General features: G+C 67.1%; 50 protein-coding genes and 1 pseudogene (1 of these 51 cut by a window edge). 25 read left to right on the top strand and 26 right to left on the bottom strand.

Annotated features, from left to right (window positions below):
- The 4 genes from P0Y43_RS24050 to speA all read left to right on the top strand — a co-directional run.
- Window positions 1-415: the end of a DUF2333 family protein gene (locus P0Y43_RS24050; protein WP_275639747.1), read on the top strand. 653 nt of this gene lie to the left of the window's left edge; only the last 415 of its 1,068 coding nucleotides appear in the window; the start codon falls outside the window, past its left edge; its stop codon occupies window positions 413-415.
- 2 nt (window positions 416-417) lie between these two features.
- On the top strand, window positions 418-969 hold the full coding sequence (locus tag P0Y43_RS24045; protein WP_275639746.1) for an NUDIX hydrolase: 552 nt from the start codon (window positions 418-420) through the stop codon (window positions 967-969).
- 234 nt (window positions 970-1,203) lie between these two features.
- On the top strand, window positions 1,204-1,575 hold the full coding sequence (locus P0Y43_RS24040) for a translation initiation factor Sui1 (protein ID WP_275639745.1): 372 nt from the start codon (window positions 1,204-1,206) through the stop codon (window positions 1,573-1,575).
- A 148-nt stretch (window positions 1,576-1,723) separates the two neighbouring features.
- Entirely contained in the window at window positions 1,724-3,637 is a 1,914-nt protein-coding gene (gene speA / locus P0Y43_RS24035; protein WP_275639744.1) for an arginine decarboxylase, read from the top strand.
- A gap of 47 nt (window positions 3,638-3,684) precedes the next feature.
- Here speA and P0Y43_RS24030 read toward each other — a convergent pair whose 3' ends face one another.
- Window positions 3,685-4,020 carry a hypothetical protein gene (locus P0Y43_RS24030; RefSeq protein ID WP_275639743.1) on the bottom strand — a complete coding sequence of 112 codons (336 nt, stop codon included), beginning with the start codon at window positions 4,018-4,020 and terminating at the stop codon, window positions 3,685-3,687.
- A gap of 374 nt (window positions 4,021-4,394) precedes the next feature.
- On the bottom strand, window positions 4,395-5,732 hold the full coding sequence (locus P0Y43_RS24025; protein WP_275639742.1) for an MATE family efflux transporter: 1,338 nt from the start codon (window positions 5,730-5,732) through the stop codon (window positions 4,395-4,397).
- A 194-nt stretch (window positions 5,733-5,926) separates the two neighbouring features.
- Between P0Y43_RS24025 and P0Y43_RS24020 the strand changes: the two genes are divergently transcribed.
- Window positions 5,927-10,828 (top strand): alpha-2-macroglobulin family protein, encoded by a 4,902-nt coding sequence (locus P0Y43_RS24020; RefSeq protein WP_275639741.1) that lies wholly within the window; start codon window positions 5,927-5,929, stop codon window positions 10,826-10,828.
- A gap of 125 nt (window positions 10,829-10,953) precedes the next feature.
- Here P0Y43_RS24020 and P0Y43_RS24015 read toward each other — a convergent pair whose 3' ends face one another.
- A complete protein-coding gene (locus tag P0Y43_RS24015) occupies window positions 10,954-11,247 on the bottom strand; it encodes a hypothetical protein (RefSeq protein WP_275639740.1) in 294 nt (97 codons plus the stop codon).
- A 68-nt stretch (window positions 11,248-11,315) separates the two neighbouring features.
- Between P0Y43_RS24015 and pbpC the strand changes: the two genes are divergently transcribed.
- From pbpC to P0Y43_RS24000, 3 genes are all read left to right on the top strand, one after another.
- The gene (pbpC, locus tag P0Y43_RS24010) at window positions 11,316-13,655 is read left to right on the top strand and encodes a peptidoglycan glycosyltransferase PbpC (protein ID WP_275639739.1); all 2,340 of its coding nucleotides are present in this window, start codon (window positions 11,316-11,318) and stop codon (window positions 13,653-13,655) included.
- Window positions 13,656-13,949: 294 nt separating this feature from the next.
- Window positions 13,950-15,482, top strand: coding sequence for a collagen-like triple helix repeat-containing protein (locus P0Y43_RS24005; RefSeq protein ID WP_275639738.1), 1,533 nt, complete (start codon window positions 13,950-13,952; stop codon window positions 15,480-15,482).
- A 132-nt stretch (window positions 15,483-15,614) separates the two neighbouring features.
- Window positions 15,615-17,285, top strand: a complete 1,671-nt coding sequence (locus tag P0Y43_RS24000) for a ShlB/FhaC/HecB family hemolysin secretion/activation protein (protein WP_275639737.1) — start codon at window positions 15,615-15,617, stop codon at window positions 17,283-17,285.
- 80 nt (window positions 17,286-17,365) lie between these two features.
- On the opposite strand, the gene P0Y43_RS23995 is transcribed toward P0Y43_RS24000, so the two are convergent.
- Window positions 17,366-17,773 carry a response regulator gene (locus P0Y43_RS23995; protein ID WP_275639736.1) on the bottom strand — a complete coding sequence of 136 codons (408 nt, stop codon included), beginning with the start codon at window positions 17,771-17,773 and terminating at the stop codon, window positions 17,366-17,368.
- Between the two features lie 48 nt (window positions 17,774-17,821).
- On the bottom strand, window positions 17,822-18,007 hold the full coding sequence (locus P0Y43_RS23990) for a Flp family type IVb pilin (protein ID WP_275639735.1): 186 nt from the start codon (window positions 18,005-18,007) through the stop codon (window positions 17,822-17,824).
- Between the two features lie 287 nt (window positions 18,008-18,294).
- Here P0Y43_RS23990 and cpaB point away from each other — a divergent pair, with 287 nt between their 5' ends.
- From cpaB to P0Y43_RS23950, 8 genes are all read left to right on the top strand, one after another.
- On the top strand, window positions 18,295-19,239 hold the full coding sequence (gene cpaB / locus P0Y43_RS23985; RefSeq protein ID WP_275639734.1) for a Flp pilus assembly protein CpaB: 945 nt from the start codon (window positions 18,295-18,297) through the stop codon (window positions 19,237-19,239).
- A gap of 18 nt (window positions 19,240-19,257) precedes the next feature.
- Entirely contained in the window at window positions 19,258-20,538 is a 1,281-nt protein-coding gene (locus P0Y43_RS23980; RefSeq protein ID WP_275639733.1) for a type II and III secretion system protein family protein, read from the top strand.
- On the top strand, window positions 20,535-21,725 hold the full coding sequence (locus tag P0Y43_RS23975) for a pilus assembly protein (protein WP_275639732.1): 1,191 nt from the start codon (window positions 20,535-20,537) through the stop codon (window positions 21,723-21,725). The genes P0Y43_RS23980 and P0Y43_RS23975 overlap by 4 nt, the downstream gene beginning before the upstream one ends.
- Entirely contained in the window at window positions 21,722-22,978 is a 1,257-nt protein-coding gene (locus P0Y43_RS23970; RefSeq protein WP_275639731.1) for a CpaF family protein, read from the top strand. Before P0Y43_RS23975 ends, P0Y43_RS23970 begins: the two co-directional genes overlap by 4 nt.
- Entirely contained in the window at window positions 22,975-23,856 is an 882-nt protein-coding gene (locus P0Y43_RS23965) for a type II secretion system F family protein (RefSeq protein ID WP_275639730.1), read from the top strand. Before P0Y43_RS23970 ends, P0Y43_RS23965 begins: the two co-directional genes overlap by 4 nt.
- 2 nt (window positions 23,857-23,858) lie before the next feature.
- On the top strand, window positions 23,859-24,746 hold the full coding sequence (locus tag P0Y43_RS23960) for a type II secretion system F family protein (RefSeq protein WP_275639729.1): 888 nt from the start codon (window positions 23,859-23,861) through the stop codon (window positions 24,744-24,746).
- Between the two features lie 14 nt (window positions 24,747-24,760).
- Window positions 24,761-25,432, top strand: coding sequence for a tetratricopeptide repeat protein (locus P0Y43_RS23955; protein WP_275640219.1), 672 nt, complete (start codon window positions 24,761-24,763; stop codon window positions 25,430-25,432).
- 61 nt (window positions 25,433-25,493) lie between these two features.
- A complete protein-coding gene (locus tag P0Y43_RS23950; RefSeq protein ID WP_275639728.1) occupies window positions 25,494-25,751 on the top strand; it encodes a DUF3613 domain-containing protein in 258 nt (85 codons plus the stop codon).
- A 68-nt stretch (window positions 25,752-25,819) separates the two neighbouring features.
- On the opposite strand, the gene P0Y43_RS23945 is transcribed toward P0Y43_RS23950, so the two are convergent.
- Window positions 25,820-26,596 (bottom strand): response regulator transcription factor, encoded by a 777-nt coding sequence (locus P0Y43_RS23945; protein WP_275639727.1) that lies wholly within the window; start codon window positions 26,594-26,596, stop codon window positions 25,820-25,822.
- 120 nt (window positions 26,597-26,716) lie between these two features.
- Window positions 26,717-27,187, bottom strand: a complete 471-nt coding sequence (locus P0Y43_RS23940; protein ID WP_275639726.1) for an A24 family peptidase — start codon at window positions 27,185-27,187, stop codon at window positions 26,717-26,719.
- Between the two features lie 77 nt (window positions 27,188-27,264).
- Here P0Y43_RS23940 and P0Y43_RS23935 point away from each other — a divergent pair, with 77 nt between their 5' ends.
- Complete coding sequence (locus tag P0Y43_RS23935; protein ID WP_275639725.1) at window positions 27,265-27,708, top strand: TadE/TadG family type IV pilus assembly protein; 444 nt, start codon at window positions 27,265-27,267, stop codon at window positions 27,706-27,708.
- The gene (locus P0Y43_RS23930) at window positions 27,705-30,350 is read left to right on the top strand and encodes a PAS domain-containing sensor histidine kinase (RefSeq protein ID WP_275639724.1); all 2,646 of its coding nucleotides are present in this window, start codon (window positions 27,705-27,707) and stop codon (window positions 30,348-30,350) included. Before P0Y43_RS23935 ends, P0Y43_RS23930 begins: the two co-directional genes overlap by 4 nt.
- Here the strand turns inward: P0Y43_RS23930 and P0Y43_RS23925 are convergent.
- The 7 genes from P0Y43_RS23925 to P0Y43_RS23895 all read right to left on the bottom strand — a co-directional run bounded on the left by P0Y43_RS23925 (window position 30,335) and on the right by P0Y43_RS23895 (window position 37,068).
- Window positions 30,335-32,299, bottom strand: a complete 1,965-nt coding sequence (locus P0Y43_RS23925; RefSeq protein WP_275639723.1) for a TadG family pilus assembly protein — start codon at window positions 32,297-32,299, stop codon at window positions 30,335-30,337. The genes P0Y43_RS23930 and P0Y43_RS23925 overlap by 16 nt on opposite strands.
- Before the next feature lie 125 nt (window positions 32,300-32,424).
- The gene (locus P0Y43_RS23920) at window positions 32,425-32,985 is read right to left on the bottom strand and encodes a DUF4136 domain-containing protein (protein ID WP_275639722.1); all 561 of its coding nucleotides are present in this window, start codon (window positions 32,983-32,985) and stop codon (window positions 32,425-32,427) included.
- Window positions 32,986-33,003: 18 nt separating this feature from the next.
- Window positions 33,004-33,636 (bottom strand): DUF4136 domain-containing protein, encoded by a 633-nt coding sequence (locus P0Y43_RS23915; RefSeq protein WP_275639721.1) that lies wholly within the window; start codon window positions 33,634-33,636, stop codon window positions 33,004-33,006.
- Between the two features lie 22 nt (window positions 33,637-33,658).
- Window positions 33,659-34,408 carry a methyltransferase domain-containing protein gene (locus P0Y43_RS23910; protein ID WP_275639720.1) on the bottom strand — a complete coding sequence of 250 codons (750 nt, stop codon included), beginning with the start codon at window positions 34,406-34,408 and terminating at the stop codon, window positions 33,659-33,661.
- Complete coding sequence (locus P0Y43_RS23905) at window positions 34,405-34,710, bottom strand: MazG-like family protein (protein WP_275639719.1); 306 nt, start codon at window positions 34,708-34,710, stop codon at window positions 34,405-34,407. The genes P0Y43_RS23910 and P0Y43_RS23905 overlap by 4 nt, the downstream gene beginning before the upstream one ends.
- Window positions 34,711-34,861: 151 nt before the next feature.
- Window positions 34,862-35,713 carry a MaoC family dehydratase gene (locus tag P0Y43_RS23900; RefSeq protein ID WP_275639718.1) on the bottom strand — a complete coding sequence of 284 codons (852 nt, stop codon included), beginning with the start codon at window positions 35,711-35,713 and terminating at the stop codon, window positions 34,862-34,864.
- Window positions 35,714-35,715: 2 nt separating this feature from the next.
- Entirely contained in the window at window positions 35,716-37,068 is a 1,353-nt protein-coding gene (locus P0Y43_RS23895) for a 3-oxoacyl-ACP reductase (protein WP_275639717.1), read from the bottom strand.
- A gap of 157 nt (window positions 37,069-37,225) precedes the next feature.
- Between P0Y43_RS23895 and P0Y43_RS23890 the strand changes: the two genes are divergently transcribed.
- Both P0Y43_RS23890 and P0Y43_RS23885 read left to right on the top strand, forming a co-directional pair.
- Window positions 37,226-38,503 (top strand): acetyl-CoA C-acetyltransferase, encoded by a 1,278-nt coding sequence (locus P0Y43_RS23890; protein ID WP_275639716.1) that lies wholly within the window; start codon window positions 37,226-37,228, stop codon window positions 38,501-38,503.
- 97 nt (window positions 38,504-38,600) lie between these two features.
- Window positions 38,601-39,377, top strand: a complete 777-nt coding sequence (locus tag P0Y43_RS23885; RefSeq protein WP_275639715.1) for an AraC family transcriptional regulator — start codon at window positions 38,601-38,603, stop codon at window positions 39,375-39,377.
- Between the two features lie 120 nt (window positions 39,378-39,497).
- Here P0Y43_RS23885 and P0Y43_RS27190 read toward each other — a convergent pair whose 3' ends face one another.
- From P0Y43_RS27190 to P0Y43_RS23865, 5 genes and pseudogenes are all read right to left on the bottom strand, one after another.
- Window positions 39,498-40,226, bottom strand: coding sequence for a methyl-accepting chemotaxis protein (locus P0Y43_RS27190; RefSeq protein WP_430540283.1), 729 nt, complete (start codon window positions 40,224-40,226; stop codon window positions 39,498-39,500).
- A gap of 129 nt (window positions 40,227-40,355) precedes the next feature.
- A pseudogene (locus P0Y43_RS27185) lies at window positions 40,356-41,288 on the bottom strand (HAMP domain-containing protein); the annotation flags it as partial.
- A 328-nt stretch (window positions 41,289-41,616) separates the two neighbouring features.
- Entirely contained in the window at window positions 41,617-42,021 is a 405-nt protein-coding gene (gene cueR / locus P0Y43_RS23875) for a Cu(I)-responsive transcriptional regulator (protein ID WP_275639713.1), read from the bottom strand.
- Window positions 42,018-44,420, bottom strand: a complete 2,403-nt coding sequence (locus P0Y43_RS23870) for a heavy metal translocating P-type ATPase (protein ID WP_275639712.1) — start codon at window positions 44,418-44,420, stop codon at window positions 42,018-42,020. Before P0Y43_RS23870 ends, cueR begins: the two co-directional genes overlap by 4 nt.
- 52 nt (window positions 44,421-44,472) lie before the next feature.
- The gene (locus P0Y43_RS23865; RefSeq protein WP_275639711.1) at window positions 44,473-44,859 is read right to left on the bottom strand and encodes a hypothetical protein; all 387 of its coding nucleotides are present in this window, start codon (window positions 44,857-44,859) and stop codon (window positions 44,473-44,475) included.
- Window positions 44,860-45,004: 145 nt separating this feature from the next.
- Between P0Y43_RS23865 and P0Y43_RS23860 the strand changes: the two genes are divergently transcribed.
- Both P0Y43_RS23860 and P0Y43_RS23855 read left to right on the top strand, forming a co-directional pair.
- Entirely contained in the window at window positions 45,005-45,202 is a 198-nt protein-coding gene (locus tag P0Y43_RS23860) for a heavy-metal-associated domain-containing protein (RefSeq protein WP_275639710.1), read from the top strand.
- A 111-nt stretch (window positions 45,203-45,313) separates the two neighbouring features.
- Window positions 45,314-46,495 (top strand): multidrug effflux MFS transporter, encoded by a 1,182-nt coding sequence (locus tag P0Y43_RS23855; RefSeq protein ID WP_275639709.1) that lies wholly within the window; start codon window positions 45,314-45,316, stop codon window positions 46,493-46,495.
- Here the strand turns inward: P0Y43_RS23855 and P0Y43_RS23850 are convergent.
- Complete coding sequence (locus P0Y43_RS23850) at window positions 46,446-46,643, bottom strand: hypothetical protein (protein WP_275640218.1); 198 nt, start codon at window positions 46,641-46,643, stop codon at window positions 46,446-46,448. The genes P0Y43_RS23855 and P0Y43_RS23850 overlap by 50 nt on opposite strands.
- A 484-nt stretch (window positions 46,644-47,127) precedes the next feature.
- On the opposite strand from P0Y43_RS23850, the gene P0Y43_RS23845 reads away from it, so the two are divergent.
- Window positions 47,128-47,841 carry an ArsR/SmtB family transcription factor gene (locus P0Y43_RS23845; protein WP_275639708.1) on the top strand — a complete coding sequence of 238 codons (714 nt, stop codon included), beginning with the start codon at window positions 47,128-47,130 and terminating at the stop codon, window positions 47,839-47,841.
- An 11-nt stretch (window positions 47,842-47,852) separates the two neighbouring features.
- Here P0Y43_RS23845 and P0Y43_RS23840 read toward each other — a convergent pair whose 3' ends face one another.
- The 6 genes from P0Y43_RS23840 to P0Y43_RS23815 form a co-directional block, all read right to left on the bottom strand.
- The gene (locus tag P0Y43_RS23840) at window positions 47,853-48,800 is read right to left on the bottom strand and encodes an adenosine deaminase (protein ID WP_275639707.1); all 948 of its coding nucleotides are present in this window, start codon (window positions 48,798-48,800) and stop codon (window positions 47,853-47,855) included.
- Window positions 48,801-48,882: 82 nt separating this feature from the next.
- Window positions 48,883-50,238 carry an 8-oxoguanine deaminase gene (locus tag P0Y43_RS23835; RefSeq protein WP_275639706.1) on the bottom strand — a complete coding sequence of 452 codons (1,356 nt, stop codon included), beginning with the start codon at window positions 50,236-50,238 and terminating at the stop codon, window positions 48,883-48,885.
- 120 nt (window positions 50,239-50,358) lie between these two features.
- Complete coding sequence (locus tag P0Y43_RS23830; RefSeq protein WP_275639705.1) at window positions 50,359-51,045, bottom strand: SDR family oxidoreductase; 687 nt, start codon at window positions 51,043-51,045, stop codon at window positions 50,359-50,361.
- Window positions 51,046-51,412: 367 nt separating this feature from the next.
- Window positions 51,413-51,997 carry an IMPACT family protein gene (locus tag P0Y43_RS23825; RefSeq protein WP_275639704.1) on the bottom strand — a complete coding sequence of 195 codons (585 nt, stop codon included), beginning with the start codon at window positions 51,995-51,997 and terminating at the stop codon, window positions 51,413-51,415.
- A 9-nt stretch (window positions 51,998-52,006) separates the two neighbouring features.
- Complete coding sequence (locus tag P0Y43_RS23820; RefSeq protein ID WP_275639703.1) at window positions 52,007-52,669, bottom strand: TetR/AcrR family transcriptional regulator; 663 nt, start codon at window positions 52,667-52,669, stop codon at window positions 52,007-52,009.
- A gap of 52 nt (window positions 52,670-52,721) precedes the next feature.
- A complete protein-coding gene (locus P0Y43_RS23815; RefSeq protein WP_275639702.1) occupies window positions 52,722-53,639 on the bottom strand; it encodes a LysR family transcriptional regulator in 918 nt (305 codons plus the stop codon).
- Window positions 53,640-53,757: 118 nt separating this feature from the next.
- Between P0Y43_RS23815 and P0Y43_RS23810 the strand changes: the two genes are divergently transcribed.
- Both P0Y43_RS23810 and P0Y43_RS23805 read left to right on the top strand, forming a co-directional pair.
- Complete coding sequence (locus P0Y43_RS23810; RefSeq protein ID WP_275639701.1) at window positions 53,758-55,104, top strand: aspartate aminotransferase family protein; 1,347 nt, start codon at window positions 53,758-53,760, stop codon at window positions 55,102-55,104.
- Window positions 55,105-55,173: 69 nt separating this feature from the next.
- Window positions 55,174-56,620 (top strand): CoA-acylating methylmalonate-semialdehyde dehydrogenase (locus tag P0Y43_RS23805; RefSeq protein WP_275639700.1); only part of this gene is annotated, 1,447 nt, incomplete at its 3' end.

Genomic DNA, 56,620 nt, shown 5'->3' with positions numbered 1-56,620 from the left:
GTTGTCCCAGCGCCTGTCGGCCAGCGTTGGCCGGGTCAAGCTCAACAGCACCCTGAAGACCGAGAGCGTGCAGCCGGGCCAAGCGCCGCAGCTCGACGAGGAACTGGTGGAAACCCCGTGGCTGCAGATCGACAACGTGTTCTATGAAGCCCGTGGCCAGGCCTGGGCGTTGTCGCACCTGCTGCGCGCCATCGAGGTCGATTTCGCCGACGTGCTGGCGAAGAAGAATGCCACTGTCAGCGTGCGCCAGATCATCCGTGAGCTGGAGGCGTCCCAGGAGGCGCTGTGGAGCCCGATGGTGCTCAATGGCAGCGGCTTCGGCATGTGGGCCAACCACTCGCTGGTGATGGCCAACTACATTTCCCGCGCCAACGCCGCGGTCATCGACCTGCGCCAACTGCTGTCGCAGGGCTGAGCATGACCATCAACCCCGCCGAGGTCGCGCATCGCGCGGCCTCCGATGCCGAGCTGGTGGCCTGGGTCGACGCGGCCGACGAGCCGCTGGGCGCGCTGCCGCGGGCCGAGCTGCGTGAGCGCGGGCTGATCGGCCGCTGCACCTTCATCCTGCTGTTCAACAGCGCCGGGGAGCTGTGCGTGCACCGGCGCACCCTGAGCAAGGCGCTGTACCCGGGGTACTGGGACGTGGCGGCGGGGGGCATGGTGGCGGCGGGCGAGGGCTACGCCGATTCGGCGGCGCGCGAGCTGGAGGAAGAGCTGGGTGTCAGCGGCGTGGTGCTGCGCTTTCACGAGAAGTTCTACTTCGACCAGCCGGGCAACCGCCTGTGGTGCGCGGTGTTCTCCGCCGTGTGGGACGGGCCGTTGCGCTTGCAGCCGGAAGAGGTCATGGAGGCGCGGTTCCTGTCGGTCGAGCAGGCCGAGGCGCAGAGCCGGGTGCAGCCGTATTGCCCGGATTCGCTGGCGGCGTTGCAGCGCTACAAGGATGGGTTGCCGCCCGGCGAGCGGCGTTGACGCTGTCGCGGGGCAAGTCGGGTCGCCGCACCGCCGCGGCCCAGGTCGCAATACATGCGTAAAATGGCGCAATCCGGTACTTAGCAAGCGATGCATTTATCGTTACACTGCGCGCCCTTTTCGGGCTGCCGCAGCACCTGCGACAGTTAGCGCCGCCCCTGCCAGAGTGGGGCTTCGCGGTCGGTCCTGGCTCCAGGCATCGACCATTTTTTGTCCTCAGCAAGAGGAACAAAAGTGTCCAAGAAAGCTTCTTCCTTCGCCGCCCTGGGCGGTCTTGTGTATTCCACCGATGCTGGCCGGCATTGCCCTGACTGCGGCAAGCCGGTAGACGCCTGTGTCTGCAAGCAGCCGGTCACCCCCGAAGGCGACGGCATCGCCCGCGTGCGCCGCGAAAGCAAGGGCCGCGGCGGCAAGACCGTGACCACCGTGACCGGCGTGCCACTGCCACTGGAGCAGCTCAAGGAGCTGGCCAGCAACCTCAAGCGCCGCTGCGGCACCGGTGGCGCCTTGAAGGATGGGGTCATCGAGATCCAGGGCGACCACGTCGAGCTGCTGCTCGCCGAGTTGACCAAGCAAGGTTTCAAGGCGAAGAAATCCGGTGGCTGATGCCCCGGCGCGATTTTTTGCCCAGCGCTTTCTAAACTCGTTCCCGTGGCCAAGGTCTACCCTGGCACGGATGAATCGTCATTTTCAGCTTCTACACTGCGTCCGCCCCAGCGGGGCAGTGTCTTCGACTTATTTATAGGGGACTTGAATGTCCGTACGACGCACACGCAAAGACGATGGCAGCCAGTGGACCGTGGCCGACAGCCGCAGTGTTTATGGTATCCGCCATTGGGGCGCGGGTTATTTCGCCATCAATGAAGCCGGGCGTGTCGAAGTACGCCCCAACGGCCCCGGCAGCGCGCCGATCGACCTGTACGAACAGGTCGAGGAGCTGCGCCAGAGCGGCCTGTCGCTGCCGCTGCTGGTGCGCTTCCCGGACATCCTGCAGGACCGCGTGCGCCAGCTGACCGGCGCCTTCGACGCCAACATCGCGCGCCTGGAATACCAGAGCCAGTACACGGCGCTTTACCCCATCAAGGTCAACCAGCAGGAAGCGGTGGTGGAGAACATCATCGCCACCCAGAACGTCTCCATCGGCCTGGAAGCCGGCTCCAAGCCCGAGCTGCTGGCGGTGCTGGCGCTGGCGCCGAAGGGCGGCACCATCGTCTGCAACGGCTACAAGGACCGTGAGTTCATCCGCCTGGCGCTGATGGGCCAGAAGCTGGGCCACAACGTGTTCATCGTCATCGAGAAAGAGTCCGAGGTCGCCCTGGTGATCGAGGAGGCCGCGGAGCTGAAGGTCAAGCCGCAGGTTGGCCTGCGCGTGCGCCTTTCGTCGCTGGCGTCGAGCAAGTGGGCCGACACCGGGGGCGAGAAGTCCAAGTTCGGCCTGTCCGCCGCGCAGTTGATCTCGGTGGTGCAGCGCTTCCGCGACGCGGGCCTGGACCAGGGCATCCGCCTGCTGCACTTCCACATGGGCTCGCAGATCGCCAACCTGGCGGACTACCAGCACGGCTTCAAGGAAGCCATCCGTTACTACGGTGAGTTGCGCGCGCTGGGCCTGCCGGTCGACCACATCGACGTCGGCGGTGGCCTGGGTGTGGACTACGACGGCACCCACTCGCGCAACGCCAGCTCGATCAACTACGACATGGACGACTACGCCGGCGTGGTGGTGGGCATGCTCAAGGAGTTCTGCGACGCGCAGGGCTTGCCGCACCCGCACATCTTCTCCGAAAGCGGCCGCTCGCTGACTGCGCACCACGCCATGCTGGTGATCCAGGTGACCGACGTCGAGAGCCACAACGACGAAATGCCGACCATCGAGAACAAGGAGGCCCTGCCCGAGACCGTGCAGTGGCTGGCCGACCTGCTCGGGCCGACCGACATCGAGATGGTCACCGAGACCTACTGGCGCGCCACCCACTACATGGGCGACGTGGCCGCGCAGTACGCCGACGGCAAGCTGACCCTGGCTGAAAAAGCCCTGGCCGAGCAATGCTACTTCGCCGTGTGCCGCCGCCTGCACAACTCGCTCAAGGCCCGTCAGCGCTCGCATCGCCAGGTGCTGGACGAGCTCAACGACAAGCTGGCCGACAAGTACATCTGCAACTTCTCGGTGTTCCAGAGCCTGCCCGACACCTGGGCCATCGGCCAGGTGCTGCCGATCATCCCGCTGCACCGCCTGGACGAAGAGCCGATGCGCCGCGCGGTGCTGCAGGACCTGACCTGCGACTCCGACGGCAAGATCAACCAGTACGTCGACGAGCAGAGCATCGAGACCAGCATGCCGGTGCATGCGGTGAGGGAGGGCGAGGACTACCTGCTGGGCGTGTTCCTGGTGGGCGCGTACCAGGAGATTCTCGGCGACATGCACAACCTGTTCGGCGACACCGACTCGGTGAACATCTACCAGAACGCCGACGGCAGCGTGTACCACGCCGGCATCGAGACCCACGACACCATCGAAGACATGCTGCGCTACGTGCACCTGTCGCCGGAGGAGTTGATGACCCACTACCGCGACAAGGTCGCCAGCGCCCGCATCACCGCGCGCGAGCGTACCCAGTACCTGGATGCGCTGCGCTTGGGGCTGACCCGGTCTTCGTACCTGTCTTCGTAAGGCGGGTGTCGCCATCGCGGGGCGAGTCGGATCGCCCCGCGATGAACTCACTGCAGATCGTCCAGCGTGGCCGTTAGCTCCACGCTCACCGGGCTCACTTCGCCGTCTTCCCTGAGCACCGCCGTGCTCGAATAGCGGTAGACGGTGTCATGGGTGCGTGCATGAACTTTCAGTCCTTGCACCCTCTCTATCGCACCGGGTTGCCGGGTGACCAGGAACGGTGAAAGACCTTTCAGCATATCCAGGGCCTTCTGCTCGTCATCCTGGCGCGGCGCGATGAAGTACAGGTACGTCATCGGCACCGTCGCGCCGCCGCTGTTGCTGAGCACTTCGTAGACGGCACTGTACTTACCGATAGGTAGGTTGGAGACGATGCGACTCAATTCAGGCGTCGGGGCGGCTGTGAAGATCCATATGGATTGTATGAGGATAACTAGGACAAGACTGGCGATCAGCCACCTAGTAACCGAAAGACTTCGCATACTCGATACCTGCCTTGATCCACTCTTGATCTTGAGGATCATCACCATAGGGCGGAGATCCCCACCACGTGCCGAACTCGGGATTGTTGGTGCCTGCACGACCTTGAGCCCAGCCAGCGCCTCGGTTTTGATCTTTCTGGGCGAATTGACAATTGAGTCAAACGGAAAAGTATTTCAGGTCCTTTTCTTTTATTGCCGTGTCTTCTTGCAACACAAACCCGCTGCAAGTCGACGCCTGTTGTGCGAGCGGTTTTGTGTCGCGAAAGGGCAGCGGCTCACCGCACCCACAGCCCCTTGCGCTGCAACCGCCACCCCACCCACCCCAGGGTCACCGCCCGCAGCGCCATGAACCCCAGAAACGCCACCCACAGCCCGTGGTTGCCGAACCCGCGCAACCCCAGCCCCAGCGGCAACGCCAGCAGCACTGACAGCAACATAGCGTTGCGCATCTCGCGTGCCCGGGTCGCGCCGATGAACAGCCCGTCGAGCAAATAGCTCCACACCGCCACCAGCGGCAACACCGCCAGGTAGGGCAGGTAGGGGTACGCCGCCGCGCGGACGCTGTCGATGTCGGTCTGCACATCGATGAACACCTGCCCGCCCGCCAGGAACACCCCGGCAAAGCTGAGGCTGACGATCAGCGACCAGCCGCAGGCCACCACCAGCGAGCGGCGCAACGCCTCACGGTCGCGGGCGCCGATGGCGTGCCCGCACAGCGCTTCCAGCGCATGGGCCAGGCCGTCGAGGGCATAGGCGGTGAGCATGAGGCCGTTGAGCAACAGGGCGTTGGCCGCCACCGTGGCCTCGCCCAGGCGTGCGCCCTGTACGGTCAGCAGCAGGAACACGCCCTGCAACGCCAGGCTGCGCAGGAAGATGTCGCGGTTCACCGCCAGCAAGGGCCGCCAGGCCTGCCAGCGACGCAGCGCGGCCCAGGCGATGCGCCCGGGGTAGGCGCGCAGGGCCGGGCGGGTCAGGGCCAGGCCGAGCAGCGCGGCGCTCCACTCGGCGATCACCGAGGCCCGCGCCGAACCCAGTACGCCCCAGTCCAGGCCCAGCACGAACCATAGGTTCAGGGCGATGTTCAGCAGGTTGGTGGTCAACAGGATCGCCAGCGGCGCCCGGGCGTTCTGGGTGCCGAGGAACCAGCCCACCAGGGCGTAGCTGGCCAGGGCCGCCGGCAGGCCGAGCAGGCGGGTGTGGAAGAACGCTTCGGTGGACTGCTGCAACGCCGCGCTCGGCTGCATGGCGTGCAGCGCCAGTTGGCTGAAGGGCAGGGCGAGCAGGCCGATCAGCAGCGCGAAGGCCAGCGCCAGCAGCAGCCCCTGCACCAGCACCTGGCGCAGCGCAGCACCGTCGGCGCGGCCCGCCGCCTGGGCGGCGAAACCGGTGGAGCCCATGCGCAGGAACCCCATCAGGCCGACCATGAAGGTGAACAAGGTGGCGCCCACCGCCACCGCGCCGAGCTGGTGGGCGTGGGGCAGGTGGCCGATCACCGTGCTGTCCACCAGCGCCACCAGCGGCACCGAGATGTTGGAGAGGATCATCGGTGCGGCCAGGGCCCAGACCCTGCGGTGGGTGGGGCGGTGGCGCCAGTCGAGGGGCAGGGTGGGCATGCGTGGGGGCGGGCCTTCGTGGTGGGGATGGGGGCCCGCACTGGCAGCGCACGAACCAAGGTCGGGAATTCTACCCGCCCCGCAACTTATCCGCGCGAACCCCGTCTCACTTGTCACCCATCGCCCGGTGAGCCTGCGCTGGTTGCGCTATAGTTTCCGCCTTCACCACCCCGCTGCCGAAGAGTTCTCTCTCCATGCTCAACAAAGGATTGTTGCTGGCCTGCGCGCTGGCCTTTCTCAGTGCCTGTGACTCCTCCTCCAAGGACACCCCGGCACCCGCCGAAAAACCCGCCGCCAGCGCGGCCGTCGAGGCCAAGGCGCCGCAGCGCGAAGACCCGGCGGTGCTGGCCAAGCGTTACGAAGGCCGCGAGCTCGCTGTGCTGGATGTCTCGGAAGTGCAGCTCGACGGCGCCAGCACCCTGTCGGTGAGCTTTTCGGTGCCGCTGGACGCCAACCAGGACTTTGCCAGCAAGATCCACCTGGTCGACACCGTCAAGGGCAAGCTCGACGGCGCCTGGGAACTCTCCGATAACCAGATGGAGCTGCGCCTGCGCCACCTCGAGCCGCAGCGCAAGCTGGTGCTGACCGTCGACAAGGGCCTGCTGGCGGTCAACGGCAACGCGCTGCCAAGCGAGTCGGTCAGCCGCCTGGAAACCCGCGACATGCAGCCCACCATCGGCTTCGCCAGCCGCGGCTCGTTGCTGCCCACGCGCCTGGCCGAAGGGCTGCCGGTGATCGCCCTGAACGTCGACAAGGTCGACGTGGAATTCTTCCGCATCAAGCCCGACATGCTCTCCAGCTTCCTGGTCAACTGGGGCCGCAACAGCAGCCTGTACTACTACCAGTCCAAGGAAACCCTGGAGATGGCCGAACTGGTCTACAGCGGCCGCTTCGACCTCAACCCCGCGCGCAATACCCGCGAGACCGTGCTGCTGCCGATCGCCGGCATCAAGCCCTTGCAAGAGCCGGGCGTGTACCTGGCCGTCATGCGCGCCTCGGGCACCTACGACTACTCCCAGCCCGCGACCCTGTTCACCCTGAGCGACATCGGTGTCTCCGCGCACCGCTACCGCGACCGCCTCGATGTCTTCGCCCAAGCCCTGGAAGGCGGCAAGGCCTTGGCCGACGTGACCCTGGAGCTGCACGACGACAAGGGCAAGCTGCTGGCCCAGGCCAAGACCGACGGCAAGGGCCACGCGCAACTGCCGATCACCGCCAAGGCCGACACCCTGATCGCCACCCAGGGCGTGCACACCACCCTGCTGCGCCTGAACACCGCCGCGCTGGACCTGGCCGAATTCGACATCACCGGCCCCCAGGCCAACCCGTTGCAGTTCTTTATCTTCGGCCCGCGCGACCTGTACCGCCCTGGGGAGACGGTGCTGCTCAACGGCCTGCTGCGCGACCAGGACGGCAAGCCGCTCAAGCCACAGCCGGTGACTGTGGAAGTGCGCCGCCCCGACGAGCAGGTCAGCCGCAAGTTCGTCTGGGAAGCGGACGCCAACGGCCTGTTCCAGTACCAACTGCAATTGGCCAGCGAGGCGCCGACCGGGCGCTGGCAGTTGTTGCTCGACCTCGGCGGCGGGCGCAAGCAGGTGTACGAGTTCCTCGTCGAAGACTTCCTCCCCGAACGCCTGGCGCTGGAACTCAAGGGCAGCGACACGCCGCTCAGCCCTGAGGAAACCGCCAGCATCCAGGTCAAGGGCCGCTACCTCTATGGCGCCCCGGCCGCGGGCAACCGCCTGAGCGGCCAGGCCTACGTGCGCCCGCTGCGCGAAGCGGTGCCGAAGCTGCCGGGCTACCAGTTCGGCTCGGTCACCGAAAACGAACTGAGCCAGGACCTGGAACTGGACGAAGTCACCCTCGACGCGTCCGGCAAGGCCACCGTCGACATCGAAAGCCGCTGGGCCGAGGCGCGCTCGCCGTTGCAACTGACCGTGCAGGCCAGCTTGCAGGAGTCCGGCGGCCGGCCGATCACCCGGCGCCTGGAGCAGCCGATCTGGCCCGCCGAGCGCCTGCCTGGCCTGCGCGGGCTGTTCGACGGTGAGGAGACCGACAGCGACGCCCCGGTGGAGTTCGAGGTGCTGGTGGCCGACCGCGACGGCAACAAGCTGGCCGCCGACGACCTCAAGGTGCGCTTGATCCGCGAGCGCCGCGACTACTACTGGAACTACTCGCAGAGCGACGGCTGGAGCTACAACTACAACGAGAAATTCCTCACCCAGGCCGAGGAGACCGTCAGCGTCAAGGCCGGCTCCACGGCCAAGCTGACCTTCCCGGTGGAATGGGGCCCGTACCGGGTCGAGGTGGAAGACCCGCAGACCGGGCTGGTGTCCAGCGAGCGCTTCTGGGCCGGCTACCGAGCCCAGGACAACGCCGAAGGCGGCGCGGTGCGCCCGGATCAGGTCAAGCTGGCGCTGGACAAACCGTCCTACGCCGACGGCGCCACCGCCAAGGTCACCGTGACCCCGCCGGCGGCCGGCAGCGGCTACCTGATGATCGAGTCCAGCGATGGCCCGCTGTGGTGGCAGGAAATTGATGTGCCCGCAGCAGGCAAGACCTTCGAGGTCGAGCTGGACAAGAAATGGGCACGCCACGACCTCTATATCAGCGCCTTGGTGATCCGCCCCGGCGAGCGCAAGGTCAACGCCACGCCCAAGCGCGCCGTCGGCGTGCTGCACCTGCCGCTGGACCGCGCCGAGCGCAAGCTCGCCGTGACCCTGCAAGCGCCGGAGAAGATGCGCCCGAAACAGCCGCTGACCGTCAAGTTCAAGGCCATCAACGCCGACGGCAGCGTGCCCAAGCAGGTGCACGTGCTGCTGTCGGCGGTGGACGTGGGCATTCTCAACATCACCGACTTCAAGACCCCCGACCCGTTCACCAGCCTGTTCGGGCGCAAGGCCTACGGCGCCGACCAACTGGACATCTACGGGCAGTTGATCGAAGCCGGCCAGGGCCGCCTGGCGAGCCTGGCGTTCGGTGGCGACGCGGCCATGGCCAAGGGTGGCAAACGCCCCAACACCACGGTGACCATCGTCGCCCAGCAGAGCGTGCCGGTGACCCTCGACGAGCAGGGCGAGGGGCAGGCGAGCGTCGACATTCCCGACTTCAACGGCGAGCTGCGCCTGATGGCCCAGGCCTGGACCGACGAACACTTCGGCGTCGCCGAAGGCAAGACGGTGGTGGCCGCGCCGCTGATCGCCGAGCTGTCGGCGCCGCGCTTCCTCGCCGGCGGCGACCAGACCCGCCTGGCGCTCGACCTGGCCAACCTCTCTGGTCGCGCCCAGCAGCTGAACGTGCAATTGAGCACCGAGGGCCAGTTGAGCCTCACCGCCGCCGCCCAGCAGAACGTCACCCTGGCCGTGGGCCAGCGCAGCACGCTGCTGATTCCGGTGCAGGCCGAAGGTGGCCTGGGCCAGGGCAAGGTGCGGGTGAGCGTCACCGGGCTGCAACTGCCCGGCGAGCCGGCCAACACCTTCGAACGTGAATGGACCCTCGGTGTGCGCCCAGCCTACCCGGCGATGCTCAAGCACTACCGCGTGGCGTTGAAGGAGCAGCCCTGGAGCCTGCCCGAAGGCGACCTGGCGCTGTTCGAGCCGGCGGGCCTGGAAGCCAGCCTGGCGCTGTCGAGCCGCCCGCCGCTGAACCTCGCTGAGCAGATCCGCGCCCTCGAAGCCTACCCCTACGGCTGCCTGGAGCAGACCACCAGTGGCCTGTACCCTTCGCTCTACGCCGACGCCGAAAGCCTCAAGCGCCTGGGCATCAAGGGCGAGCCGGCCGAGGTGCGCAAGCGCAAGATCGAGATGGGCATCGAGCACCTGCTGGGCATGCAGCGCTATAACGGCAGCTTCGGCCTGTGGAGTTCGGACAGCGAAGAAGAATACTGGCTGACCGCCTATGTCAGCGACTTCCTGCTGCGCGCCCGCGAGCAAGGCTACGGCGTCCCTGCCGAAGCGTTGAAGAAGGCCAACGAGCGCCTGCTGCGCTACGTGCAGGAGCGCAACCTGATCGAAGTCGACTACAGCGAGAACGCCGAGCACACCCGCTTCGCCGTGCAGGCCTACGCCGCGCTGGTGCTGGCGCGCAGCCAACAGGCGCCGCTGGGCGCCCTGCGCAGCCTGTTCGAGCGGCGCAGCGACGCGCGTTCCGGCCTGCCGCTGGTGCAGCTGGCGGTGGCGCTCGACAAGATGGGCGACAAGCCGCGTGCCCAGCAGGCCTTGCAGGCGGGCCTGGCGATCGGCCGCGGCAAGGGCTGGCTGGCCGACTACGGCAGTGCCGTGCGTGACCAGGCGTTGATCCTTGCCCTGTTGCAGGAAAACGACCTGGCCGGCAACCAGGTCGACCAGCGTCTGTTCGCGCTGTCCGACGAGCTGGCCGCCAACCGCTGGCTGTCGACCCAGGAGCGCAACGCGCTGTTCCTCGCCGGGCGTGGCTTGCTGGGCAAACCCGAGGGCAACTGGCAGGCGCGCCTGGACAGCGCCGGTGAAGTGCGCGAGTTCAACAACGCCGAGTCGGGCATGAAGCTCGAAGGCCCGCTGCTGGCTTCGCCGCTGAGTATTCAGAACCAGGGCAGCGAGACCCTGTACCAGCAACTGACGCTCTCCGGCTACCTGCGCCAGGCACCGGCGGCCAGCGGCAATGGCATGGAGATTCGCCGCGAGTACCTGGGCATGAACGGCCAAGCGCTGGACCTGCGCAACCTGCGCAGCGGTGACCTGGTGCTGGTGCACCTGGCGCTCAAGGCGCAGAGCCAGGTGCCGGATGCGCTGGTGGTCGACCTGCTGCCGGCGGGCCTGGAGCTGGAGAACCAGAACCTCGCGCAAAGCGCCGCCAGCCTGGAGAACGCCAGCAGCGCGGTGAAGCAGTGGCGCGAGTCGATGCAGAACGCCAGCGTGGTTCACCAGGAGTACCGTGACGACCGCTACGTGGCGGCGCTCAAGCTCGACAGCTACGGCACCACCCACCTGCTGTACCTGGCCCGCGCGGTGACCCCGGGCAGCTACCGCATTCCCCCGCCGCAGGTGGAGTCGATGTACCGGCCGAACCTGCAGGCGGTGGGGGAAAGCCAGGGGGACATGGTGGTCAAGAACCGCTAGCACGAACGCGCACTCCCCCTGCAGGAGCGGGCTGGCCCCGTGATAGCGTCAGCAGGGCCAGCGATGCTGCCTGGTCTGACGCTATCGCGGGGCCAGCCCGCTCCTGCAGGGAGAGTGCGCGTCGTTCAATGCACCACCCAACTCAACACCCACAACCCCAGCAACGCCCAGATGATTCCCAGCACGATCGACGCTCGCATGAACGCGCGCACCGCCGAATACAGCAGCATCAGCCCGACGATCAGCGCCAGGATGCTGACCAGCGACGTGTCCATGCCCAGCGTGCGCGCCAAGCCATCGATGAAGTTGCCCCCGGCGTTGGCCAGCAGGTTGAACAGCCCGCTCAAACCATCGACGATGAAACGGATCAACGAACCCAGTGCCTGGCCCAGCCACTCGAAAAAACCTTCTACATGCATAGTCGCTTCCTGATGATCGAATCGGCGATTCCAAGGCTTTGGCCATCACCTGGCCAGGTCGGTTCCCGATGCCAAGCTTAGTTCGCGCGCGGGCCGTGCGCGGCCTTGCCGTCACCTTGGCGTTGTCGGCGGCGCTGCTGTGGCTGGCCGACCGCCTGTGGCCGCTGCCACTGCCCGGTGACGACCTCGCTCGCGTGGTATTGGCCGAAGACGGCACGCCGCTGTGGCGCTTCGCCGACGCCGACGGTGTCTGGCGTTACCCGGTCAGCCCCGACGAGGTGTCGCCGCTGTACCTGGAGGCGCTGCTGACCTACGAGGACCGCTGGTTCTACAACCACCCAGGGGTCAACCCGCTGGCCCTGGCGCGCGCTGCCTGGCTGAACCTGCGCGGCGGGCGCGTGGTGTCGGGCGGCAGCACCTTGTCGATGCAGGTGGCGCGGCTGCTCGACCCGCACGACCGCACCTTGGGCGGCAAGCTGCGCCAGCTGTGGCGCACGGCGCAGCTGGAGTGGCATTTGTCCAAGGCCGAGATCCTCCAGCTGTACCTCGACCGCGCGCCCTTCGGTGGCACCTTGCAGGGCGTGGCGGCCGCCAGCTGGGCGTACCTGGGCAAGTCGCCCAGGCAGCTCACGCCCGCCGAGGCGGCGCTGCTCGCCGTGTTGCCCCAGGCGCCCAGCCGCCTGCGCCCTGACCGTCACCCCGAGCGCGCCCAGCGGGCCCGCGACAAGGTCTTGCAACGCCTGGGCGAATACCAGGTGTGGCCGCAGCAGCGCCTCGACGAAGCCCGTGAGGAGCCGTTGCTGCTTGCCCCTCGCCAGGAACCGGCCCTGGCCCCGTTGCTGGCTCGGCGCCTGAATACCCCGGGCAGCCCGCCGCTGATCCGCACCACCCTCGACGCCGCGCTGCAACGACGCCTCGAAGACCTGCTGCTGGGCTGGCGCGCGCGCCTGCCCGAGCGCACCTCGGCGGCGATCCTGGTGGTCGAGGCGCAAAGCATGGCGGTGCGTGCCTATATCGGCTCCATCGACATCAACGACGCACGGCGCTTCGGCCATGTCGACATGGTCCATGCCTTGCGCTCGCCCGGCTCGACGCTCAAGCCGTTCCTCTATGGCATGGCCATGGACGATGGCCTGATCCATTCCGAGTCGCTGCTGCAAGACGTGCCTCGGCGCTACGGCGACTACCGCCCCGGTAACTTCTCCATGGGCTTCAGCGGCCCGGTGTCGGCCAGCTCGGCGCTGGCCTTGTCGCTCAACTTGCCGGCGGTGCAGTTACTCGAAGCCTACGGCCCGAAGCGCTTCGCCGCGCAGTTGCGCATGGGCGGCATGCCGCTGGTGCTGCCGCCGCTGGCCGAGCCGAACCTGTCGCTGATTCTCGGCGGTGCCGGCAGCCGCCTGGAGGATCTGGTTGGCGGCTACGCGGCCTTGGCCCGGGACGGCCATAGCGCGCGCATTCGCCTGCAACCGCAGGACCCGCTGGTGGAGCGGCGCCTGCTGTCGCCGGGGGCGGCGTGGATTACCCGGCGCATCCTCAGCGGCCAGGCGCGCCCCGACCGCGACCCCCACGCCGAGCTGGTGCAGCGCCCGCAACTGGCGTGGAAAACCGGTACCAGCTATGGCTTTCGCGATGCCTGGTCGGTGGGTGTCGGCCCGCGCTACCTGATCGGTGTGTGGATCGGCCGCCCCGACGGCACCCCGGTGCCCGGCCAGTTCGGCCTGGCCTCGGCGGCGCCGCTGATGCTCCAGGTGCACGACCTGTTGAGCAACCGCGACAGCCAGCGCGGCATCGCCGTGCCGGTGGCCGCGGTGCCGTCCAGCGTCGGCGTGGCCGCGATCTGCTGGCCACTGGGCCAGCCCATGAGCCGGCAGGATCCCGAGTGTCGGCGCCAGCGCTTTGCCTGGACCCTCGACGGCACTACGCCGCCGACCTTGCAGGCTGCGGACCAGCCGTTGGGGTTGGGGTTGCGGGAAACGGTGTGGGTCAATGACCGGGGGCTGCGTGTCGATGCCACTTGCGCGGGCGCCAGGGCCCGTGAGGTGGCCTTGTGGCCTGCGCCGTTGGAGCCCTGGCTACCCAGGGTCGAACGGCGTGCCGCGCGCCTGCCGGTGGTGGACCCGGCTTGCCCGCCGCAGGTGCCGGCCAGTGCGCCGCCGTTGTCGATCGTGGGGGTACGGGCGGGTGATGACCTGCGCCGGCCAGCGACCAGCCATGAGCCCTTGCAGTTGCGGGTTTCGGCGTTGGGGGGGGCAGGGCAGCGCTGGTGGTTCGTCAATGGGCAGCCGGTGGGGGAGACCCAGGGGCAGGACAGTTTGTTGGTGCGCTTCGAGCAGGCGGGGCGGATCGAGTTGAGTGCGCTGGATGAAAGTGGGGAGACGGCGCGGGTGGAGTTTCAGGTGAATGAGTGATTTGGGTGGGTTGGCCTGAGGTTGCATCGGGGTTGAGAGGCACCTATCAGCCCCAAACCCAGCGCGATAACTAGTCAGTTATCACTATCCCATCCGTAGTGCGCCCAATCCATACAATATAAGTAATTGAATTAGTTATGGTTTTATTCGGTGCTGGCCCCCTGCCTCCGGTCTTAATACCAACTTACGACCTATCCGCCCCCACCCTCCAGAGCTTCACTGCTGATTGAAAGGATCACGGCGCCGCAAACGGCCCCGCGCATCCCACCACCAACAGCGGCAGGAGTCGCCCACATGAACAATCACGCGTGGATCAAGACGGGTACGGCGCTGGCACTCATCATGGCGCTGGGGCTGGCAGGCTGCAGCAGTGGCGGCGGCGGCCATCACAGCGAAGTCGATGGCTCGTCTGCGGATGGCGCGGCCGGTGCGGCGGGCAGCGATGGCTCGGGTGGCGCAGGCAGCGGTGGCACGGCCGGCACCGGTGGCTCAGGCGGCACCGGAGGCGGCGGCACTAACCCAGGCAACGGCGGTGGCACCCCAGGCGGTGGCGATGGCGGCACCGGTGGCGGCAGCACGCCCACGCCGCTGGTCACCGGCCAGGTGGTCGGGCAGGTGGGCGATACCGTCTCCGGCCTGGGCGATGGTCTCAGCAACCTTGGCCAGGTGGTGGGCTCGCTGCCCATCGCGGGCGATACCTCGCTGACCGGTGGCGTCGGCGCGCTAGTCTCGTCCACCGGCGATGCCGTCAACAGCATCGGCAGCGGCCTGAGCGACGGCCTTGGGCAACTGGGCACTGGCAACAACGCGGTCGGCACCACCCTGGGTGTGGTCGGCGCCGCCACCGCCAACCTCGGCACAGGCGTCAGTGGCCTGGGCGATGGGGTTCAGGGGCTGGCGAACAGTTCGCTGGTCGAGCAGGTACCGCTGGTCAACCAGGTGGTCGCCGGGGTCGGGCAGGGCGTCGACCAGGTGGGCCAGGCGGTGACCATGCTGGGCAACACCCTGACGCCAATCGGCACCAGCGGGCCGTTGAGCGGCGCCACCCAAGGCGTCAGCGATGCCTTGGTGCCGGTGGTGTCGCTGGTGGAAAACACCGTCGTCAATGCCACCCGCCAGACCGGCTTGGCCGGGCCGCTGAACCAGACCCTGAACCGTGTCGGCGGCACACTGGACCAAGCAGGCCAGCAGTTGGCGGGCGCGGGTAACGGCAACCCATTGACCGACACCCTCGGACAGACCGTCAGCAACCTGGGGGGCACGGTGGCCATCGGCAGCGGCTTGGCCCCGACCAGTGGTGGCCCGCGCACAGGGCTGCTGGAAACCGTCGGTGGCGTGGTCGCAGGCGCCGGCAACGGCTTGGCGGGTGGCGTCGGCAATCCCAGCCTCGCCACGGTCGGTGGCACTGTGGGTCAGGTGGGCAACACGGTCGCCAGCCTCGGCACCGTGGTTGGCGGCAATGGTGTGACCAACACCGCGGCGGGCGCTCCAGTGGCTGCGCTCACTCAACAGGTCGGGGCAGGGCTGAGCCCGGTGCTGGGCAGCGTGGCCAGCGTCACCCAGCAGGTTGGCACCAGCACCGGCGTGGGCGCGCCAGTGGCCGGGCTGCTGAACCAGGCCGGTGGCGCGGTGGCATCGGCGGGCGGGCAGTTGAGCGCGGCCAGCGGCAACCCGGTGGTCAGCCAGTTGGGCAGCACGGTCAGCGCGGTGGGCACCGCGGTCGGCCAGGCCGGTGGGTTGCTCACCGGTAGTGGTGGTGGGCAGGCGGGTGGCATCGGTGGTGTGCTGGGCGGCGTGAGCGGCGCCTTGGGGGGCGGCCAGCGTTGAGTCGACGGGCCTGCGGCAAGCACCTACGCTTGTAGCAGGCCCCGCCTCATCGCGGGGCAAGCCCGCGCCTACAGGTCCCCCAGCCTGTTTGACAGCGGCGGGCACCTAACCCCCGGATCATGGAGTGTCCGAATGCGTCCACTGGTCGTGACGATGCTGGTGCTGTCCTGGGCCTGCGTGGCCCGTGCCGAACCCCTGCCGAGTTTCCTCAACAGCAACGAAACCGAACGCCGCCTGCCCACCCCGAACCTGCCCATGGATGCCTATCGCCCCAGCGCGCCCGGCCTGCAGGTGCCGCCACTGGCCACCCCGCAGCAGCCGCCGCTGTTGATGAGCACCGAGGTGCAGGTGCGCAAGGTGCGTTTCGAGGGCGGCACGGTGTACCCGCTGAGCGACCTGCGCGATCACTACCGCCCCCTGCTCAACCGCAAGGTCACCCTGGCCGAGCTGATCGACGTCACCCGCCGTTTGACCCAGCGCTACCAGCAGGACGGCTACCTGCTGTCATATGCCTACCTGCCGCCCCAGGACTTCGCCGATGGCCGCGTGCGAGTGGTGCTGGTGGAGGGCTACATCCGCGATCACCAGGTCGAAGGTGACATCGGCCCGGCCCGCGCCTACCTCGACCGCCTGGTGGCCAAGCTCAAGGCCGAGCGCCCGCTGACCCGCAAGACCTTCGAGCGCTACACCAGCCTGATCAGCCGTATCCCTGGGGTGACCTTCCAGGCCCAGGTGCCGCCCCCCGGCACCACCGACGGCGCCACCCGGCTGGTCGCCCAGGCCTCGCGCAAGCCGTTCACCACCAGCATGAACCTCAGCGATGGCAACCGTGACGACCTGCAAGCGCTGTTCGGCGCCACCAGCAATGCCCAGACCCGCTTCGCCGAACAGCTCAGCGCCAGCGTGCTGGTGCCGCCGGGCGAGGACAAGGAGCGTTACTGGCGCCTCGACTATGGCCAGTTCGTCGATGACGAGGGCACCCAGCTGCTGCTCTCGGCTTCGCGCTACCGCAGCGACCCGAAAGCCCGCATCCGCCTGGACAACGGCATCGACCTGACCCAGCACCGGGAGAACGAGCGCTACGCCATTGGCTTGAGCCAGCCGCTGATCGCATCCCCCACCGAGTGGCTGGAGGTGGTGGGGCGTTTCTATGCGGTCAACGACCGCATCGACTACCAGGTGGTCGGCCTGCCGTTGGAGCTGAAAAGCGAAACCGACCTGCGTGCGCTGTCGTTCGAGGGCGACTGGCGCAAGGCCGAGGCGCGTCGGCTGCGGATCCTCAGTGCCGGCGTGTACCAGGGCCTCGATCACTTTGGTGCGCGCACCAACGCCGGCTACGACCTAGACTTCCTGCGCCTGCGTCTGTCCGGGGCGCAAAGCGATAACTTCCTCGACCACTGGCAGGGCGTCGCTTCGGCAGCAGCTTACTGGAGCAACGACAGCCTGCCCGACAGCGAGCGCGCGGTGTTCGGCGGGCAGAACTTCGGCCGCGGCTACCCCAGCGACCAGGCTTCCGGCGACAAGGGCTGGGGCTTGGCCTACGAAGTGAACTACAGCTTCCAGCGCGATGGCGCCTGGCTCAAGGTCATGCAGCCCTACGTGGTGCTGGATGCGGCGCGGGCCTGGTTCAACGAGCTGGACGTGCAGAGGGCCAAGCTTTCGTCGGCGGCGGTGGGGGTGCGTTTCGGTGATGCGCGCTATTACAACATTGCCTTGGAGGTGGCCAAGCCGATGTCGGATATCGCGCTGGACAGCCTGAATCGGCGGCCGAGGTTCACGGTGAGTTTCAGTTATCAGTTGTAGCGGTGTGGCAGCGGGTTGTATTCCCGGCGCAATGTTCCTATCGCGGGGCAAGCCCGCTCTACAGGGTGAGGGTCACCTCGTTACTTGGCCACCTGCAGCAACGGCTTGGGAAACAGGTTGTCCAGGGTCTCCAGCAACCGGGCGTGGTAGATCGGCTTGCGGAACAGGTCCAGCACCTGCAGACGCAACAGGTCGCTGACATCGTCCATCCCCGCATGCCCGGACATCACGATCACTGGCAGGTGCTGGCGGGCGGTATGGTCGCGCAGGCGTTTGATCAGGCCGATGCCGCTCTCTTCGGGCATGCGCAGGTCGGTGATCACCAGCGCCACGTCGGGGTGGCGGGTGAGGTGATGCAGGGCCAGTTTCACCGAGGTCGCGGTGTGGCACTGGAAGCCTTCGTTCTCCAGCAACTCGGCCAATTCCAGCAGGGCCTCTTCCTCGTCGTCCACCAATAGGATCTGTTGGCGCAAGGAAGAGGTCGGCATGGTCGGCTCCGGGTCGTGGGCTTCACAGGGCGGGCGTTCGGCGCAGGGTCAAGGGGTGGTGGTGATGGCGGTCTTGATCTTGGTCATCAAGGCAGTGACCTCGGCGGAAATCGGGGTGACGAACGCCGCCAGCGCCACCGCGACCATCGCGGCGATCACGGCGTACTCGATACCCGAGGCGCCGTCCTTGCGTTTGAGGAAGCTCACGCAATGGCAATACATCTTCAGCAACATGGCACATCTCCTTGCGCCGACCGGCGCCGGTTTCGGGATGCGGCAAAGTGACACCCCTTTGACATCACAGGATTGCCAAGCTGCGCCAAGCTGCAAATGTAAAAAGGAGTTAGTCATAAAGTATTGGTTTTAATCAGGTTATCTAAGTGACTGTTTTCTCAGTGCGTCAAATTTACGGCTGAAAAAAGCCGACCGCCCTCATGGCGAACGAGGCTGTCTGCGCTACCGTTCAATAGCGAAATAGTTACTTTTTGACATCACGCGTTTGGGTGCAGGGAGGGGCGGACATGAGCAGTCGCTTGACCATGATGCTGGCTGCCCTGTTCCTGTTCGCCGCCTTGCTTGCCGGCTACTGGGGGCTGACCCTCAGCCGTCCAGTTGCGCCAGCACCGGCACCGGTCATGCCAAGTGCCGAGCAACCGCTCGTCGCCCCGGCGCCTGCGCCTCCCGCTCCACCACCTGGCTCGCCCATCGTGGTGCTGCGCAAGGCGGTGCCGGCCAATACCCCGTTGAGCGAAGAGGATGTTGTGGTCGAGCGCCTGCAAGTGGTGCCGGCCAGCGCTTTCCAGCGCATCGAGCAGGTCGTCGGGCGCAGCAGCGACCGCCCTTTGGCGGCGGGCACCTGGCTGGACGCGTCGAGCTTCCAGGCGGGCGGGCCGCTGGCGCGGATGATCCGCCCGCATGAACGAGCGGTGGCCGTGGGCGTCGACGAGGTGGTCGGCGCTGCCGGGCAATTGCGCCCCGGCGACTACGTCGATGTGCTGCTGTTCCTGCGCGAGGAAAACAACCATCCGCAGGCCTCCGCCCAGGTCGTGGTGCCGGCGTTGCGCGTGCTCAGCGTCGGCGAGCAGACGGGCCTGGCCAACGACGGCCGCCCGGCCCAGACCCCCGAGGAAATCAAAGCCCGTCGTGACCAGGCGATGATCGGCAGCGGCAGCGGCACTCGCACCGTGGCCCTGGCGGTGCCCGAGGCGCTGGCCAGCCGGCTGATGCTCGCGGCCCAGGCCGGCACCCTGCGCCTGGCCGTGCGCAGCGCCGATGAACAGCGCCTGGCCCGCTACTGGGCCGACCCCAGCGCCACCCCGCAGGTGGACAGCGCCAACCGCGACCTCTACCGCTTCAGCCAGCTGTCCCAGGTACCGCTGGCCACGGCCGCGCCCGCCGGCAGCGTGCCGGGCATGCAGATCATCCGTGGCGCCAAGGGCGCTGACGACGCGAACAAGACCCCCTGACCCAGCAAGGATGCCGCGATGCGTAGTTCCGAGCGAATGTTCACTCTTGTGTGCTGCGCGCTGGCCCTGGCTGCGCTGCTGCCCCGGGCCCATGCGGCGGCCAAGGGCTGCGAGGCGGTCGCCCAGTTGCCCTCGGTGATCGAAATGGACCAGGGCCTGCAACAGGAGCTACGCCTGCCCTTGGCCATCAGTCGGGTGGCGGTGGGCGAGCCGAAGGTCGCCGATGTGCAGGCCAGCGGCGAGCGCGCCGTGTTGCTGACCGCCGTCGGTCCCGGCAATACCACGCTGATGCTGTGGACCGCCTGCGCGCCGGCACCCCATCGGGCGATGCTGTTCGTCAAGGGCCGGGCCACGGTCGACATGGCCGAGGCCGCGCTGCTGCCGTCCCAGGACGCCGCGTTGCCGACCCAGGTGCAGGCCGACATCCGCTTCGTCGAAGTGCGCCGCAGCAAGTACAAGGAAGCCGGGGTGCGGCTGTTCTTCAAGGGATCCAACAATACCCTGTTCGGATCGCCGGGCACTGTGCCTAACACCTTTGTGCGCCCTGACCACGTGCCAGGTATCCAGACCAGTAGCAACCCGGTGAGCTATGCCGATGTGCGTCCAGGTATGCCCCTCGACAACGGCGTCTTCAACATCGTCTGGGGCGGCGGCAGCAGCCGTTTCCTTGCGGCGATCAACGCCCTGGAGAACAGCGGTTTCGCCTACACCCTGGCACGCCCCAGCCTCACCGTGCTCAGCGGCCTGACCGCGAGCTTCCTGGCCGGCGGCGAGATCCCCATCCCGGTGCCCAGCGCCGGTAGCGACAACGTGTCGATCGAGTACAAGGAGTTCGGTGTGCGCCTGGCGCTGACCCCCACGGTCATCAGCCGTGATCGCATCACTCTGAAGGTCGCACCGGAAGTCAGCGAACTGGACTTCACTAACGCGGTGAACATAGCTGGCACCGCAGTACCTGGTCTGAGCGTGCGTCGCACCGACACCAGCATTTCCCTGGCCGATGGCGAGAGCTTCATCATCAGCGGGCTGATCAGCAGCAATACCCGTTCGGCGGTGGACAAGTTCCCTGGTCTTGGCAACCTGCCGGTGATCGGCGCGTTCTTCCGTCAATCGTCGCTGGTACGCGAGGAAACCGAACTGCTGATGATCGTCACCCCGCACCTGGTCCAGCCGCTGGCCGCCAACGCCCGTTTGCCCGAGCTGCCCGGTGAAGACCTGCGCACCTACGACCCCAGCTGGGGCCGCCTGTTCTTCATGGAAAACGGCAACTTCAATGGCCGCAGTGGGTTATCACGATGAGCGAGAGCCTGAACCAGACCTACCTGGCGCTTACCCGCAACGAGGACGACCTGCACTGGTTGCAGGGCGCCCTGACGCCCTTGGGCCAGGTGATCGGCGCCAGCGCCGGCAGCCTCGACGAGCTGCTGGCATTGGTCGACGTGACCTTCAGCAACCTGGTCTTCATCGGCCTGGACCGCGAGCAACTGGTGAGCCAATGCGCGCTGATCGAAGGCGTGCTGGAGGCCAAGCCGATGCTGGCGATCGTCGCCCTGGGCGATGGCATGGACAACCAGCTGGTGCTGCACGCCATGCGCGCCGGTGCACGTGATTTCGTGGCCTACGGCTCACGCGCCAGCGAGGTGGCCGGGCTGGTGCGGCGCCTGGGCAAGCGCCTGCCGGCGGTGACCAACAACCCCAGCCTGGGTGGCCTGACCGTGCTCTACGGCGCCCAGCGCGGTGCCGATGGCGCGCTGTTGACCACCCACCTGGCGCGCGTGGTGCAAGAGAGCGGCCAGCAGACCCTGTTGCTCGACCTTGGCCTGCCGCGCGGCGACAGCCTGGCCCTGCTCGGGCTGGAGGCGTCGTTCCATTTCGGTGACGCCCTGCGCCACCTGCGCCGGCTCGACACCACCCTGATCGACAGCGCCTTCACCCGTGACAAGGGCGGGCTGCGCATCCTCGCCTACGCCGAGAACGACGAGCCCCTGGCCCAGACCAGCGCCGCTGAGCTGTACATGCTGCTCAGCGCCCTGCGCCAGCACTTCCAGCACATCGTCGTGAACCTCACCGGGCATGCCGACAGCGAGGCGCTGCGCACCGTCGTCAGTCACTGCGACAAGCTGATCGTCTACACCGACCAGAACATCCTCGACTGCCGGCGCAACCTCGACGTGCTGGAGCTGTGGCGCGATCGCGGCATCAAGCTGGAGCACGCCAGCCTGCTGGTCGACCGCTACCTGCGCCATGTCGCTCCCGACGCCGAGGCCCTGGCCAAGCGCTACGCGTTGCCGTTGCTCAAGGTCATCCCGTACAGCCCCGAGGTGCGCCTGAACGTCAAGAACCAGGGCCTGACCCTGTTCGAACTGGCCCCCCGCGAAGGCCTGACCCAAGCCCTGCGAGGCCTCGGCGAGCGCCTGGCGCGGCGCTCGGAAAACCTCGCGCCACCGACCTTCACCTGGCTGCGCCGGCTGTGGGGCAGCAAATGAGCGGCGACGAACCCTTCGGCGGCGCGCGCCACGCCGCCAGCGACCCGCAGGCGCTCAAGCGTGCGTTGCACCGCTTCGTCATCGATGCCATCGAGGACACCGGGCGCAACCTGCTCGAAGGCGCGCGCCCGGCGCTGGCGCAGTTCATCCTCGAACAGGTCGGCGACTACGTCGGCCGCCTGCGCCTGGCGCTGTCGCGCTACGAGATGGAGCGCCTGGCCGAGGAACTGGTCGACGAGCTCACCGGCTTCGGCCCACTGGAGGTGCTGCTGCGCGATGTCAGCGTGACCGAGATCCTGGTCAACGGGCCATACCGGGTATTCGTCGAACGCGCCGGGCTGTTGCAGCAGACCGACCTGCGCTTCATCGACGCGCACCATGTGGAGCGGGTGATGCAGCGCATCCTCGCGCCGCTCGGGCGGCGCCTGGACGAATCGTCGCCGATGGTCGACGCGCGCCTGCCCGATGGCAGCCGGGTCAACGCGATCATCCCGCCGGTGGCACTGGACGGCCCGTGCCTGTCGATCCGCAAGTTCCGCCAGGACATGCTCAAGAGCGCCGACTTGCTCGCCACCCGGGCCATCGACCAGCCGATCTTCGACTTCTTCGAGCGCGCCGTGGGGCGGCGCTGCAACGTCCTGGTCAGCGGCGGCACCGGTACCGGCAAGACCACCTTGCTGAACATCCTCAGCCAGATGATCGCCCCGCAGGAGCGCCTGGTGACCATCGAGGACGTCGCCGAACTGCAACTGCACCACCCGCACGTGGTGCGCCTGGAAACCCGCCCGCCGAACGCCGAGGGCCACGGCGAGATCAAGGCCAGCGAACTGATCCGCAACGCCCTGCGCATGCGCCCGGATCGCATCCTGCTCGGCGAGATTCGCGGCGCCGAGGTGATCGACGTGCTCACCGCGATGAACACCGGGCATGACGGCTCGATGAGCACGGTGCATGCCAACACGGCCCAGGATGCCCTGCTGCGCCTGGAAACCCTGGTTGGCCTGACCGGCCGCCAGGTGGCCGAGAAGACCTTGCGGCAGATGATCTGCGCGGCGCTGGACGTGGTCATCCAGTTGACCCGCCTGGCCGATGGCCGGCGCTGCGTCAGCGAAGTGCTCGAGGTGGTGGGCGTGCGCGACGACGTGTACGTCACCAATACCCTGTTCCGCCTCGACCGGCGCAATGGCGACAGCTTCCTGCGCGAGGCGCACCACCCGGCGGGCGCCAAGTTGCTCCACGAGGGCGTGCTGTGATCGGGCCGCTGCTGCTGGCCCTGGCACCGCTGCTGTTGGGCGTGGCGCTGGTGCTGTTGCGCCTGGGCTTGCACAAGCGCGGCGAGGAGCGCGTGCTGCAACGCCTGGGCCGTGCCTACCGCGCGGTACGCAGCGGTAGCGCCCGGCGTGACTGGCTCGACCCGTTGCTGTTGCGCGCGGGCCTGGCGCATATCGAGGTGCGCCCACGGCGTTGGCTGCTGGGTTGGCTGGCGCTGGTGCTGCTGGCGCTGCTGGCCAGCGGCTGGGTGGCGGCGTTGATGGTGCTGCTGGGCGTGCCGCTGACGGCGTACTTCTACCTGAGTTGGTTGTGCCGTCGCCGCGTGCGCCAGTTGGTCGAGCAACTGCCAGGCCTGCTGGACTACAGCGTGCGCAGCCTCAAGGCCGGGCGCACGCTGAGCGACGCGGTGCTCGGCGGCGTCGATGGCACCCGCGAGCCACTGCGCTCGGCCTTGGGCCGGGTGCGGCGCAACGTGCAGTTGGGCGTGCCGCTGGACGACGCCATGCACGAGCTGGCCGAGCTGTATGGCCAGGACGAGTTGCGCCTGTTCGCCCTGGGCCTGCGCATCAACCAGCATTACGGCGGCAACGCCAGCGAACTGATGGAGAACCTGATCAAGCTGATCCGCGAGCGCGAGCAGGGCGGTCGTCAGCTCAAGGCCATGACTGGTGAGACCCGCGTGACCGCGTGGATCCTCGGCGCGCTGCCGCTGTGCATGGTCGGCTACTTCCTCATGGCCAACCCCAACTACCTGCTGGCCATGTGGCGCGACGCCCACGGGCAACTGCTGCTGCTGATGGCCTTCGCCCTGCAAATGCTCGGTTGCCTGGTGCTGTGGCGCATGATGAGGAGCCTCTGAGCATGGCCCTATTGATCGCCGCACTGTGTCTGTTCGCCGGTTTCGCCCTGCTGGCGCTGCAACTCGCCCGCCAGTGGCGCGGCCGTTACCTGGTGGCGCGGCGCCTGCAAGGCCGCATGGCCCGCGAGGAGCGCTTGAACGACTGGCTGCAGTGGTTGGGTGGCAGCCCCTTGGGCCGTCGCCTGCAGAAGCTCGACAGCGAAACCCAGGGCTTGCTCGACCGCCTCGGCTGGCGCCGCAGCCGTCAGCGCGCGCTGTTCGCCGCCGTGCAGTTGGGCCTGCCGTTGCTGGCGATGGGCGTGGTGCTGGTGTTGCAGCACGGGGTGACGGGCACCGGGCCGTTGCATTGGCTGGTGCTGCCGCTGATCGCCCTGGGCGCCGGCTACCTGCTGCCCAAGCGCCTGCTGGCAGCGGCGGCGGCGCGGCGCCAGCGGCGTATCGCCGCGGAGGTCAGCCAACTGATTCCACTGCTGCGCATCCTCTTCGAGACCGGCCTTGCGGTGGAGCAGGCGCTGCGCGTGCTGAGCCAGGAGGGGCGGATGTTGGTGCCAGAGATCAGCGAAGAGTTGCGCCAGGTGCTGCAACGGGTCGACTCGGGCCTGGCGCTGGGCGCGGAACTGGAGAAAAGCGCGCGCCTGCTGGCGGTGGACGAATACCTCGACACCTGCGTGATCCTGCAGCAGTTGCTTCTGCAGGGCAGCGGCGCGATGAAGTCGCTGCTGGCGCTCAAGGACCTGCTCGACGACCGCCGCCTGACCGGCTTGCAAGAGCGGGTGTCGAAGATGTCGGCGAAGATGTCGGCGGTGATGATGATGTTTCTGTTCCCGGCCTTGCTCATCGTGCTGGCCGGGCCGGGTTTTTCCGCGTTGGCGCGGGCGTTGGGGTCCTAGGGGGAGGGGCGATGATGAAAGTGTTCCTGATGGCCGGCAGCCTGTTGCTGCTGATGGGGTGCGCGGGGCAGCAACCCCAGGGCCTGGACCGCCTGTTCGGCGGTGGCGCCTGCGCCAAGCCGGATGCCGACCAGCAACTGGCGCTGAACCTGGCCGACGAGATGGTCAACGACGGCCGGCCCCACGCCAGCCTGGCCCATCTGCAAAAACTGCCCGACAGCCTGGAGGCGGTGCGCCTGCGCAAGGCCAAGGTGTCGCGCCTGCTCGGGCGCAGCGAGGCCGAGCCGTTGTACCGCAGCCTGCTCGGCGGCTGCCTGGCGGCCGAGGCCGAGCATGGTCTCGGCCAACTGGCCTCGGCCCGCGGCGATGACGTGCAGGCGTTGCAGAACCTGCAACGCGCGGTGCGCCTGGCGCCCACCGACGAGAAGATCCGCAACGACTTGGGCGTGGTGCTGATGAACCTGGGCCGCCATGAGCAGGCGCGCTTCGAGTTCCTCACCGCCATCGAGTTGAAAGAGGACAACCCGCTGCCGGCGGTGAACCTGGTGACCTTGTCGCTGGTGGAAGACAACTGGCAGCAGGCCAGTGACCTGGTGAGCCGCTTGCGCTTGAAACCCGAGCAGTTCGCCGAAGCCCAGGCCCGGGCCCAGCGACTCAGGGCCAGCGCACGCACGCCGCTGAGCTGAGCGACGCGGTCCCCTGTGGGAGCGGGCTCGTCCCGCGATGATGCCAACGGAGGTCTTCCCGATGTCCAGATGCCTGATACTGCTGACCCTGCTCGCCCCCCTGGCGGCCCTGGCCGAAGAGCCGCCACGCGAGCCGCCGCCGGAAACCGCCACCGAAGCCCTGTTGCGCGTGCAGTCCAGCGGCCAGCAGGCCTCCACGCAACCCCAGGTGCAGACCGCGCGCGAGCGCGACCAGTCCATGCAGCGCTGGCTGGACACCTACAAGTATGTGATTCCGGATTTCTATCGCTGGACCAAGATCAATTCGTCCAACAATTGAGGCGGGGGATTTTGTGGTGTTTGTGCCGGCCCTATCTTGCCCCGCGATAGGGCCGGCACTGACAACCGCTAATGGGTGGTAAAGCGCTGGTGCACCGGCGAAGACCGTGGCGTCAACGCCAATGCCAGTTGCGTGCGGTTGTGCATGTGGGTCAGGCGCAACACCTGCGACACGTACAGCTTCACGGTGTTCTCGGTAATGCCCAGCTCGCAGGCGATCTGGTAGTTGGTCTTGCCCTTGCTGACCAGCTTGGCCACCTCCAGCTGGCGGGGTGAAAGCTTCTCGAACACTGGCGGCAACTCGCTTTCACCTTCCTCCACGTCGCCGACGCGCCGGTGCGTGCCCTGGCCGCGGGCTTTCTCCAGGTCCTGGTAGAGGTCGTCGATGGATTCGGCCAGCTCCTGTAGACGCTGGTTCAGGTTGCCCAGCTCGCGGAAGTTGCGCCGCCGTTCGCGCAGCACCTCCTCCTGGCGCTTCACGCCCTCCAGCAATTCGACGAGGTCCATCGGCTTCTGGTAGTAATCGGCGAACCCTTCGCGCAGGGCGCGGATCACGTCCTGCTTGTCGGCGCGGCCAGTGAGCATGATCGCCTCGAACAGGCGCTGCTGGCCGGCGATGGCCTTGATCGCGCGCACCAGCTCGATGCCATCGCGCTCGGGCATGTGCAGGTCGCACAGCACCAGGCCAATGGCCTCGTCGACTTTGTAGCGCTCGATGGCGTCGGCCGTCGAATGGGCCGGCACACAGTGGTAGCCCTGGCTTTCGAGGAATTCGCAGAGCTCTTCGACGATCAACGGCTGGTCGTCGACAACCAGAATCTTCACCTCACTGACAGACTTGTTCACGATCCACTCCCTGTTCGTATCGGTCTTGCTCCGTGGCCAGCAGACTGGCCGTTAAGAACGGTAGTCGCACTTTTCAATTATGTACAAGGGTTATACAAAGGGATTCGACCGCCTGGTCATTCAGGGGATCCATACCGCGGTTAAAAGGAAACCCGCCAAAACGTACGGTGCGAACGGCTGCTTGTCGCCCACCTGCTCGGCCAGCCGCTGCAGGCGCTTCTTCACCTTGGGGTTGAGCAGGGTCCACAGCCGGCGCCGGCCGAAGATCCACACCAGTACCGCGACGCCGGCACCGATGAAGGTGCCCAGCACGTACTGGTGGCTGGTGGCCAGGGCCAGCGCGCCCATCAATTTCACGTCGCCAGCCCCGAAGCGGCCGAGCATGTAGCCGGGCAGGGTGAGCAGCATGACGATGGCCAGCGCCCAGCCGGCATCGCTGGCGTCGGCGCCGATCCAGCTGTGCCCGGTGGCGAACAGCCAGGCCAGGGCGCAGGCGGCCGCGCCCAGGGTCAGCGTGTTGGAGATCTGACGTTCACGAACATCTTGTTCGGTGCACAAGGCAAGCCACAGCAGGAGAACAATGCTTTGCATTGGCAATTTGCCATCCCTATTCGTTGAACGGTTCTATGCTGTCAATCAGGGGTTCACTGGTCAGGGTAGACGCGATCATGCAAGCAGGCCCGGCAAGACGGCAAAAAGGCGCGGCAGCCATCGAGTTTGTCGCAGTCTTCATGGTGTTCTTCGCAGTCTTCTACGGGCTGGTCAGCCACGCGTTGCCCATGCTCATGCTGCAGTCGTTCAACCAGGCCACCAGCGAGGCGGTGCGCCGCTGCGTAGCCCTCGACCCGACCAGTGCCACCTATGGCACCGACGTGCAGGCCCTGGCCCGTGAAGTCATTCGCCAGCAACTGACCTGGATGCCTGGCGTGCTCAATTTCCAGCCCACCAGCGATACCCGCGTGACCCTCGGTTCGGGCCGGCTGCTGACCGTGACCATCGACTACCCCACCAGCAAGTTGACCAACGTGTTGCCCGTGCTCGTGCTGCCGCTGATCGGCCCTGTGCCGCAACTGCCGGCACGCCTGAAGTCCGAAGCGAGCCTACAACTGTGAGCGGGCTGTTCGACCGCTGGCGCGGCGGCCAGTCGCCGGCGCATGCGCCCGAACTGCCGCAGACGGTGGGCCTGCAATTGTGGCTCGACGACCAGGCCCGCGTGCTGCGCCTGGCTGGGCCGTTGCGCAGCGTGCTGGCCTTGCCCGCGCAGCGTGGCGCACGGGTGCACGACTACCTCGAACGGCATAGCTGGCTGGTGCTCGAAGGCGAACCTGCCGACTGGCAGGGCCAGCCGCTGGACCTGGACTTCCACACGGTGATCGGCCACCCCCTGCATACCCGCGGCTGGCTGCTGCGCCAGGCGGATGGCTGGCTGCTGCAAATGTTCGACATCGGCGACTTGCTGCGCGCCAGCGAGCAGGATGGCCATCGGCAGGCCCTGCGGCAGTTGGCGGCGCGTCTGGGGCGAGCGATGCGCGAGTGCGGCGACGAACACCTCGAGCAGGCCGCCGCCGAACAGTTGCAGCATCTGGCCTCGCACTGGCACGCCGGCGCCGTGCGCCTGATGCTGCGCGAAGCCTCGGGCTGGCGCTGCCTGGCCAGCAGCGACGTCGACTGGCCCTGGGCCGAGGATGCACGCCTGCAACCCTGGCTCGATACCCTGCCGCCGCAGGGCTTGCTCGGCGGTCACCAGGCCCCCGAGCTACTCGCCCTGTGCGGTGGCTTGTCGCTGTTCATGCTGGCCTACGTGCAAGGGCCGGACGTGCAGGCCTGGCTGTTGTGTGCCGGCGCCGACCAGCCGCCGACGCCAGACGAGGCCCAAGCCCTGCTGCCGGCGCTGGCCGAGCCGCTGTTGGCGCGTCACCGCCAGCTGCAGTTGGCCCGCCAGGCGCATCACCTCGACGACTTGCAACGGCAGTTGGGGGCCGGTTGGTGGGAGTGGCCGCTGCAAGGCCCTTTGCACCTTGACCCGACCCTGGCCGCCAGTCTCGGGTTGGCGGGCCAGCCCAGCCTCGAGCAGTGGCTGGCACGCGTGCACCCGGCCGACCGCGAGGCGGCGCAGATGGCCCTGGAGCAGGCCCGCGAAGGGCGCGAACTGAGCCTGAGCCTGCGCCTGCTGGATGACGACGGCCTCGGCGCGTCGCGTTGGATGCACTGGGTCGGCCAGTTGCAGGGCCGCCAGCTGCGCGGCTTCGTGCTCGACATCAGTGCGCTCAAGGCCCAGGAACACCAGGCCGGCGCCGCCCGTGCACGGCTGGAAAACCTGATCGCCAGCTCGCCGGCGGTGATCTACGTGCAGCGCTATGCCGAAGGCGCGCTGTACGGCGAGTTCTTCAGTGCCAGCCTGACCCCCTTGCTGGGGTGGGCCGCCGACAGCGAACAGGCGCGCCAGCCGGGCCTGGCCGTGCACCCCGATGACCACGCGCAGTGGCTGGAGCGCACCCGCAGCCTGCTGCGCGACGGCCAGGTGCGCTGCCGCTACCGCCTGCGCGACCAGCGCGGCGGCTACCACTGGGTGCTGGACGAGGCGCGCCTGTTGCGCAACGACCTGGGCCAGCCGCTGGAGGTGGTCGGCTTGTGGCTGGACGTCAGCGAGGCGACCGAAGCCGCCGAGCGTGTGCGCCAGAGCGAGGAGCGCTACCGCGTGCTGGTGGAGGACTCGCCAGCGATGATCTGCCGCTACCGCCCGGACCTGAGCCTGGTGTTCGGCAACCGGCCGCTGGCCGACCACCTGGAGTGCGAGCCGGCGCAGCTGGCAGGCATGAACCTTGGCCAGTGGTTGTCGCCGGCCGAGCGCGAGGCGTTTGTCGAGCGCCTCGCCGCGCTGACCCCCGAGCAGCCGCTGAGCAGTGCGGAGATCTGCCTGCAACTGCCGGGGCGCGAACATGCCTGGTGGGTGTGGGCCGACCGTGGGTTGTTCGACGCCCAGGGCCAATTGGTCGAGATCCAAGCGGTGGGCCGCGACAACACCGAGGTGCGGCGCAGCCAGCGTCAGCTGTTGCAGGGCGCGAAGATGGCCACGCTCGGTGAGTTGGCGAGCGGGCTGGTGCACGAGATCAACCAGCCGCTCAACGTGATGCGCATGGCGGTGGCCAACACCCTCAAGCGCCTGGAGAACGGCGCTGCCGACGCGGCCTACCTGAACGACAAGCTGCGGCGTATCGAGGCCCAGGTCGAGCGCGCCGCGCGCTTGGTGGAGCACATGCGCGTGTTCGGCCGCCGTTCCGAGGTCGAACGCCAGCCGTTCCCCGCCTGGGCTGCGGTGGAGGGCGCGGTGGCGTTGCTGGAGGAGGGCCTGCGTGGCAAGGGCGTGGGCCTGCGTATCGAGCCGCCGGTCGAGCAGCCGGTGGTGCTTGGCCACCAGGACCAGCTTGAGCAGGTGCTGATCAACCTGATGGTCAACGCCCGTGACGCCCTGCTCGAACACGACCGCGATACACCCTGGATCGGCGTGCGCCAGCACGTCGCCGACGGCCAACTGTACCTGCTGGTCGAGGACAATGGCGGCGGCATCGACCCGCGCCTGCTGGAGCGGATCTTCGAGCCGTTCTTCACCACCAAGCCTGCGGGCGTCGGCACCGGGCTAGGGCTCTCGGTGAGCCACGGCATCGTCGCCGCCATGGGCGGCAGCCTGGGCGCGGTGAACGAGGCGCAAGGCGCATGCTTTCGGGTGTCACTGCCGCTTCACATCGCCAGCTGAGCACGGCCATTGGAGCAACTGAGGTTGGCGCCGACCTCGGCGTTGACCAGGTCGATGCCCAGGGTCTTGAGCAGCACGTTCACCAACGGGTCGAGCAGCGGGCTGAGCAGGTTCTTGATCAGCGGCTCGAGGATCGCCTTCACACCGTCCAATACGCCACCGGTGATCACCAGCAACTGGCCCAGGCCGCTGTTGTTGACGGTGGGTTTGTAGGCTTGCAGCTGGATGCCCAGCAGGGTGTCGCTGAGGCTGCCGACGACGTTCTCGTTGGCGCTCTTCATCGGCAGGTAGGCGGCGGGCAGGCCGATATCGGGCGGCGTGCTGGTGGGGGCGGCGAACACCAACGGCCGTTCCTGCGGGCCGCTGCCGAGCACCTTGCTGTCCACCCGCAGGCCGATGCCGCCACCGGCGAAAGGCACGCGGGGCTTGCAGTCGCCGGTAGGCAGGATCAACAGGCGTGTGCAGACCTTGGTGCCGATGTCGATCAGCGGCAGCGCCTTGACCGCGGTGGTGCCGTTGGCGAAGAACGCATCCGGTGACTCGAAGCGGCCCACGGCGATCTTCGCCGCCGAACTCTGGGTCAGGGTGTCCAGGCGTTTGGGCGAGCAACTGTAGTTGGCGGGAGGCTGCGGTTGCAGGCGGCTGGTCGCCTCGGCGACCTCCAGGCCAATGTCGATGTGCAGCTTGTCGGGCACCAGCACGATGTCGGCAACGGTGCAGGGAATGCCCAGCAGGCACAGCACCGACTGCACGGTCGATGCCAGGTTCAGGCTGAGCAGGTTGTTGAGCACGTTGGTCAGCGGCGAGACCAGGTCGAGCACCGCGTTGGCCAACCCGAAGATGCCGTCGAGCAATGGCAGGTCGAGCGAGATCATCGCCCGTATCTGGGCGGTGTGCACGCGCAGCTCGTTCTGGCTGGGGTCGCCGACCGACGAGATCTGCTGCGGCTCTATCACTTTCAGGCGCACCCGCCCGTTGACCAGGCCCAGCACGTTGATCGGCAGGTCGGCGGTGGCCGCGCTTTCGCTGGCCGCCAGCTGGATCACCCCCTGCACCAGTTGCAGCAGCTGGATGCTGGCGTCGAGCCCGGCCTGGGCGGTGCCGTTCTGGATGTCGAGAATGTCGCCCAGCTGCAGCAGCGTGCCGTTGCTGGCGCCCAGGGCGATCTTGCCCAGGTTGGTGATGACCTCGGCGGCCGCGCCGCTTTGCTGCAGCACCTTGATCGCGGCTTGCAGCAGTTGCGTGGCCGTGGCGTTGGCGTTGAGCAGTTGCTGGTAGTCCCCGACCTTGAGGTTCAGGTCGATGGCCAACTGGTCGAGGAACTTGAGCAGGTTGAGGTCGGTGGCGGCCAGGCCCTGCCAGCCGGCGACATCCAGCGTGACGCTGCCGCCAAGCAAGCCGAGCAGGGCGTTGAGCACGACGGACTGGCGTGAGTCGACCGTGGCCAGGGTGCTGCGGATGCTCAGCATGGCCTGCGGCTGCATCGGCGTGGAGGCCACGGCGGTGGCGCTGACCAGGCTGGTCAGCGGCAGTTCCTGGCCTTCGACCACCTGGTAGATGCTGCGGACGATGCTGGTGTTGAGGGTGCGGCTGACCTTGACCTTGATCGCCTCGTTGCGCGTGGCATCAGGGTTGAAGGTGCGCACGCTGTTGTCGCCGGTTTGCAGGTAGCCGCAAGTGGCTACCAAGGGGTCGGACGGGCTGTGCCCGTTGCGCGTGGCGGCGGCGCGGGCGAGGTCGTAGGCCTGGGCGCCGCTGCCCGTGCACACGCCGTGCTGGCCGGCTGCTTCGAGGGCCGACATGTCGGCGATGCGCTGCAGCTTGCGCTGTTCCAGGTAGAGGCGTCCGCTGTCGACCACCAGCACCATGAACGCCACGGCCAGCCCCAGGGTAAGGGCGGCCATCAGGCCAATCGCGCCTCGTTGGCGCGCAGCGAAATGGGGAACCACGGGCACTCCTTTGCAGGCCATTGGCCACGCAGTGCAGCTGCGGTGCAAAAGAGTGTAGTCAAAGTGATGGCATGTTGCCTGTGCCGGCCGCATCGCGGGCTTGCCGCGATGAGGCCGGTGAAGATTCATCGCGGTGGGTAGTTGGACATCACCTGGGTCACGGTTTTCTGGATCGCCGCATTGCGCTCCTGCGGGCTCGGCGGGTAGTTGCTCATGACCTGCTCGGCACTGCCTCGCCACACCAGCTTGCCGTCCTTGCCGTCGAACAGGTCGACCTGGATGGTCGCCACCTTGTAGTCGACGCTGCGGGTCTCGTTGTACATCGGCCCACCCCAGTAGCCGCCCCAGTAGCCCCCCCAGCCACCGCCGTAGTTGGTGGTGATCTGCTGCTGACGTTGCTCGACGATCAGGTACGCACGCACCTTCACATCGGCCCGGGCATTGCCCTGCACCGGGCGCAGGCCGCGCTGGTCGAGCTGGTCGGCGACGGCCTGGCGGATGCGTTGTTCGGTGAGGTCGCTCTTGATCCGCGGGTCGTCCGGGCGGTACTGCAATGCCGGCTCTTGCCACGTCCAGCTGCGGTAGGCGGCGAAGTCACGGCTGGCGTCGAAATCCTGGATGACATTGTTGCTGGAGCAGGCCGCGAGCAGCACGACCAGGGACAGCAGGACGAAACGGCGCAACATGATGGTTCTCCTGGGCGGTTAACTGGGGGGGTAGCCGGCGAGCGCCTTGTGCACCGAGTCGCGCAGGGCGTTCTCGCGTTCACGGGGCGAGCTTTTGTCGCTGCCGCTCTCGGCGCTGGCGCTCCACACCGGCTGGCCGCTGCGGGCGTCGAACAGGTCGATGCGCACCACCATCACCTCGACCTCGTAGGTGCGCACGATCGGCACGCTGCCGTAGGCGCCGTAGCCGTGGCGGTAACCGCCGTAGCCGACGCTGCCGTAGGGGTAGGGGCCGTAGTAGGGGTCATAGTCGTAGTCGCGCACCTGGCGCAGGCGCCGCTCCAGGCGCAGGTCGGCGCTCACCAGCAAATCGGCGTTGCCGGCGCGGGCCGGGCGCAGGCCGTGCTGGTCGAGGGCGCCGCTGACCGCCTCGGCCAGTTGCGCGGGGTCGGCGCTGGCGTTGCCGCTGGGCAACTGGCCGTTGCGCCAGGCCCAGTTGCGGTAGCGCCCGTAGTCGCGTGCCGGGGCCGGGTAGGCGCTGGCGTCGAAGGTGGTGGCCACCTGCGGCGGTGCCGGGGGCAGCGGGCGGGAGCTGGCGACGTAGGGGTTGCTGCCTTGGCAGGCGGCCAGGGCGAAGGGCAACAGGGCCAGGCACAACAGGCGGTACGGCATGGGGTCCTCCCGACGGGCGGGGTCAGCGGGGGCGGCAGATCCAGTGCAGGTAGCGGCCGAGCCCGGCGAAGCTGGGGTGGCGGCGGTGCGCCAGTTCCATCTCCAGCAGGTCGAGCAGCTCGGCCTTGGCCTGGAACTCCTTGGGCATGTAGTCGTGGAACACCCGCACGCCACTTTCACTTTCGACCTGCCACAAGGGTTCAAGTTGCGCCTTGAGTTCACGCGGATCAAGCGGTTTCTGGGGTGTCAGGCTTTGCTTCTCGCCGGCCAGGCGGTTGCTGCGCAGCTTGCGGAAATGGCCCTTGATCAGGTTGCGGTACACCAGCGCGTCGCGGTTGTAGAACGCCAGCGACAACCAGCCACCCTGGGCGGTCAGCTGGTGCAGCACCGGCAGGATGCTTTCCGGCTCGGCCAGCCATTCCAGCACGGCGTGGCACAGCACCAGGTCGAAGGGTTCGGTGAGCTGGCCAAGCAGTTCCTGCCACGGCGCCTGGATGAAGGTGGCCGGCTGGCCGGCCTCGACGAAGCGCGCGCGGGCGCCATCGAGCATGGGCGCGGCGGGTTCGGCGAGGGTCACCTGGTGGCCGCGCTGGGCCAGCCACAGGGCCATGTGGCCCAGGCCCGCGCCGATGTCGAGCACACGCAGGGGGCGGTCGGGCAGGGCTTCGGCCAGGTCGGCCTGGAGCACCGCGAGGCGGATCGCGCCCTTGGCGCCGCCGTAGATCTTCTCGGCGAAGCGGCTGGCCAATTCATCGAAGTGACGGTCGTTCATTTGGCGAAGCGCCTCTCGCTGTCGGCCAGCTTGGCCCGTACCACCTGCTCCAGGTCCAGGCCCAGCTCGCTGCACAGCAGCAACAGGTAGAGCACCACGTCGCCGACTTCCTGCCCGGCGTGGGCGAGTTGCTCGGGGGGCAGTTGGCGCGACTGGTCCTCGGTCAGCCACTGGAAGATCTCCACCAGTTCGGCCATTTCCACGCTGGCCGCCATGGCGAGGTTCTTCGGGCTGTGGAAGCCGCGCCAGTCGTTGCTGTCGCGGATCCGGTGCAGGCGCTCGGTCAATTCTTGCAGGTTCATTGGGGGCTCTCCTTCTGGCGCATAGCTTCGGCGGCGTGGGGGAGCAAAGCAAGTGAATTGCGGGGGCTGTGCCGGCCTCATCGTGGGGCAAGCCCGCGCCTGCAGGGGCCGGTGGACCGCTGTAGGCGCGGGCTTGCCCCACGATAGCGGTCTAAAGCGTGCGCCACCTACCGAGCATGTGCAGCAACCCGCCATGCCCCTCCAAGCGCAACTGCCCCTGCGCCCCCGCCTCGCTGGCACTGAGGATCACTTCCGAGGGCAACCTCACGGGTTTGTGGAAATCCACCTCGAACGCATACCCGGCGGCCGGCAGGTGGCCACGCAACGCCGCCAGCGCCATGGCCTTGCTCCACATGCCGTGGGCGATCGCCTTGGGAAAACCGAACAACCGGGCACTGGCGGCGCTCAGGTGGATCGGGTTGTAGTCGCCGCAGACCTTGGCGTAGCGCCGGCCGATATCGCTGTCGGCATACCAGCGAGTGGCTTCCGGCAGGGCCTGCGGTTCGGCCTCGATGTCTTCGGCTGGCGGGTCTTCCAGCTTCAGGCCGCGCACCAGCATGCGGCTGGTCTCGCGCCACAGCAGCCCCAGCCCGTCCTCGGCCTCGGTCACCAGGTCGAAGGTGCCGCCCTTGGCATGTGGCTGCAGGTTGTCGGCGTACACCGCGAAGCGCAGCCCATCGATGCCCCCCAGCGGGCGCAACACCTGCAGGCTGTTATGCAGGTGGACCAGGCCGAGCAGCGGGAAGGGGAAGTCGTGGGCGGTCAGCAATTGCAGTTGCAGGGCGAAGGCCATCACGTGCGGGTAGGTGGGGGGCAGGCGCCCGTCGTCGGCGAAGTGGCAGAGCCGGCGGTAGGCGCTGAGGTTGCCCGGGTCGACCCGCAGGAAGCAGCGCAGGCCCTGGGCGGGCAATGTGCTGCCGGTGATCTTGCGTTTGCCCAGGGCACGCAGGTAGAGGCCGGCGCGGGCGTCGGGGCTGTGCAGTTCTTGCCATGGCCTGTTCATGGTCAGGCCCCCATCAAGGCCTGGCCGCACACGCGCAGCGCCTGGCCATTCACCGCGCCGCTGCCTGGCTGGCTGAGCCAGGCGATGGCCTCGGCGACATCCTGCGGGCGTCCGCCCTGGCTCAGCGAGCTCAAGCGCCGGCCGGCCTCGCGCAGGCCCATGGGCATGGCGGCGGTCATGTGGGTTTCGATGAAGCCCGGCGCCACGGCGTTGATGCTGGCGCCGCGCTCTGCCACACGTGGCGCCCAGGCCTGGGCGAAACCGATCAGCCCGGCCTTGCTGGCGGCGTAGTTGGCCTGGCCGCGGTTGCCGGCGATGCCGCTGACCGAGGCCAGCAGGGTGATGCGCGCGTCGTCGCCGAGCTTGCCCGCGTCGAACAGCGCCTGGGTCAGCACCTGCGGGGCCTTGAGGTTGACCGCCATGACCGCGTCCCAGTATTCCGGGGTCATGTTGGCGAGGGTCTTGTCGCGGGTGATGCCGGCGTTGTGCACGACGATATCGATACCGTCGGGCAGGGCCTCGAGCAAGCTGGCCGCGGCATCGCTGGCGCAAATGTCCAGTGCCAGGGCCCGCCCGCCCAGGCGCGCGGCAAGGGCGTCGAGGTCTTTCTGCGCCGGGGGCACGTCGAGCAGGGTCACCTCGGCGCCGTCACGCGCCAGGGTTTCGGCGATGGCGGCGCCGATGCCCCGGGCGGCGCCGGTCACCAGGGCGCGGCGGCCGGCCAGTGGGCGGGTCCAGTCTTGCACCTGGGCGGCGCAGGCCTCCAGGCGCAGCACCTGGCCGGAGATGAACGCGCTCTTGGGCGAGAGGAAGAAGCGCAGCGCGCCTTCGAGCTGGCCTTCGGCACCGTCGCCGACATACAGCAACTGCGCCGTGGCGCCGTTGCGCAGCTCCTTGGCCAGCGAACGGCTGAAGCCTTCCAGGGCGCGTTGGGCGACGCAGGCCAGCGGGTCGTCGATCCGTTCCGGGGCGCGGCCGAGGATCACCACGTGGGCACAGGGCGCCAGGCTGCGCAGCAACGGCTGGAAGAATTCGCGCAACTGCTTGAGCTGGTCGCTGTCGGACAAGTGACTGGCATCGAACACCACGGCCTTGAGCTTCGGCCCCAGCCCGGCCACCCAGGCGGGGGCTTGCAGGCCGTCGCTGGCGAAACTGTAGCGCTCGTCGGTGAGGGCGGCGGCGAAGGCTTCGACCTGGTTCGCCAACGGCCCGCCGCCCAGCACCAAGGCCCCTTCGACCGGGCGCAGGCGCCCGGCCTGCCAGCGCTCCAGTGGGGCTGGGCGCGGCAGGCCGAGTGCGTCGACCAGGCGACGGCCGAGGTTGGAGTTGGCAAAGCCGAGATAGCGATCGCTCATGTGCGGGTCTCCCTGAAGGCAAGCATGCAAGTGTGGACCAAGTTTGTGGCAAGGTCGTTCGAATGCGCTAAAAACACCTAGGCTGTACGGGGAATCTGTGTTCAGTTGAGGTTTTTGTGGGCCGGCACAGCCACTACTTTTCAGGAGGAAGCAGCACATGCGTTCACCCCGCCGGGTCGCGATTCTGGGCGGCAATCGTATTCCGTTCGCCCGTTCCAACGGCGCCTATGCCACCGCCACCAACCAGGCGATGCTCACCGCCGCCCTCGAAGGGCTGGTCGAGCGCCACCGCCTGCACGGCCTGCGCCTGGGCGAGGTGGCCGCAGGCACGGTGCTCAAGCATTCGCGCGACATGAACCTGACCCGCGAATGCGTGCTCGGCTCGCGCCTGTCGCCGCAGACCCCCGCCTACGACATCCAGCAGGCCTGCGGCACGGGCCTTGAGGCAGCGCTGCTGGTGGCCAACAAGATCGCCCTGGGGCAGATCGACAGCGGCATCGCCGGCGGCGTCGACACCACCTCCGACGCGCCCATCGCGGTCAACGAAGGGCTGCGCCGCCTGCTGCTGGAGGCCAACCGCGGCAAGACCCTGGCCGAGCGCCTCAAGCCCTTCCTCAAGCTGCGCCCGCGCCACCTCAAGCCCGAGTTCCCGCGCAACGGCGAGCCGCGCACGGGGTTGTCGATGGGCGAGCATTGCGAGCAGATGGCGCAGACCTGGCACATTGGCCGCGCCGTGCAGGATGAGTTGGCGCTGCTCAGTCACCAGCACCTGGCCGCTTCCTATAACGAAGGCTGGCACGACGACCTGCTCACCCCCTACCTGGGGCTGACCCGCGACAACAACCTGCGCCCCGACCTGACCCTGGAGCAGTTGACCCGGCTCAAGCCGGTGTTCGACCGCAGCGCCCAGGGCACGATGACGCCAGGCAACTCGACGCCACTGACCGACGGTGCATCGCTGGTGCTGCTGGGCAGCGAGGCGTGGGCCGAGGCGCGGGGCCTTTCGGTGCTGGCCTACCTGGTCGACGGCGAGGCGGCGGCGGTCGACTTCGTCAAGGGGCAGGAAGGCCTGCTGATGGCGCCGGTGTATGCGGTGCCACGGCTGTTGGCACGCAATGGGCTGACGTTGCAGGACTTCGATTACTACGAAATCCATGAGGCCTTTGCCGCGCAGGTGCTGTGCACCTTGAAGGCCTGGGAAGATGACGAGTACTGCCGCACGCGGCTGGGGCTCGAAGGCGCGTTGGGCTCGATCGACCGCAGCAGGCTGAACGTCAAGGGCAGCTCGCTGGCGGCGGGGCACCCGTTCGCCGCCACGGGGGGGCGGATCCTGGCGAACATGGCCAAGTTGCTGGCCACGGCGGGCAAGGGGCGCGGGTTGATTTCGATTTGTGCGGCGGGGGGCCAGGGGGTTACCGCCATCGTCGAGCGCTGAGGGGGCTGCCGAGGCCCCATCGCGGGGCCAGTCGGAACGCCGCGATAGGGCCCGCAAAGCTGATACGCTTACCGAACCCACGACAGAAACACCCGCCATGCACAGCACCGCCCCCCGCGCCATCCCCGACCTGGCCCACCTGCCCAGACCCCTCTACGCCCGTGCCGAAAGCCTCGGCGCCGGCTCCTGGACCACCCGCCACCGCCACGACTGGGTGCAGTTCTCCTACGCCATCAGCGGCGTGCTCGGTGTCTACACCAGCGACGGCAGCTATTTCGCCCCGCCACAGTGGGGGGTGTGGATACCCGCCGACACCGAGCACGAGGTGGTCACCTCGATGCAGGCGGAAATGCGCAGTCTCTACGTGCGCCGCGACGCCTGCCCTTGGGCGCCGGTAGAGTGCCGGGTGCTGGAAGTGACGCCATTGGCCCGTGAGCTGATCAAGCAATTCTGCCTGATGCCGGCCGACTATCCGGAAGGCGACAGCGCCGAGGCGCGGCTGGTGGCGGTGTTGCTCGACCAGTTGCGGGCGCTGCCGCAGGTGGGCTTTTCCCTGCCGTTGCCGCGCCACCCCGGGCTGCTTGCCCTGTGCAACCAACTGATCGCCGCGCCCGACCAGGCGCAGACCCTGCAGCAGTGGGCACGGCAACTGGAGTGTTCGGAGAAGACCCTGATGCGTCTGTTCCAGCGCGAGACGGGGTTGAGCTTTCGCAACTGGCGCCAGCGCATGCGGCTGTTGTCGTCGTTGGCGGTGCTGGAGGCGGGGGAGAGCGTGACCGAGGCGGCGTTGGCCTGCGGGTATGACTCGACGTCGGCGTATATCGCGGCGTTCAAGCAGTTGTTTGGCTCGACGCCGGGGGAGTTGCGGTTTTGAAGTGTTCGCGCCGGCCCTATCGCGGGGCACGCCCGCTCCAGGGACAGCGCAAACCCTCAGGTCGGCGCTAGGCCTTTAGTAGCGGGCTTGCCCCGCGATAGGGCCGGTACAGAAAACCCATCAGGTCTTGAACCGCCGCACCAACGCATCCAATTCGTTCGACAACCCCGCCAGGCTCTGCGAATCCTGCCGCGCCGCCTGGGCCAGCTCGGCCACCAGTTGCGCATCGCCGTGGATCTGGCTGATGTGCCGGTTGATGTCCTCGGCCACTTGGTGCTGCTCCTCGGCCGCCGTGGCGATCTGGGTGTTCATGTCGCGGATGACGTCCACCGACTCGCGGATCTGCCCGAAGCTGTCGCGCGCCAGGCCGATGCGGCTCACCGACTGTTGCGACACTTCCAGGCTCGCATGCATCTGCTCGGCCACCTCGGCGGTGCGGCTGGCCAGGTTGCCCAGCAGTCCGTCGATCTCCGCGGTGGAGTCGGCGGTGCGCTTGGCCAGCGCGCGCACCTCGTCGGCGACCACCGCGAAACCACGACCCTGCTCGCCGGCGCGGGCGGCCTCGATGGCGGCATTGAGCGCTAGCAGGTTGGTTTGCTCGGCGATCGAGCGGATGGTGCCGAGGATCGACTGGATGGCGTTGCTGTCGCGCTCCAGTTGCTGGATCGACTGCGCCGATTGCTCGATCTCGCGGCTCAGGTGATCGACGCTCTGCACCGCCGCGTCGATCTGCTGCTGACCGTCGCGCGCTTGCTGCTGGCCGCTGTCGGCCGACTGCGCGGCCTGGCTGCACGAGCGCGCGACTTCGTTGGCGGTGGCGACCATTTCGTGGAAGGCGGTCGAGACCATGTCCACCGCCTCGCGTTGGCGCCCGGCGGCTTCGGCCATGTCGCCGGAGACGCGGGTGGAGCTGGCCGAGGTGCTGAGGATCTTGCTGGCGGCGCCGCCGATGTGTTGGATCAGGCCGCGGATGGCGCCGAGGAATTGGTTGAACCAGCTGGCCAGTTGCGCGGTTTCGTCGCGCCCGCGCACTTCAAGGTTGCGGGTCAGGTCGCCTTCGCCCTGGGCGATGCCTTCCAGGCTGCTGGTGACGCTGTTGATCGGGCGCACGATGAGCTTCGCGAACGCTGCACCGACGGCGGCGAACACAGTGGCCAACAGCAGCGCGATACCGCCGATCAGATAGGTCAGGTGGGTGGTGATACTCATGGCCTCGTCTTGACGGATCAGGCCGATGAAGGTCCAGCCCAGGCGCTCGTCGGGGTAGATATTGGCCATGTAGCGCTCGCCGTTCAGCGTCACCTCGGCCAGGCCCTTGCCGGCCTTGGCCAGCTCGGCGTAGCCGCCCCCGAAGCTTTGCAGTTGCTTGAAGTTATGGCTGGCGTCGCGCGGGTCGACCATCACGTTGCCGTTGTTCTCCATCAGGATCAGGTAGCCGCTTTCACCGATCTTGATCTGCTTGACGATCTCGGTCAGGCCCTTGAGCGAGACGTCGATGTTGACCACCCCACCCGGGTTGCCGAGCTGGTTGGCCACCGTGCGCACGGTGCTGACCAGCACCGCGTCGTCGCCGGCCCAGTAGTAGGGCGCGGTGCGGAACGTCTTGCCGGGGTTGGCCATGGCGACCTGGTACCAGGGGCGGGTGCGCGGGTCGTAGTTGGCCATCGTCGGGTCGCTGGGCCAGAAGGCATAGCCGCCGTCCTTCATGCCATAGGACACGTAGGCGTAGTCTGGGTGGCTGGCGGCCAGGCGGGTGAACAGCTCGGAGAGTGCCTTGTCCTGTTCGGAGGGGGCGATCTGTGCGGCGTCGGCGGAGATGTGCTTCTTCACGTTGTCGGCGCTGGCGTTGACCAGTGGCTGGCTAGCCAGGTAGTCGACGTTCTGTGCGATGCCCTGGAAAAAAATATTCATCGCGTTGCCAACCTGGCGGATCTCCCGGCTGCTGCTGTCGAGAAAGCTCTCGCGAGCCTCGCCGCGCAGGTTCAGGACCACCAACGTGGCCACGAGGACGATGGGCAGGCCGGCGATGACGGCGAAGGCCCAGGTCAGTTTTTGCTTGATGTTCATCCACGCTCCCGGAGTTTTTCTTGTACACGCATGACGCAAGTTTTCAGGACATCGGCAGCGGGGTAGGTTTATTGAGTGAAACTCCCGGGTTCATTGGATGAAATCGCTGACAGGCAGAAGTTATCTTCCCTGTAGGAGCGGTCTTGCTCCTACAGAAGCGACAGTGGTGTTGTTAGTGGCAGCAACTGCCGCCATTGGCCAGGTCTTTGAGGATCGGACAATCCGGTCGATCGTCGCCCTGGCAGTGGGCGACCAGCTCACCCAGCGTGTCGCGCAGGCTCACCAGCTCTTCGATGCGCCGGTTCAGTTCATCGATGTGCTGCATGGCCAACTGCTTCACATCGGCGCTGGCGCGTTCGCGGTCTTGCCACAGGGTCAGCAGCCGCGCCACTTCCTCCAGGGAAAACCCCAGGTCGCGCGAGCGCTTGATGAACGCCAGGCTGTGCAGGTCTTCCTGGCGGTACAGGCGATAGCCGCTGTCGCTGCGGGCGGCCGGCTTGAGCAGGCCGATGGATTCGTAGTAGCGGATCATCTTGGCGCTGAGCCCGCTTTGCTTGGCGGCCTGGCCGATGTTCATGGAGCCTCCTTGGAGGGGATGGTGGTGGGCTTCCAGGTCTTCAGCCACAAGGCATTGCTCACCACGCTGACGCTGGACAGGGCCATGGCCGCGCCGGCCAGCACCGGGTTGAGCAGGCCGAAGGCGGCCAGGGGAATGCCGATCAGGTTGTAGATGAAGGCCCAGAACAGGTTCTGGCGGATCTTCGCGTAGGTCTTGCGGCTGATGTCCAGGGCCGCGGGCACCAGGCGCGGGTCGCCGCGCATCAGGGTGATGCCGGCGGCCTGCATGGCCACGTCGGTGCCACCGCCCATGGCGATGCCGATGTCGGCGGCGGCCAGGGCCGGGGCGTCGTTGATGCCATCGCCGACCATCGCCACCACGCCATCGCGCTTGAGCGTGGCCACGGTCGCGGCCTTGTCGGCCGGCAGCACCTCGGCGTGCACGTCATCGATGCCCAAGGCTTCGGCCACCACCTTGGCGCTGCCACGGTTGTCGCCGGTCAGCAGGTGGCTGCTGATGCCCTGGGCGTGCAGCGCGTGGATAGCTTGTCCGGCACCGGGCTTGAGGCTGTCGCCAAAGGCGAACAGGCCCAGCACCTGCGGTTGCGGCGCGCGCTCGATCAACCACGACAGGGTGCGGCCTTCGGCTTCCCAGGCCTGGGCCTGGCTAGCCAGGGCACCGGGTTGCAGGGCGCTTTCATCGAGCAGGCGACGGTTGCCCAGGGCCAGCTCGCGGCCTTCGACGGTGCCGGCGATGCCGCGGCCGGTGAGCGATTGGCTGGCGCTCACCGCCGGAATGTCCAGGCCCTGCTCGGCGCCAGCGTTCAGCACCGCCTTGGCCAGCGGGTGCTCGCTGCCACGCTGCAGTGCCCCGGCCAGGCGCAGCAGGTCGGCGGGTGAGCCGACGCTGGCCTGGCTGTGGACGATGCTCGGGCTGCCGGAGGTCAGCGTGCCGGTCTTGTCGAACACCACGCGGCTCACCGCGTGGGCTCGCTCCAAGGCTTCGGCGTCCTTGATCAGGATGCCGTGGCGCGCGGCCACCCCAGTGCCGGCCATGATCGCCGCTGGCGTGGCCAGGCCCAAGGCGCACGGGCAGGCGATCACCAGTACGGCGACGGCGTTGATCAATGCGGTTTCCAGCAGCGCGCCGTGCAGCCACCAGCCAGCCAGGGTGAGCAGTGCCAGCACCAGCACGGCGGGCACGAACACCTGGCTGACCCGATCCACCAGCTTCTGGATCGGCGCCTTGGCCGCCTGGGCGTCCTCGACCAGGCGGATGATCCGCGCCAGCACGGTCTCGGTGCCCAGCGCCAAGGTACGCACCAGCAGGCGCCCCTCGCCGTTGATCGCGCCACCGGTGACCGGGTCGCCAGGTTGCTTGGGCACCGGCAGGCTTTCCCCGCTGATCAAGGCTTCGTCGGCGTGGCTGCTGCCGTCGAGCACCTCGCCGTCCACCGGGAAGCGCTCGCCGGGCTTGATCAGCACCAGGTCGCCCAGGCGCAGGTGGCTGATGGCGACGTCTTCCTCGCGGCCCTCGACCACCCGCCGCGCTCGCTCCGGGCGCAGGGCTTCGAGGGCGCGGATGGCGCTGGCGGTCTGGCGCTTGGCGCGGCTTTCCAGGTACTTGCCCAGCAGCACCAGGGCGATGACCACGGCCGAGGCTTCGAAATACAGGTGGGGCGCCATGCCGGTGTCGGCCCTGGCCCACTGGTACAGGCTCAGGCCGTAGCCGGCGCTGGTGCCCAGTGCCACCAGCAGGTCCATGTTGCCGGCGCCGGCACGCACGGCTTTCCAAGCGGCTTTATAGAAGCGTGCGCCGAGGATGAACTGCACCGGGGTGGCCAGCAGGAACTGCGCCCAGGCCGGCAGCATCCAGTGCAGGCCGAACGGCTGCACCAGCATCGGCAGCACCAATGGCAATGCCAGCAGCAGCGCGGCGCCCACCGCCAGGCGCTGGTGCTGCAGGCGGCGCTGGGTGTCGGCCTGCTCGTCCCGGGCGGCCAAGGGGAGGGTGGCGGTATAGCCGGCCTTTTCCACGGCAGCGATCAGAACCGCGTCGCTGACGCCGTCGAGCACCTCCACATGCGCGCGTTCGTTGGCCAGGTTGACGCTCACCCGCTCGACCCCGGCCAGCTTGCCGAGGGCGCGCTCGACGCGGCCGACGCAACTGGCGCAGGTCATGCCACCCAGTTGCAGTTCGACGGTACGGCTCGGCACGCCGTAGCCGGCCTGGCGCACGGCGTCGACCAGCGCCGGCAGGCTGTCGGCCGGCGCCTGCACGCGGGCCTGCTCAGTGGCCAGGTTGACGCTGACCTGCTCGGCGCCGTTGACCTTGCGCAAGGCGCGCTCGACCCGGCCAGCGCAGCTGGCGCAGGTCATGCCGGCGATGGGCAGGTCGAAGGTGGTGGATGCAGTCATGGCTTCGCTCCTTGATCAAGCCTTGAGCATCAACCTTGCCATGCGGGTAAGGTCAATACCCCAGGCCGGCACGCTTCAACTGCAGGCCTTCATGGTCCACGGCGACACGGTACTTGCTGATCTGCCCGGCTTGCAGGGTCAGGCGCGTGCTGCGCTGGTCCTCGATGCCGGGGGAGCAGCCAGGCACCTGCCCGGGCAGCAGGCGCAGGCGCACGTCCACCGGGCCGGGCGGCAAGTTGAAGGACGTGGATTGCTCCTGGAACAGACGCCCGGAAAGCTGATCGTTGAGGTACACGCCGATCTCGCAGGTGGTGGCCACCTCCAGGCGCTCCCGGGAAATGATCAGCACGCTGTAGTCCGAGTTGCCTTCGGCGATGGCCGGTGGCACCACCGCCAACGCACCCAGCAGCCCGACGAGGCCCAATGCTGCCCTGATCATGAAACTTCTCCTGCTTGGCAAGTCGTCAAAGCCGCAGCTTGGCCGAGGCGCGCGCGGATTTCCAGCCCGGCCGCTTCGCACAGAACTTGACCTTGCCCTGATGGCAAGGTTGAAACTCGGCACACATCCATAAGGAGGCGTTCCCATGCAAGTGTTCAACGTTCAAGGCATGACCTGCGGCCATTGCATCAAGGCGGTGACCCGAGCGGTGCAGGACCAGGATGCGGCCGCACGGGTGGAGGTCGACCTGGCAGGGCGTCAGGTGCGGGTGGAGAGTGGGCTTGAGGCCGAGCGAATCCTGGTGGCGATCCGTGAAGAAGGGTATGTGGCGGAGCTTGCCTGAGGGTAATGCTGGCGCTGGAGCAGGGTCGCGAAGTTGTTACAAACCTTTTCATCTGGAGCGGTCCCGCAGCAGGTAGACTAGCGTGTTTGCTTAGCCTGCTATGGATTCTCGATGAACCTGCGAACCCTGCTGATCCTCGGTGCGCTATCGGCATTCGCGCCGCTGGCGATCGACTTCTACCTGCCCGCCTTCCCAGCCATGGCGCAAGCCTTCGGCACTGATGAAAAACACGTGCAGACCACCCTGGCCGCGTACTTCCTCGGCCTGTCCCTTGGTCAGCTGGCCTATGGCCCGGTGGCTGACCGTTTCGGGCGACGCAAGCCGCTGCTGTTCGGCGTGGTGCTGTTCACCCTGGCCTCCTTGGTCTGCGCGTATGCGCCCAACCTCGATGCGTTGGTGCTGGCGCGCTTCGTCCAGGCCCTGGGTGGCTGTGCGGGAATGGTGCTGTCACGGGCGATCGTCAGCGACAAATGCGACGCGATCGCCTCGGCCAAGGTGTTCTCGCAACTGATGCTGGTAATGGGGCTGGCCCCCATCCTCGCGCCAATGCTTGGCGGTGTGCTGGTCAACCTGGCCGGCTGGCAGTCGATCTTCCTCGCCCTGAGCCTGTTCAGCGGGGCCTGCCTGTTGGCGGTCGGTCTCGGCCTGCCCGAGAGCATGCCGGCGCACATCCCGCGCCAGCCGCTTTCGGGTGCCCTTCATCAGTACCTGAGCCTGCTCGGCGACCGGGCGTTCATCGGCCACGCCCTCACCGGTGGCATCGCCATCGCTGGCATGTTCGCCTACATCGCCGGTTCGCCCTTCGTGTTCATCAAGCTGTATGGCGTGCCCCCCGAGCACTACGGTTGGCTGTTCGGCACCAATGCCGCTGGTTTCATCCTCGTGGCCCAGTTCAATGCGCGGCTGCTCGCCAAGCACGGGCCGGCTGTCCTGCTGGCCCGCGCGGTATGGGTGTACCTGGCGGCGGCGCTGGTGCTGCTGGGTGTGGCGTCGTTGCGCCCGGCACAGTTGTGGCCACTGTTGGTACCGCTGTTCGTCTGTATCTCCAGCCTGGGGTGCATCCTGCCCAACGCCTCTGCCTGTGCGATGAACGGGCAGGGAACGCGGGCCGGCAGCGCTTCGGCACTGATGGGCTGCCTGCAGTTCAGCGTCGCGGCGGGTGCGGCGGCACTGGTGAGCCTGTTGCACGATGGCAGCGCAGTGCCAATGACCCTGGTGATCAGCCTGTGCGGGGCGCTGGTGGTCAGTGTCGCGATGCTGACTCGGCGCCTGCCGGCCAGGTTGCCTGCGTGAGCACGTGGGGGGCCTTCAGCCTCGTCTCCAGGAGGGCGACGAAGGCGCGGGCCTCCGCCTCGCTGCGAAAACTCACCACATGCTGGTCGAGCTGAACCTGCCAGGGGCAGTTGGGTTTTCGGTTCGACGCACTGACGACAATCTTCATCACGACATACCTCCAGTGGGCGAGGGCGGATGATGGAGTGTAGCGCTGCCGTTGCCCGATGCCATGGGCGCTTTCGACCTCCTGACTGACGGTCATCATGTGGCCCATCGGTCAGCCTTTTCTCATCTCGACGATCCTTCGCTTTTGCTTGCGCTACTTGGTGAAGTGTCTTGTCGGCATTGTTCCGTATGGGGCGTGGTCGCGGGCTTGGCCTGCATTGCTGCGCGCATCTTGTCTCGGGCGCTCGTCAGAGGAAATGCCTCCACCTCCCTCCACCCCCCAAGGCGCAAAGGGTGGCCGACCCCTTGGCCTGCAGGCCGCGAATCCGCAGGCCAGAGCGCGCGGCCTGCGTGGGGCTGCGGCTTATACTGGCGGCGTCGGCAGGTAACAGCGAGAGGGATTTCCCTGGAAACCTTGGAGGGTCCGCGCTGCCGGAGCTGGGTCGACCAGGCACATCACATGACTACACAGGGAGTTACGGGACATGAAAGCAGTCAGCAGCATCAGCCAGATCGCCGGCCTGATGGCCGAACCAAAACGCAGTGCCATGCTTTGGGCGCTGATCGACGGTACGCCCCGGCCAGCCGATGAACTGGCGGTGATCACGGGCGTGACCTGTTCCTCGGCCTGCGCGCACTTGTCTTTGCTGTCGGCCGCTGGCCTGCTGCGGTTGGAAGCGCGTGGGCGCAAGCGCTATTTTCGCCTGGCCACGCCGGAGGTGGGCGCCGCGGTGGAGGCGCTGGCCAGCGTGCAGCTTGGCCCACCGCCGGAGAAGCCCCTGCCGGCCAAGGCGCTGCAGATTCCGCTGTCGATGCGCAGGGCCCGACGTTGCGGCGATCACTTAGGGGGGGAGTTGGCGGTCGACCTCTACCAGCGGCTGGTATCGGCCGGCTGGTTGGAGGGCAGTGAGGAGCAACCCACGGTGAGCCTGGAGGGGCGGGTGCAACTGAGTGCCATCGGCGTCTACATCGACGCCTTGGCACCCCGTCAGCGCAGCGGCTGCGTGGTCTGTCACTGCAACGAGTGGAGCGACCAGGGCCCGCATCTGGGCGGCAGCCTCGGGCATGCGCTGCTGCAGTTGTTCCTGCAGTCAGGGTGGGTTCGTGAGCAGGAAAGCTGCCGGGCACTACAGATCTCCGCACTGGGAATCCAGAACATCAACCGCATTGCCCGGGTGCCTGCGCTGCAATTTGCCTAGTGCCTGCCCCGTTAGGCCAGGCGGGCATCCAGGCTGTTCTGCGCCAGTTGGCGGGCCTGGTCTTGTGTCATGCCCAGGTGGGTATGCAGTGCATGGAAGTTCTCGGTGACATAGCCGCCGAAATAGGCGGGGTCGTCGGAGTTCACCGTGACTTTCACGCCACGTTCGAGCATGTCCAGGATGTTGTGCTGGCCCATGTGTTCGAACACGCAGAGCTTGGTGTTGGACAGCGGGCAGACGGTCAGTGGGATCTGCTCGTCGATGATGCGCTGCATCAGGCGCTCGTCCTCGATGGCGCGCACGCCGTGGTCGATGCGCTTGACCTTCAGGAGGTCGAGGGCTTCCCAGATGTATTCGGGCGGGCCTTCCTCCCCGGCATGGGCGACCGCGACGAAACCTTCGCTGCGGGCGCGGTCGAACACACGCTGGAACTTGCTCGGTGGGTGACCTTGCTCGGAGCTGTCCAGGCCGACGGCGATGAAGGCGTCGCGGAACGCAAGCGCCTGGTCCAGGGTCTTGTGCGCCTCGTCCTCGCTGAGGTGGCGCAGGAAGCTGAGGATCAGCCCGCTGCTGATGCCCAACTGCTGGCGGCCATCCTTGAGGGCCTGGTTGATGCCGTTCAGCACCACCTCGAACGGGATGCCCCGGTCGGTATGGGTCTGTGGGTCGAAGAAGGGCTCGGTGTGGATGACGTTCTGTGCCTTGCAACGTTGCAGGTAGGCCCAGGTCAGGTCGTAGAAGTCCTGCTCGGTGCGCAGTACGTCGGCACCTTGGTAGTAGAGGTCGAGAAATTCCTGAAGGTTATTGAAGGCGTAGGCGCTGCGCAGGGTGTCGACGTCGGCCCAGGGCAGGGCGATCTTGTTGCGCTCGGCCAGGGCGAACAGCAGCTCAGGCTCCAGCGAGCCTTCCAGGTGCATATGCAGTTCGGCCTTGGGCAAGGCGTTGAGCCATTCATACATGGTGTGGGGTCTCGAATCAGGTACGGTTGCCGCCATTCTACAGGGCCTGGCCGGGCAATGCGCCCGGCCGGGCCCTGTAGCGTCAACCGGCGATCAGCGCGGCAGCGGCCTGGCGGTGGTCGGCGATCAGGCCTTGTACGTCGAGGCCCTCGATCTGCCCGTCGATGACCCGCCACTGGCCGCCGACCATCACTCGGTCGGCGCGGTCCGCGCCGCACAGCAGCAGTGCGCTGAGTGGGTCATGGCTGCCGGAAAAGCGCAGTTCGTCGAGTTTGAACAGCGCGAGGTCGGCCTGTTTGCCCACGGCCAGCTGGCCGATATCGTCGCGCCCGAGCAGGCGCGCCGAGCCACGGGTGGCCCAGCCCAGCGCGCGTTCGGGGGTGATCTGTTCGGCGCCGTAGCGCAGGCGTTGCAGGTACAAGGCCTGGCGCGCTTCGAGGATCATGTTCGAGGCGTCGTTCGAGGCTGAGCCGTCGACGCCCAGGCCCACCGGGGCGCCGGCGCTTTCCAGTGCCACGGTCGGGCAGATGCCCGAGGCCAGGCGCATGTTCGAGCTCGGGCAGTGGCAGATGCCGGTGCCCGCCGCGCCGAGTCGGGCGATTTCGTCGGGGTTGAAGTGGATGCCATGGGCCAGCCAGGTGCGTGGGCCGAGCCAGCCGACGCTGTCCAGGTAGTCGACGGTGCGCAGGCCGAAGCGTTGCAGGCAGAAGTCTTCCTCGTCGAGGGTCTCGGCCAGGTGGGTGTGCAGGCGCACGTCCAGTTCCTCGGCGAGTGCGGCGCTGGCGCGCATGATCTCGGGGGTGACCGAGAACGGCGAACAGGGCGCCAAGGCGATCTGGATCTGCGCACCCTCGCCGCGTTGGTGGTAGCTGTGGATAAGTCGCTGGCTGTCGGCCAGGATCACTTCGCCTTCCTGCACCGTCTGTTGTGGCGGCAGCCCGCCGTCCTTTTCGCCCAGGCTCATCGAGCCGCGGGTGAGCATGGCGCGCATGCCCAGCTTGCGCACGACTTGCACCTGCACGTCGATGGCGTTGTCCAGACCCTGGGGGAACAGGTAGTGATGGTCGGCGGCGGTGGTGCAGCCGGAGAGCAACAGTTCGGCCAGGGCCACTTCGCTGGCCAGCGCGAGTTTTTCCGGGGTCAGGCGCGCCCACACCGGGTAGAGGGTCTTGAGCCACGGGAACAGCGGCTGGTTGACCACCGGCGCCCAGGCGCGGGTGAGGGTTTGGTAGAAGTGGTGATGGGTGTTGATCAGCCCGGGCAGTACCACGTGCTCACGGGCGTCGAACACCTGCTGGCAGGGCGTGCTGGGTTGTTCGCCAAGGGCGAGCAGTTCGGTGATGCGGCCGTCTTCGATGACCAGCCCGCCACGGGCGTCGGCGGCATTGGCGGTGAAGATGGCAAGCGGGGACTTCAACCAGATGCGGGTCGCAGGCATGGTGCCGGCTCCTCTGAAAGTAGGTTCAGGTTAGCCAGCTCAGTGTTGCCCTGTCTGCTGATCCAGGTCCGCCGCGGGGGCGAGGCGTCGAGTCTACTGCCTCGCCGCGCGGCTTTCAATTCACCAGGTCAGGGCCTCGCCCTTGTAGTTGATGAAACGCAGGCCGCCATTGCCACTCTGTGCCTTGACCTGTTCGAGCATGCCTCGGGTGCTGGTGAGTACGTCGATCTCGGCGTTCTCGCCGCCCATGTCGGTCTTCACCCAGCCTGGGTGCATCGCCAATACGGCGAGGTCCGGGCGTTGCAACTCAACCACGAAGCTGTTGATCATCGAGTTCAGCGCCGCCTTGCTGGCCTTGTACAGACAGATCTCGTTGCCGTCGGGGATGGTCACGCTACCGAGGATCGAGCTCATGAACGCCAGCACGCCGCTGCCTTCGCGCACTTGCCCGGCCAGGCGGCGGGCCACGCGGATCGGTGCCACGGCGTTGGTGGTGAACAGCTCGCCGATGGCCTGCGGGGTGACGCTTTCCAGGTCTTGTGGCAGCGGGCCCATCACCCCGGCATTGACGAACACCAGGTCGAAGGTTTCGCCGCCCAGGCGTTGCTTGAGGGTATCGAGCTGCGCGGTGTCGTTCATCTCCAGGCGTTCGATGCGCACGCCCGGGACGTCGCCCAGGGCGCCGGCTTTCTGAGGATCACGCACGGTGGCGATGACCTTCCAGCCGTCCTCGTGCAGGCGCTGTACCAGGCCCAGGCCCAAGCCGCGCGAGGCGCCGATGACCAGGGCAGTTTTGGAGATGGGCATGTGGACGCTCCTTGATCGCTAGAAGGGAAAGGTATTGAGGATACTCCAGGTGCGCCGCACGTGCCTGCGATGAAATATGAACAAAAAACGACCAGCCCGCCCAGGCCTCGCGTGGGCGGGCGTTTGCGCCATTGGCTAACGGGTTATCCACAGGCTGCTCCACAGTAACTGTGTGCAAGCCCTCAGTGTTGCTGCATTACTCTGCATCAAGTGACTGGGGGTAACTCAAATGGATTCAGCGATTTGCGGCTGTCATCAAACGGTGATCAAAATATGATCAACAGCGTCTAGGCCATGCAAGACAAGGGTTACAGCGGAATGCCCAAAGCTTATCCACAGGCAGGCCCACAGCAGTTGTGGGCAACCGTCAAAGCGCTTCGAGGCGGATGCGCCCACGGCTGAGGTCGGCCAGTTGCAGTTGCAATGTCTCCAGGTGCGCTTCACCCAGTGCGACCTGGAGATCCACGCCATTGGCGGTGAACTGCTCGTCCAGCACCAGCCCATCGACCTCGGCCAGGCGCAGTTTGAGCAGTGCCAGCTCACTGAACGTGCAACTGCAGGCGAAGGTGCTGCGCTGCACCAGCAGGCGCTTGGGGGCTTGCTGCAGGCATTTGTTGGCGCCGCCGCCATAGGCCCGGGCCAGGCCGCCGGTGCCCAGTTGTATGCCGCCGTACCAGCGGATCACCAGCACCACCACCTGGTCGCAGTCCTGCGCCTCGATGGCGGCGAGGATCGGCCGTCCGGCCGTGCCGCCGGGCTCGCCGTCGTCGCTGCTGCGGTACTGCGCGCCGAGCTTCCAGGCCCAGCAGTTGTGGGTGGCGGCCAAGTCGCTGTGGCGCTCGATGAAGGCCATCGCCTCGGCGGCGCTGCCGATGGGGCCGGCAAGGGTGATGAAGCGGCTCTTGCGAATCTCCTCGCGGAACTCACAGAGGTCGAGCAGGGTAGAAGGCATAGGGTCGGGTCAGGCCGGCGGGGTGATGCCGCAGCCTTTGAGAATGATGTGGATAAGGTTGTTGCTGGCGTCTTCCATGTCTTGCTTGGTCAGGCGGCTGCGGCCGGTGACCTGGCAGATCTGCGTGGCGAAGTCGGCGTAGTGCTGGGTGCTGCCCCAGAGCAGGAAGATCAGGTGCACCGGGTCCACTGGGTCCATCTTGCCGGCGTCGATCCAGGCCTGGAACACCGCGGCGCGGCCACGGAACCATTCGCGGTAGTCGGCGCTGAAGTATTCGCTCAGGCACTGCCCGCCGCTGATCACTTCCATGGCGAAGATCCGCGAGGCCTGCGGGTTGCGCCGGGAGAACTCCATCTTGGTGCGGATGTACTGGCTCAGCGCCTGGGCCGGGTCGTCATCGACGCTCAGGGCGTTGAAGGTGCTGTCCCACAGCTCGATGATGTTGCTCAGCACGGCGATGTACAGGCCGAGCTTGTTGGTGAAGTAGTAATGCAGGTTGGCCTTGGGCAGGTCGGCCTTCAGCGCGATGGTGTTCATGCTGGTGCCCTTGAAGCCGTGACGGGCGAACTCGTCTTCGGCCGCCTGGATGATGGCCTGTTCGTTCTTCTGGCGGATACGGCCGGCGGGCTTGCCCGAGGCGGAGAGGCGGTGCGCAGGGACTTCAAGGGTCATGGACGTTTCCGTACGGGTCTGTGGCAACGGATGGTCGACAGATTACCTGCCTCTAGCGGGTTGCTGCCAGGCTTTCCAGGAAGCTTTCCAGCACCAGGTTCGGGCGCCGGCCCTTGCGCGTCACCCAGCTCAGGCTCAGGTCGTAGAAGCGCTGCGTTGGTTTCAGCGCGCGCAGGCGGCCTTGCTGTACCCAGAACATGGCGTAGTGGTCGGGCAGGTAGCCGATGTAGCGCCCGGTGAGGATGAGGAATGCCATGCCTTCGCGGTCCGAGGCGCTCGCGGTGCAGTGCAGCGCTTGGTAATGCGCCTGGATGTCGGCCGGCAGGCGGAAGGTCGGGGCGATGGCGTCCTGGCTGTTTAGGCGATCATCGTCGATCTTCTGGTCCTCGGCGTAGAAAAGGGGGTGGCCTACCGCGCAGTAGAGCAGTGAGCGCTCGCTATACAAGGGCTGGTATTCAAGGCCGGAGAGCGGGCTGGTCTGCGGCACCACGCCGACATGCAGGCTGCCGTCGAGCACGCCCTGCTCGACCTGGCTGGGCGCGATCATGCGGATCTGGATGCGCACGTCCGGCCCGCGGTCCTTCAGTTCGGCAAGGGCGTGGGTGATACGCATGTGCGGCAGGGTCACGAGGTTGTCGGTCAGGCCGATGTTCAGTTCGCCACGCAGGTGTTGGTGCAGGCCGTTGACCTCGGTGCGGAAGGTCTCGAGGGCGCTCAGCAGTTGCAACGCCGAGTGGTACACCTCGCGGCCTTCCTCGGTCAGCGAGAAACCGGCGCGTCCGCGTTGGCACAGGCGCAGGCCCAAGCGCTGCTCAAGGTCGTTCATCTGCTGGCTGATGGCCGAGCGGCCGATGCCCAAGACGTTCTCCGCCGCCGAGAAGCCGCCGCATTCGACCACGCTGCGGTAGATTTTCAGCAGGCGGATGTCGAAATCACTGACTTGGGCGAGAGGATCGGGACGACGGCTCATATGTTTAGCCTGGTTCTATCTGAAGATTAGAAATGTTGGGTTTTCCAAACTTTATCCCCGTGACAATTTAGCTGCAACAACGCACATCGTTGCCTAATCGTCTTGCGAGGAACCGCCGATGAACATGCCCGAAAACGCCCCGGCCGGTCTGGCCAGCCAGCTCAAGCTGGACGCCCACTGGATGCCTTATACCGCCAACCGCAACTTCCAGCGCGACCCGCGCCTGATCGTCGCGGCCGAAGGCAACTACCTGGTCGACGACAAGGGCCGCAAGATCTTCGACGCGCTGTCGGGCCTGTGGACCTGCGGCGCCGGTCACACCCGCAAGGAAATCACCGAGGCGGTGGCCAAGCAACTGAGCGTGCTGGACTACTCGCCGGCCTTCCAGTTCGGCCACCCGCTGTCGTTCCAACTGGCCGAGAAGATCACCGAGCTGACGCCGGGCGACCTGAACCATGTGTTCTACACCAACTCTGGTTCCGAGTGCGCCGATACCGCGCTGAAGATGGTGCGTGCCTACTGGCGCTTGAAGGGCCAGGCCACCAAGACCAAGATCATCGGCCGTGCCCGTGGCTACCACGGCGTGAACATCGCCGGCACCAGCCTCGGGGGGGTCAACGGCAACCGCAAGCTGTTCGGCCAGTTGCTGGATGTCGATCACTTGCCTCACACCGTGCTGCCGGTGAACGCCTTCTCCAAGGGCCTGCCGGAAGAGGGCGGCATTGCCCTGGCCGACGAAATGCTCAAGCTGATCGAGCTGCATGATGCGTCGAACATCGCTGCCGTGATCGTCGAGCCGCTGGCCGGCTCCGCAGGCGTGCTGCCGCCGCCGAAGGGCTACCTGAAGCGTCTGCGCGAGATCTGCAGCCAGCACAACATCCTGCTGATCTTCGATGAAGTGATCACTGGTTTCGGCCGCATGGGCGCGATGACTGGCTCCGAAGCCTTCGGCGTGACCCCGGACCTGATGTGCATCGCCAAGCAGGTGACCAACGGCGCCATCCCGATGGGCGCGGTGATCGCCAGCAGCGAGATCTACCAGACCTTCATGAACCAGCCGACCCCGGAATACGCTGTGGAATTCCCCCATGGCTATACCTACTCGGCCCACCCTGTGGCCTGCGCCGCTGGCATCGCCGCGCTGGACCTGCTGCAGAAGGAAAATCTGGTGCAATCCGCCGCGGAACTGGCGCCGCACTTCGAGAAGCTGCTGCACGGCGTCAAGGGCACCAAGAACGTCGTCGATATTCGCAACTACGGTTTGGCTGGCGCTATCCAGGTCGCCGCGCGCGACGGTGACGCGATCGTCCGTCCGTACGAGACCGCCATGAAGCTGTGGAAAGCCGGCTTCTATGTGCGCTTCGGCGGCGACACCCTGCAGTTCGGCCCAACCTTCAATACCCAGCCGCAGGAACTGGATCGCCTGTTCGACGCGGTGGGCGAAGCCCTGAACCAGATCGACTGATTTTTCCGACTTGGATGACAGGCGTGTCTGTACACGCCTGTTCCAACCTTCTTTAGATTGGAGTTTTGCATGAGCATCGTTCAGCACCTGATCCACGGTGAGCTGGTTTCCAAGGGCGAGCGCACCGCCGACGTCTTCAACCCATCCACTGGCCAGGCTACCCGCAAGGTCGAACTGGCCAGCCGCGCCACCGTGCAGCAGGCCATCGACTCGGCCAAGGCGGCGTTCCCGGCCTGGCGCAACACCCCACCGGCCAAGCGCGCGCAAGTGATGTTCCGCTTCAAGCAGTTGCTGGAGCAGAACGAAGCGAAGATCGCGCAGATGATCAGCGAGGAGCACGGCAAGACGCTCGAAGACGCCGCCGGCGAGCTGAAGCGCGGCATCGAGAACGTCGAGTTCGCCTGCGCCGCGCCGGAAGTGTTGAAGGGCGAGTACAGCCGCAACGTTGGCCCGAACATCGATGCCTGGTCGGACTTCCAGCCGCTGGGCGTGGTGGCGGGTATCACCCCGTTCAACTTCCCGGCGATGGTGCCGCTGTGGATGTACCCGCTGGCGATTGCCTGCGGTAACGCATTCATCCTCAAGCCGTCGGAGCGTGACCCGAGCTCGACGCTGTTCATCGCCCAGCTGCTGCACGACGCGGGCTTGCCGAAGGGCATCCTGAACGTGGTGCACGGCGACAAGGAAGCGGTGGATGCGCTGATCGAAGCGCCGGAAGTGAAGGCCCTGAGCTTCGTGGGCTCGACCCCGATCGCCGAGTACATCTACGCCGAAGGCACCAAGCGCGGCAAGCGCGTGCAGGCCTTGGGTGGCGCGAAGAACCACGCGGTGCTGATGCCGGATGCCGACCTGGACAACGCGGTCAGCGCGCTGATGGGCGCGGCCTACGGTTCGTGCGGCGAGCGCTGCATGGCGATTTCGGTGGCGGTGTGCGTGGGCGACCAGGTGGCCGATGCGCTGATCGCCAAGCTGGAGCCGCAGATCAAGGCGCTGAAGATCGGTGCCGGCACCTCGTGCGGGCTGGACATGGGCCCGCTGGTGACGGCGGCGGCGCGTGACAAGGTGCTCGGTTATATCGACGACGGCGTGGCGGCGGGCGCGCAGCTGGTGGTCGATGGCCGTGGTTTCCGTGTGCCGGGCAATGAGGATGGTTACTTCGTCGGCGGCACGCTGTTCGACCGGGTGACGCCGGAGATGCGCATCTACAAGGAAGAGATCTTCGGCCCGGTGCTGTGCGTGGTGCGGGTGAACAGCCTGGAAGCGGCGATGCAGCTGATCAACGACCACGAGTACGGCAACGGCACGTGCATCTTCACCCGTGACGGTGAAGCGGCGCGGTTGTTCTGCGACGAGATCGAGGTGGGCATGGTGGGTGTGAACGTGCCGCTGCCGGTGCCGGTGAGCTACCACAGCTTCGGTGGCTGGAAGCGTTCGCTGTTCGGTGACCTGCATGCGTATGGGCCGGATGGTGTGCGGTTCTACACCCGGCGCAAGGCGATCACCCAGCGCTGGCCGC

This window comes from Pseudomonas entomophila (assembly GCF_029193575.1).
Classification (GTDB): domain Bacteria; phylum Pseudomonadota; class Gammaproteobacteria; order Pseudomonadales; family Pseudomonadaceae; genus Aquipseudomonas; species Aquipseudomonas entomophila_G.
The sequence above is the reverse complement of the archived record's forward strand: the minus strand, read 5'-3'. Positions and strand labels throughout refer to the sequence as shown.

Coding starts and splice junctions, on each gene's coding strand:
- P0Y43_RS24045 (WP_275639746.1), top strand. CDS start 418: ATGACCATCAACCCCGCCGAGGTCGCGCATCGCGCGGCCTCCGATGCC.
- speA (WP_275639744.1), top strand. CDS start 1,724: ATGTCCGTACGACGCACACGCAAAGACGATGGCAGCCAGTGGACCGTG.
- P0Y43_RS24025 (WP_275639742.1), bottom strand. CDS start 5,732: ATGCCCACCCTGCCCCTCGACTGGCGCCACCGCCCCACCCACCGCAGG.
- P0Y43_RS24020 (WP_275639741.1), top strand. CDS start 5,927: ATGCTCAACAAAGGATTGTTGCTGGCCTGCGCGCTGGCCTTTCTCAGT.
- P0Y43_RS24015 (WP_275639740.1), bottom strand. CDS start 11,247: ATGCATGTAGAAGGTTTTTTCGAGTGGCTGGGCCAGGCACTGGGTTCG.
- pbpC (WP_275639739.1), top strand. CDS start 11,316: ATGCCAAGCTTAGTTCGCGCGCGGGCCGTGCGCGGCCTTGCCGTCACC.
- P0Y43_RS24005 (WP_275639738.1), top strand. CDS start 13,950: ATGAACAATCACGCGTGGATCAAGACGGGTACGGCGCTGGCACTCATC.
- P0Y43_RS24000 (WP_275639737.1), top strand. CDS start 15,615: ATGCGTCCACTGGTCGTGACGATGCTGGTGCTGTCCTGGGCCTGCGTG.
- P0Y43_RS23995 (WP_275639736.1), bottom strand. CDS start 17,773: ATGCCGACCTCTTCCTTGCGCCAACAGATCCTATTGGTGGACGACGAG.
- P0Y43_RS23990 (WP_275639735.1), bottom strand. CDS start 18,007: ATGTTGCTGAAGATGTATTGCCATTGCGTGAGCTTCCTCAAACGCAAG.
- cpaB (WP_275639734.1), top strand. CDS start 18,295: ATGAGCAGTCGCTTGACCATGATGCTGGCTGCCCTGTTCCTGTTCGCC.
- P0Y43_RS23980 (WP_275639733.1), top strand. CDS start 19,258: ATGCGTAGTTCCGAGCGAATGTTCACTCTTGTGTGCTGCGCGCTGGCC.
- P0Y43_RS23975 (WP_275639732.1), top strand. CDS start 20,535: ATGAGCGAGAGCCTGAACCAGACCTACCTGGCGCTTACCCGCAACGAG.
- P0Y43_RS23970 (WP_275639731.1), top strand. CDS start 21,722: ATGAGCGGCGACGAACCCTTCGGCGGCGCGCGCCACGCCGCCAGCGAC.
- P0Y43_RS23960 (WP_275639729.1), top strand. CDS start 23,859: ATGGCCCTATTGATCGCCGCACTGTGTCTGTTCGCCGGTTTCGCCCTG.
- P0Y43_RS23955 (WP_275640219.1), top strand. CDS start 24,761: ATGAAAGTGTTCCTGATGGCCGGCAGCCTGTTGCTGCTGATGGGGTGC.
- P0Y43_RS23950 (WP_275639728.1), top strand. CDS start 25,494: ATGTCCAGATGCCTGATACTGCTGACCCTGCTCGCCCCCCTGGCGGCC.
- P0Y43_RS23940 (WP_275639726.1), bottom strand. CDS start 27,187: ATGCAAAGCATTGTTCTCCTGCTGTGGCTTGCCTTGTGCACCGAACAA.
- P0Y43_RS23935 (WP_275639725.1), top strand. CDS start 27,265: ATGCAAGCAGGCCCGGCAAGACGGCAAAAAGGCGCGGCAGCCATCGAG.
- P0Y43_RS23920 (WP_275639722.1), bottom strand. CDS start 32,985: ATGTTGCGCCGTTTCGTCCTGCTGTCCCTGGTCGTGCTGCTCGCGGCC.
- P0Y43_RS23915 (WP_275639721.1), bottom strand. CDS start 33,636: ATGCCGTACCGCCTGTTGTGCCTGGCCCTGTTGCCCTTCGCCCTGGCC.
- P0Y43_RS23910 (WP_275639720.1), bottom strand. CDS start 34,408: ATGAACGACCGTCACTTCGATGAATTGGCCAGCCGCTTCGCCGAGAAG.
- P0Y43_RS23905 (WP_275639719.1), bottom strand. CDS start 34,710: ATGAACCTGCAAGAATTGACCGAGCGCCTGCACCGGATCCGCGACAGC.
- P0Y43_RS23900 (WP_275639718.1), bottom strand. CDS start 35,713: ATGAACAGGCCATGGCAAGAACTGCACAGCCCCGACGCCCGCGCCGGC.
- P0Y43_RS23895 (WP_275639717.1), bottom strand. CDS start 37,068: ATGAGCGATCGCTATCTCGGCTTTGCCAACTCCAACCTCGGCCGTCGC.
- P0Y43_RS23890 (WP_275639716.1), top strand. CDS start 37,226: ATGCGTTCACCCCGCCGGGTCGCGATTCTGGGCGGCAATCGTATTCCG.
- P0Y43_RS23885 (WP_275639715.1), top strand. CDS start 38,601: ATGCACAGCACCGCCCCCCGCGCCATCCCCGACCTGGCCCACCTGCCC.
- P0Y43_RS27190 (WP_430540283.1), bottom strand. CDS start 40,226: ATGGTCTCGACCGCCTTCCACGAAATGGTCGCCACCGCCAACGAAGTC.
- cueR (WP_275639713.1), bottom strand. CDS start 42,021: ATGAACATCGGCCAGGCCGCCAAGCAAAGCGGGCTCAGCGCCAAGATG.
- P0Y43_RS23870 (WP_275639712.1), bottom strand. CDS start 44,420: ATGACTGCATCCACCACCTTCGACCTGCCCATCGCCGGCATGACCTGC.
- P0Y43_RS23865 (WP_275639711.1), bottom strand. CDS start 44,859: ATGATCAGGGCAGCATTGGGCCTCGTCGGGCTGCTGGGTGCGTTGGCG.
- P0Y43_RS23860 (WP_275639710.1), top strand. CDS start 45,005: ATGCAAGTGTTCAACGTTCAAGGCATGACCTGCGGCCATTGCATCAAG.
- P0Y43_RS23855 (WP_275639709.1), top strand. CDS start 45,314: ATGAACCTGCGAACCCTGCTGATCCTCGGTGCGCTATCGGCATTCGCG.
- P0Y43_RS23850 (WP_275640218.1), bottom strand. CDS start 46,643: ATGAAGATTGTCGTCAGTGCGTCGAACCGAAAACCCAACTGCCCCTGG.
- P0Y43_RS23845 (WP_275639708.1), top strand. CDS start 47,128: ATGAAAGCAGTCAGCAGCATCAGCCAGATCGCCGGCCTGATGGCCGAA.
- P0Y43_RS23840 (WP_275639707.1), bottom strand. CDS start 48,800: ATGTATGAATGGCTCAACGCCTTGCCCAAGGCCGAACTGCATATGCAC.
- P0Y43_RS23835 (WP_275639706.1), bottom strand. CDS start 50,238: ATGCCTGCGACCCGCATCTGGTTGAAGTCCCCGCTTGCCATCTTCACC.
- P0Y43_RS23830 (WP_275639705.1), bottom strand. CDS start 51,045: ATGCCCATCTCCAAAACTGCCCTGGTCATCGGCGCCTCGCGCGGCTTG.
- P0Y43_RS23825 (WP_275639704.1), bottom strand. CDS start 51,997: ATGCCTTCTACCCTGCTCGACCTCTGTGAGTTCCGCGAGGAGATTCGC.
- P0Y43_RS23820 (WP_275639703.1), bottom strand. CDS start 52,669: ATGACCCTTGAAGTCCCTGCGCACCGCCTCTCCGCCTCGGGCAAGCCC.
- P0Y43_RS23815 (WP_275639702.1), bottom strand. CDS start 53,639: ATGAGCCGTCGTCCCGATCCTCTCGCCCAAGTCAGTGATTTCGACATC.
- P0Y43_RS23810 (WP_275639701.1), top strand. CDS start 53,758: ATGAACATGCCCGAAAACGCCCCGGCCGGTCTGGCCAGCCAGCTCAAG.